This window comes from Gordonia otitidis NBRC 100426 (assembly GCF_000248075.1).
In the GTDB taxonomy this organism is placed as follows: domain Bacteria; phylum Actinomycetota; class Actinomycetes; order Mycobacteriales; family Mycobacteriaceae; genus Gordonia; species Gordonia otitidis.
In genome coordinates this window covers 1-46,894 of record NZ_BAFB01000096.1, presented here as the reverse complement: position 1 = coordinate 46,894, position 46,894 = coordinate 1, and the positions used below count along the sequence as shown (strand labels likewise).

38 protein-coding genes are annotated in these 46,894 nt (G+C 66.3%); 19 read left to right on the top strand and 19 right to left on the bottom strand.

Going from position 1 to position 46,894, the window contains the following annotated elements; genetic code table 11:
* The 7 genes from GOOTI_RS09840 to GOOTI_RS09810 form a co-directional block, all read right to left on the bottom strand.
* Positions 1-2,167, bottom strand: a 2,167-nt coding sequence (locus tag GOOTI_RS09840; protein WP_373279020.1) for an ABC transporter permease, incomplete at its 3' end; no start/stop codon positions are given.
* 15 nt (positions 2,168-2,182) lie between these two features.
* Positions 2,183-3,070, bottom strand: a complete 888-nt coding sequence (locus GOOTI_RS09835) for an ABC transporter ATP-binding protein (protein ID WP_007238436.1) — start codon at positions 3,068-3,070, stop codon at positions 2,183-2,185.
* Positions 3,071-3,142: 72 nt separating this feature from the next.
* The gene (locus GOOTI_RS09830) at positions 3,143-4,174 is read right to left on the bottom strand and encodes an esterase-like activity of phytase family protein (RefSeq protein ID WP_039993860.1); all 1,032 of its coding nucleotides are present in this window, start codon (positions 4,172-4,174) and stop codon (positions 3,143-3,145) included.
* A 44-nt stretch (positions 4,175-4,218) separates the two neighbouring features.
* Positions 4,219-6,045: a phosphoenolpyruvate carboxykinase (GTP) gene (locus GOOTI_RS09825; RefSeq protein WP_007238434.1), complete on the bottom strand. Its 1,827-nt coding sequence runs from the start codon at positions 6,043-6,045 to the stop codon at positions 4,219-4,221.
* A 217-nt stretch (positions 6,046-6,262) separates the two neighbouring features.
* The gene (locus tag GOOTI_RS09820; RefSeq protein WP_007238433.1) at positions 6,263-6,601 is read right to left on the bottom strand and encodes a DUF6802 family protein; all 339 of its coding nucleotides are present in this window, start codon (positions 6,599-6,601) and stop codon (positions 6,263-6,265) included.
* Positions 6,598-7,980 carry a hypothetical protein gene (locus GOOTI_RS09815; RefSeq protein ID WP_138985244.1) on the bottom strand — a complete coding sequence of 461 codons (1,383 nt, stop codon included), beginning with the start codon at positions 7,978-7,980 and terminating at the stop codon, positions 6,598-6,600. The genes GOOTI_RS09820 and GOOTI_RS09815 overlap by 4 nt, the downstream gene beginning before the upstream one ends.
* A gap of 19 nt (positions 7,981-7,999) precedes the next feature.
* A complete protein-coding gene (locus GOOTI_RS09810) occupies positions 8,000-8,845 on the bottom strand; it encodes a hypothetical protein (RefSeq protein ID WP_007238431.1) in 846 nt (281 codons plus the stop codon).
* 107 nt (positions 8,846-8,952) lie between these two features.
* Here GOOTI_RS09810 and trmB point away from each other — a divergent pair, with 107 nt between their 5' ends.
* From trmB to GOOTI_RS09795, 3 genes are all read left to right on the top strand, one after another.
* Positions 8,953-9,771, top strand: coding sequence for a tRNA (guanosine(46)-N7)-methyltransferase TrmB (gene trmB / locus GOOTI_RS09805; protein ID WP_039993867.1), 819 nt, complete (start codon positions 8,953-8,955; stop codon positions 9,769-9,771).
* Positions 9,768-10,529 carry an NYN domain-containing protein gene (locus GOOTI_RS09800; RefSeq protein WP_007238429.1) on the top strand — a complete coding sequence of 254 codons (762 nt, stop codon included), beginning with the start codon at positions 9,768-9,770 and terminating at the stop codon, positions 10,527-10,529. The genes trmB and GOOTI_RS09800 overlap by 4 nt, the downstream gene beginning before the upstream one ends.
* Before the next feature lie 187 nt (positions 10,530-10,716).
* The gene (locus GOOTI_RS09795; RefSeq protein WP_007238428.1) at positions 10,717-14,031 is read left to right on the top strand and encodes an MMPL family transporter; all 3,315 of its coding nucleotides are present in this window, start codon (positions 10,717-10,719) and stop codon (positions 14,029-14,031) included.
* Positions 14,032-14,120: 89 nt separating this feature from the next.
* On the opposite strand, the gene GOOTI_RS09790 is transcribed toward GOOTI_RS09795, so the two are convergent.
* Genes GOOTI_RS09790 through GOOTI_RS09780 form a run of 3 tightly spaced genes read right to left on the bottom strand, consistent with a single transcriptional unit; the run spans position 14,121 to position 17,289 of the window.
* Complete coding sequence (locus GOOTI_RS09790) at positions 14,121-14,783, bottom strand: response regulator (RefSeq protein ID WP_007238427.1); 663 nt, start codon at positions 14,781-14,783, stop codon at positions 14,121-14,123.
* Positions 14,780-15,928, bottom strand: a complete 1,149-nt coding sequence (macS, locus tag GOOTI_RS09785; RefSeq protein ID WP_007238426.1) for a MacS family sensor histidine kinase — start codon at positions 15,926-15,928, stop codon at positions 14,780-14,782. Before macS ends, GOOTI_RS09790 begins: the two co-directional genes overlap by 4 nt.
* On the bottom strand, positions 15,925-17,289 hold the full coding sequence (locus GOOTI_RS09780; RefSeq protein ID WP_007238425.1) for an AI-2E family transporter: 1,365 nt from the start codon (positions 17,287-17,289) through the stop codon (positions 15,925-15,927). Before GOOTI_RS09780 ends, macS begins: the two co-directional genes overlap by 4 nt.
* A gap of 103 nt (positions 17,290-17,392) precedes the next feature.
* Between GOOTI_RS09780 and GOOTI_RS09775 the strand changes: the two genes are divergently transcribed.
* Both GOOTI_RS09775 and GOOTI_RS09770 read left to right on the top strand, forming a co-directional pair.
* Positions 17,393-18,523, top strand: coding sequence for a lysylphosphatidylglycerol synthase transmembrane domain-containing protein (locus tag GOOTI_RS09775; RefSeq protein ID WP_007238424.1), 1,131 nt, complete (start codon positions 17,393-17,395; stop codon positions 18,521-18,523).
* Positions 18,524-18,576: 53 nt separating this feature from the next.
* On the top strand, positions 18,577-19,020 hold the full coding sequence (locus GOOTI_RS09770) for a DUF3054 domain-containing protein (protein ID WP_007238423.1): 444 nt from the start codon (positions 18,577-18,579) through the stop codon (positions 19,018-19,020).
* Here GOOTI_RS09770 and GOOTI_RS09765 read toward each other — a convergent pair.
* Complete coding sequence (locus GOOTI_RS09765) at positions 18,996-20,651, bottom strand: NTF2-like N-terminal transpeptidase domain-containing protein (protein WP_039993858.1); 1,656 nt, start codon at positions 20,649-20,651, stop codon at positions 18,996-18,998. The genes GOOTI_RS09770 and GOOTI_RS09765 overlap by 25 nt on opposite strands.
* Positions 20,652-21,110: 459 nt before the next feature.
* On the opposite strand from GOOTI_RS09765, the gene GOOTI_RS09760 reads away from it, so the two are divergent.
* From GOOTI_RS09760 to GOOTI_RS09730, 7 genes are all read left to right on the top strand, one after another.
* Positions 21,111-21,884 carry a pirin family protein gene (locus GOOTI_RS09760; protein WP_007238421.1) on the top strand — a complete coding sequence of 258 codons (774 nt, stop codon included), beginning with the start codon at positions 21,111-21,113 and terminating at the stop codon, positions 21,882-21,884.
* Between the two features lie 32 nt (positions 21,885-21,916).
* Positions 21,917-23,911 carry a M13 family metallopeptidase gene (locus GOOTI_RS09755; RefSeq protein ID WP_039993857.1) on the top strand — a complete coding sequence of 665 codons (1,995 nt, stop codon included), beginning with the start codon at positions 21,917-21,919 and terminating at the stop codon, positions 23,909-23,911.
* Entirely contained in the window at positions 23,895-24,437 is a 543-nt protein-coding gene (locus GOOTI_RS09750; protein ID WP_007238419.1) for a potassium channel family protein, read from the top strand. The genes GOOTI_RS09755 and GOOTI_RS09750 overlap by 17 nt, the downstream gene beginning before the upstream one ends.
* A 135-nt stretch (positions 24,438-24,572) precedes the next feature.
* On the top strand, positions 24,573-26,801 hold the full coding sequence (locus GOOTI_RS09745) for an MMPL family transporter (RefSeq protein ID WP_007238418.1): 2,229 nt from the start codon (positions 24,573-24,575) through the stop codon (positions 26,799-26,801).
* An 89-nt stretch (positions 26,802-26,890) separates the two neighbouring features.
* Positions 26,891-27,847, top strand: coding sequence for a R2-like ligand-binding oxidase (locus GOOTI_RS09740; protein WP_007238417.1), 957 nt, complete (start codon positions 26,891-26,893; stop codon positions 27,845-27,847).
* Between the two features lie 440 nt (positions 27,848-28,287).
* Complete coding sequence (locus tag GOOTI_RS09735) at positions 28,288-29,145, top strand: alpha/beta fold hydrolase (protein ID WP_007238416.1); 858 nt, start codon at positions 28,288-28,290, stop codon at positions 29,143-29,145.
* 371 nt (positions 29,146-29,516) lie between these two features.
* Entirely contained in the window at positions 29,517-30,236 is a 720-nt protein-coding gene (locus GOOTI_RS09730; protein WP_007238415.1) for a slipin family protein, read from the top strand.
* A gap of 201 nt (positions 30,237-30,437) precedes the next feature.
* On the opposite strand, the gene GOOTI_RS09725 is transcribed toward GOOTI_RS09730, so the two are convergent.
* Together GOOTI_RS09725 and GOOTI_RS09720 are read right to left on the bottom strand one after the other, a co-directional pair.
* Positions 30,438-32,609, bottom strand: coding sequence for a 3-hydroxyacyl-CoA dehydrogenase NAD-binding domain-containing protein (locus GOOTI_RS09725; protein ID WP_039993856.1), 2,172 nt, complete (start codon positions 32,607-32,609; stop codon positions 30,438-30,440).
* Positions 32,610-32,640: 31 nt separating this feature from the next.
* On the bottom strand, positions 32,641-33,852 hold the full coding sequence (locus tag GOOTI_RS09720; protein WP_007238413.1) for an acetyl-CoA C-acetyltransferase: 1,212 nt from the start codon (positions 33,850-33,852) through the stop codon (positions 32,641-32,643).
* 128 nt (positions 33,853-33,980) lie between these two features.
* On the opposite strand from GOOTI_RS09720, the gene GOOTI_RS09715 reads away from it, so the two are divergent.
* Both GOOTI_RS09715 and GOOTI_RS09710 read left to right on the top strand, forming a co-directional pair.
* Positions 33,981-35,198: a TetR/AcrR family transcriptional regulator gene (locus tag GOOTI_RS09715; RefSeq protein ID WP_007238412.1), complete on the top strand. Its 1,218-nt coding sequence runs from the start codon at positions 33,981-33,983 to the stop codon at positions 35,196-35,198.
* Positions 35,199-35,259: 61 nt separating this feature from the next.
* Positions 35,260-36,225, top strand: a complete 966-nt coding sequence (locus GOOTI_RS09710; RefSeq protein WP_007238411.1) for an adenylate/guanylate cyclase domain-containing protein — start codon at positions 35,260-35,262, stop codon at positions 36,223-36,225.
* Here GOOTI_RS09710 and GOOTI_RS09705 read toward each other — a convergent pair.
* From GOOTI_RS09705 to GOOTI_RS09690, 4 genes are all read right to left on the bottom strand, one after another.
* Positions 36,174-37,274 (bottom strand): sulfate/molybdate ABC transporter ATP-binding protein, encoded by a 1,101-nt coding sequence (locus tag GOOTI_RS09705; RefSeq protein ID WP_007238410.1) that lies wholly within the window; start codon positions 37,272-37,274, stop codon positions 36,174-36,176. The genes GOOTI_RS09710 and GOOTI_RS09705 overlap by 52 nt on opposite strands.
* Positions 37,271-38,053 (bottom strand): ABC transporter permease, encoded by a 783-nt coding sequence (locus GOOTI_RS09700; protein ID WP_007238409.1) that lies wholly within the window; start codon positions 38,051-38,053, stop codon positions 37,271-37,273. The genes GOOTI_RS09705 and GOOTI_RS09700 overlap by 4 nt, the downstream gene beginning before the upstream one ends.
* A 14-nt stretch (positions 38,054-38,067) precedes the next feature.
* Positions 38,068-38,865, bottom strand: a complete 798-nt coding sequence (gene modA / locus GOOTI_RS09695) for a molybdate ABC transporter substrate-binding protein (protein WP_007238408.1) — start codon at positions 38,863-38,865, stop codon at positions 38,068-38,070.
* Positions 38,866-38,930: 65 nt separating this feature from the next.
* Positions 38,931-39,335 (bottom strand): TOBE domain-containing protein, encoded by a 405-nt coding sequence (locus GOOTI_RS09690; protein WP_039993855.1) that lies wholly within the window; start codon positions 39,333-39,335, stop codon positions 38,931-38,933.
* Between the two features lie 186 nt (positions 39,336-39,521).
* On the opposite strand from GOOTI_RS09690, the gene GOOTI_RS09685 reads away from it, so the two are divergent.
* Both GOOTI_RS09685 and GOOTI_RS09680 read left to right on the top strand, forming a co-directional pair.
* Entirely contained in the window at positions 39,522-40,637 is a 1,116-nt protein-coding gene (locus GOOTI_RS09685; protein ID WP_007238406.1) for an ATP-binding cassette domain-containing protein, read from the top strand.
* A complete protein-coding gene (locus tag GOOTI_RS09680; RefSeq protein ID WP_007238405.1) occupies positions 40,634-41,482 on the top strand; it encodes an ABC transporter permease in 849 nt (282 codons plus the stop codon). Before GOOTI_RS09685 ends, GOOTI_RS09680 begins: the two co-directional genes overlap by 4 nt.
* 105 nt (positions 41,483-41,587) lie before the next feature.
* Here GOOTI_RS09680 and GOOTI_RS09675 read toward each other — a convergent pair whose 3' ends face one another.
* A complete protein-coding gene (locus GOOTI_RS09675; RefSeq protein ID WP_083835891.1) occupies positions 41,588-42,904 on the bottom strand; it encodes an ROK family transcriptional regulator in 1,317 nt (438 codons plus the stop codon).
* A gap of 515 nt (positions 42,905-43,419) precedes the next feature.
* Between GOOTI_RS09675 and GOOTI_RS09670 the strand changes: the two genes are divergently transcribed.
* Complete coding sequence (locus tag GOOTI_RS09670) at positions 43,420-44,493, top strand: sigma-70 family RNA polymerase sigma factor (RefSeq protein ID WP_039993861.1); 1,074 nt, start codon at positions 43,420-43,422, stop codon at positions 44,491-44,493.
* An 89-nt stretch (positions 44,494-44,582) separates the two neighbouring features.
* Here the strand turns inward: GOOTI_RS09670 and GOOTI_RS09665 are convergent, their stop codons facing one another.
* Positions 44,583-45,011, bottom strand: a complete 429-nt coding sequence (locus GOOTI_RS09665; protein ID WP_007238402.1) for a VOC family protein — start codon at positions 45,009-45,011, stop codon at positions 44,583-44,585.
* Positions 45,012-45,102: 91 nt separating this feature from the next.
* Here GOOTI_RS09665 and GOOTI_RS09660 point away from each other — a divergent pair, with 91 nt between their 5' ends.
* Positions 45,103-45,816: a histidine phosphatase family protein gene (locus GOOTI_RS09660; RefSeq protein WP_007238401.1), complete on the top strand. Its 714-nt coding sequence runs from the start codon at positions 45,103-45,105 to the stop codon at positions 45,814-45,816.
* Between the two features lie 224 nt (positions 45,817-46,040).
* Positions 46,041-46,894 (top strand): DUF222 domain-containing protein (locus GOOTI_RS09655; RefSeq protein WP_007238400.1); only part of this gene is annotated, 854 nt, incomplete at its 3' end.

Genomic DNA, 46,894 nt, shown 5'->3' with positions numbered 1-46,894 from the left:
TCGCGTACAGCACCCCCAGCATCTGGTCGATCTGCTGGGACAGACTGTTCTTGAACTGTCCGCGATCCTGCACCTGCACGGTGAGGAAGGAGTTCGTGGCGTTCTCCAGATCGGTGCGCAGCGCCGACAGGTCGGTTCCCGGCTTCGCTTTCACGAAGACCCCGACGCTCATGCGTGCCGGTTCCGGCATCAACGTCTCGTAGACCTTGCTGCCCACCAACCACGGCTGCAACGACTCGTTGTCGGCGTAGACCCCGTCGACCCGTGTCGCGACCTGCTGGCCGAGTGATGAGGTGAAAGTGACTGTGTCGCCACGCTTCCAGCCCTTGTCGTTACTCGTGCGCTGGCTGACGAACATCCCGTCGTCCGGCAGTCTGTCCGACGCGCCGTCGAGCATGTCGATGTTGGCGACCGTTCCGATCTGCCCGCCGAGCGGCGCGTAGCCGCTGACTTTGGCGCCGTCGGCGCGCGCCTGCGCCAGGCCGAGGCTGACGGAGTCGGCGACACCGGGCACACCCTTCACGGCATCGGCGACAGCGGGTGAGATCGGTAGATTGTTGGTGCCGGTCACGATGTAGTCGGCGGTGATGCCGGTGTCGACGGCCGTGTCGACCGTGCCCTTGAACGATGTTCCGAGAGTGCCGATCACGGCCACGAGTAGCAGACCGAGAGTCAGCGCGAAGGCGGTGGCCGAACTGCGTCGCGGATTGCGCATCGCGTTGGTGCGGGCGAGGTATCCGATCGAGCCGAACGGCGCGCCGATGACACGTCCCAACACGCCGACCACGGGCCGCAACAATGCGGGACCGGCGAGCACCGCCGCGATGATCGCCGCGCCGGCGCCGACCCCCACGATCACCGCCCGCAACAGGCCCTCACCCATCGCGCCCCAGGCGATCGCGACGACGGCGATCACACCGAACACCGCGCCCGTGATGGTGCGGGTCCGCAACGACGACGCCCGCTCGGCATCGCTGGCACGCATCGCCTCGACAGGCGGTACCCGCGCTGCGCGGACCGCGGGGACCCACGCACTGACCATGGTCACCACCACGCCGACGAACAGCGCAGCGAGCACAGCCCAGACACTGACGTCGAGCGAGGCCTCCGGGAGCCCCGACGTCGCCGACGTGATCGCCTTGAGGGCAGCGGCGAGCCCGATACCGACGCCGAGGCCGACGAGACCGCCGATCACGCCGACGACGAACGCCTCGAACAGCACCGAGCGCGACACCTGGCGCTCGGTAGCGCCCACGGCCCGCAGCAGTGCCAGCTCGCGATTACGTTGCGCCACAATCATCGAGAACGTGTTGTAGATGATGAACGTGCCGACGACCAGGCCGATGGCAGCGAAAGCCAGCAGGATGCCGGTGAAGATCGTCAGGAACTGGTTGACACGGTCCTTCTCGTCCTGCCGCACCTGATCGCCCGTGCGGATCTTCAACGCGTCCGAACCGACGAGCTTCTGCACCCGATCACGCAGTTCGGTGTCGCTGACACCGTCGACCGCCGACATGTCGATCGTCGCGACGTGCTCGCCGTCGGAGAGCAGGTTGCTCGCCGCCTCGCGCTCGAACTGGACGTTCACGTAGCCGCCGGTGTCGCCCGTGAGCTGGCTGATGCCGACGACGGTGACGTCCATCGGTTGGCTCGATCCCTGCCCGACGACCACCTTGGTCGACGATCCGACCTTCAGGTCCGCCTTCTCCGCGGCCGATTCGTTGAGCACCACTTCCTGGTAGCCGACAGGTGCACGCCCACCCGGCAGGAGCTTTCCGTCGTCGGGGGACAGCGACTCGGCCGGCGGGACGTACGCGGAACCGAGGCTCGGTGCCCCGCCGGTCTGCAGCGCCTTGCCGCGCGAGTCGGCGATGGTCACCAGTCCCGTGTAGTTGGTCGAGATCTTGTCGACGCCGAGTTCTTGTTTGTGCGACTTCAGTTCGTCGACAATCGAATTCGGGACGCCTGCGGAGTTGGAACCCTCCGGCGTCACCTCGACGGACACTCCTGGTGCGGCGTTGTCGAAGATCGAATTGAACGCCTGCGAGATGGTCGACGTGAACACGATCGACCCTGCGACGAATGCGGTGCCCAGCACGATCGAGAAGACGGTCAACGCCAGTCGCACCTTGTGCGCACTCAGATTACGCAGCGACACCTTCCGCATCACCGAGGCCATGGTTCAGCCCGCCTGCGACGGTTCGGCACCCGGATCGGTCTGCAGCGCGTGCCTACCGATTCCGGATTCTGCTGCCACAGAACCTGATTCATGCTTGTGGCCTGATATGGGCGTGGCATCGCCCGTCTCGGCCTCCGCGGACTTCTCGGCAGGCACGGTGTCGAGGTTCTTCATCACCTCGAAGACGTCGTCGGCCGAGGGTCGCGGAAGTTCGCGGACGATCTTGCCGTCGGCGAGGAAGACGACACGGTCGGCATACGACGCCGCGCGCGGGTCGTGCGTCACGATCACGACGGTCTGACCGAACTCGTCGGTCGCCGCACGCAGAATGGAGAGCACCTCACCCGACGATCGGGAATCGAGGTTGCCGGTCGGTTCGTCACCGAAGATGATGGCAGGCCTTCCCACCAGCGCACGCGCACATGCGACACGCTGCTGCTGTCCACCGGACAGCTCACTGGGAAGGTGATCGAGCCGGTCGGCGATACCGAGCCGATCGATCACGGTGTCGTACCACTCCTGATCGACCTTCCGGCCGGCGATGTCGGAGGGCAGCGTGATGTTCTCGGCCGCTGTCAGGGTCGGCACCAGGTTGAACGACTGGAACACGAAACCGATGCGGTCACGCCGCAGCAGGGTCATCTTCTTGTCGGAGAGGCCGGTCAGTTCCGTGTCGCCGATGTAGACCCGGCCGCTCGTTGCGACGTCGAGACCTGCGAGGCAGTGCATCAGCGTCGACTTGCCCGATCCCGAGGGCCCCATGATCGCGGTGAACTCACCCGATCGGAACGACAGCGAGACGCCGCGCAATGCGTGGACTTCCGTGTCACCGGATCCGTAGGTTTTGATGAGATCCTCGGCGCCCGCGCTCGCGCCCTGCTCTGATGTCATGGCTCAACCGTGCCAAAAACTGCAGCGCATTGCCATCGGATGATCCACCCAGAACCCCCTGAGATCCGTTGATCAGCGCGGGAGTTGGACCTCGAACGAGTGCACCTTGGTCGCGCCCGCGAAGGCGTTGTTCGTCACGACGAACAGGGTGCGCGTCCGGAAGTTCTGCCACGGCAGGTCAGGTTGCCAGTTGCCCCATGCCATCGCTGCCATGTTGCCGGTCGAGAGTCGGGGCGTGCCGTCGGTGTTGAAGATCGACTGCTTGGGCATCGCTTTCTCCGCCCCCGACAGGGATGCGCGGCCTCCCACCTGGTCGGCGCCGCGGGTGGTCGCCCAGTAGATCGCCGTGTTGCGTCCGGCACCGCGCTCGAGCACGAGGTAGTCGGTGTTGTTGATCGCGAGGACGTCGGCGGCGCTCTTACCCGGATCGGTGCGGTACACGAATTCGGAGTTGGTCTTGCCGAACGTCAGCAGCCGCGCCGAGGTGGCGGGGTCCTGCCGCAGACCGCCGGCCGTGATCACGCTGATCTGTCCGCGCGGCCCGACCGCGACACCGGTGAGGCCCCGCTGCCCGGCAAGGCCCGACTTCTTCGACGGCCGCCACGCCGACGGAAGCCCGAGGTCGCGGATGTAGGTGCCAACCGGCCCCGCGCTCTGCAGACGCACGAACTGGTGGTCACCGCCGCTGACGACGACATAGCCGCCACTGGTCGCGCGGATGCCCTCGTACTGCGCTGCTCCCGGAAGCGGCGGGATATTGCCCGGTCCGAGCAGCACTCCGCCGCCGTCGATTCCCGGGTTCGACGTGAATCCGGCGACGCCGGACGTGTAGTTGAACTGGCTCGTGTAGAAACGCGCGGGCCCGGCGCGGCCCACGTCGGTCGAGATCATCGCGAAGCGATTGGCGCCGATCCGGTCGATCCCGGAGATCGCCCCGAAGGTGGGCACCCCGTTGATGAAGGCGGTGTCGGTGTAGCGCGCGATGATCGGCGTCGCCGACCTCGCGACACCGGCGGTCACCCCGGAATAGACGGATGCGCCGAGGAACGCCGAAACACCTAGGAGCACAGAGACGATCGTTGCCCCCCACGAGCGGATACTCATAGGGGGCAACGATACCTCAGTTACAGGAGTGACAGAAGGTGAAGTCAGCCCAACCGCTGCTTGAGGGCGTCGAGCTCGTCCTGCAGGCTGGTCGGGAGCTTCTCGCCGACGAACTCGAACAGCTCCTCGATCAGCGGCAGCTCGCGACGCCACTCCTCCGGATCGACGGCGAGCGCAGCCTCGAGATCCTCGGTGGGCACGTCGAGTCCGGTGACGTCGATCTCCTCGGGCTTCGCGACGATGCCGACGGGTGTCTGCACACCCTCGTTCTCGCCCTCGATACGGCCGATGATCCACTTCAGGACGCGACTGTTCTCGCCGAAGCCCGGCCACAGGAAGCGGCCGTCGTCGCCACGACGGAACCAGTTCACGTAGAACACCTTGGGCAGCTTCGACGCGTCGGCGTTCTTGCCCAGGTTGATCCAGTGCTGGAAGTAGTCGCCGACGTGGTAACCCATGAACGGGAGCATGGCCATCGGGTCGCGGCGCACCGTGCCGACCTTGCCCTCTGCTGCCGCGGTCTGCTCCGAGCCGACCGTCGCGCCCATGAAGACGCCGTTCTGCCAGTCACGGGCCTCGGTCACCAGCGGGACAGTCGTCTTGCGGCGTCCGCCGAACAGGATCGCCGAGATCGGCACACCCTGCGGGTCGTCCCACTCGGAAGCCAGCGACGGGCACTGTGAGATCGGGGTGCAGTAGCGCGAATTCGGATGGGCTGCAGGCTGATCGGAGTCGGGCGTCCAGTCGTTGCCGAGCCAGTCGGTCAGGTGCGCGGGCTTCTCGCCGCCGATACCCTCCCACCAGATGTCACCGTCGTCGGTCTCTGCGACGTTGGTGTAGAGCGTGTTGCCCGCGTCGATGGTCTTCATCGCATTCGGGTTGGAGTCCATGCTGGTGCCCGGTGCCACGCCGAAGAAGCCGAACTCCGGGTTGATGGCGTAAAGGCGGCCGTCCTCGCCGAACCGCATCCAGGCGATGTCGTCGCCGACGGTCTCGGCCTTCCAGCCGGGAATGGTCGGCTGGATCATCGCGAGGTTGGTCTTGCCGCAAGCGCTCGGGAACGCCGCGGCCACGAAGTAGACCTTGTTCTCCGGGCTGGTCAGCTTGAGGATGAGCATGTGCTCGGCCATCCAGCCCTCGTCACGGGCGATGACCGACGCGATACGCAGCGCGTAGCACTTCTTGCCGAGCAGCGCATTGCCGCCGTAGCCCGACCCGTAGGACCAGATCTCGCGGGTCTCGGGGAAGTGGGTGATGTACTTGTCGGGACTGCAGGGCCACGGCACGTCTGCCTGGCCCGGCTCGAGCGGTGCACCGACCGAGTGCAGCCCCTTGACGAAGAAGCCGTCGTCGCCGAGCAGTCGAAGCACCTCGGGACCGACGCGCGTCATGATCTTCATCGACAGGACGACGTAGGCGGAGTCGGTGATCTCGACGCCGAGCTTGGGATCGTCCGAGCCGAGCGGGCCCATACAGAACGGGATCACGTACATGGTGCGACCGCGCATGCTGCCGCGGAAGAGCGGGGTCAGGGTCGCACGCATCTCGTCGGGAGCAACCCAGTTGTTCGTCGGACCCGCGTCCTCTTCCTTCTCGGAGCAGATGAAGGTGCGCGACTCGACACGGGCGACGTCGGCGGGGTCGGACTTGGCGAGGTAGGAATTGGGCTTGCGGTCCTCGTTCAGTTTGACGAGGGTTCCGGACTCGACGAGTTCGGCGGTGAGGCGATCCCATTCCTCGTCACTGCCGTCGGACCAGACGACACGGTCGGGCTGGGTGAGTTCGGCGACCTCGGCCACCCATGCCAACAGCGCTTCGTGTGTGGTCGGAGCGGTGCCGGGTTCCAGGCCCGGAATCGTGGCGGCGGTCATGATTTCCTCCTCCGAGGTGGCGACCCGCATTGGCCGCCCTGTGTGGGTTGCTTCTCCCCAGGATACTGGGACCGAGCGTGCGCTAGGGCCTGGGGTTACGAGATGCGGTATAGGCCACATTCGCACACGTCAGGAGGGGCTGCAAGGTGGGCCCTGTCGGTTTTCCGATGACATGCAACCCACCGTCACCAGGACTTTCTCCCCTTGCCGGTGCGACTCAGTCCAGTCGGCCGGAGTCGGTGGCCACCCAGGTGCCGCTCTCGTGATCGAGTGATCGCGACGCGAACGAGCCGTCGGAACCCACCTGTGTGATCCGGTCGATCTGCCCATCCCGATCGCTGTCGGTGTAGACCGTCAGCCCTTCCGGGCCGCTGCGGGTGAGCGAGTCGGCGACGCCGTCCGCGTCGGTGTCGATGTCGGCGGGCCCGAGATCCCAGATCCGACCGTCGTCGTGCATCAGCAGGTTGTCGGCCGGAGAGTCGACGTCGGCACCCACCTCGTGTCCGTCGGTCCAGTCGTCGTGGCCGTCACCGAGGCCGAACGAGTCGATGTTCACTGTCCACTCACTTCCCTACCCGCTCGGTACAGGTCCCTACGCCGTTGATCGATGTCGGCGACCTCGTATGCGATTCGACGAGTCTGCCGGTCGTAGGCACGCATCACCTGGCCGCCGATCCGTGATTCGGCCTCGGTGAGCTGCATCGCCACGCGCCGTTCGGTGCGGGCACGGACGTCGGCGAGTACGTCGTTCACCCACGTTCGCAGTTGTGTGCGGAGGGTGGCCCCGCGCCGCATCCGGATCACCCAGATCGCCACCGCGACTCCGATCAGCAATGCCGCCGGCATGGCGATCCACTGCAACGTCTGCATCGACGACAGGGGTGCCACGAGGAGACGCCCGATGCCGATGCCCGTCGACGCCCCGAGCAACAGGACCATCGCGTCCTCGCCGGCGCGTCTGCCCGAGGGCAGCTCACGGCGCGCGAGAATCGGCTCGTCGTCGCGGTGTGCCGGCGGATCGTCGGCGTCGAGTCCGACGAGCGTCGAGGAGGCCACGGCGTCGAGTCGTTCCCGGGTCACGGCGTCGAGGTCGGCGACGAGTCCGCCGATCTCGCGGTCGAGCCAGGCGGCGTGTGCCTCGACGTCGGTGCGTGTCATCGCGGTACCGCGCTGGTCGGAGAGCGTGGCGAGCACCCGTACCCGAGTCGCGATGTCGGCGCTGCTCTGGGCGCGGACGTGTGCGATTCCCGCGCGGAGGGACGCGAGCCGGTCGGATCGTCCCCTGTCCCGGACCGCCAGCAGCCGTGTGCGACGGGACACCAGCGCGTCGGCCTGCGCATCCGTCGATGCGCCTGTGCCCTGGATCGTGGTCCGGCCGACCTCCGCGCACGCCTGCCGTCGGCCCTCGTGGGGCCCGGACAGTTCGGAGGGCTCGGAGGAAGATGCGCACCAGTCGAGCAGGTCGACGACGCCCGAATCGTCGACCGCGCCCGCCAGCGCGGCCGCGGCAGACACCGCGAACACCGGCAACCGCTCACCGGGATCGAGCTCACTGCGGTAACCACGCACGATGCGTGGCCAGTCCCAGAACGACTCGATACGTCCACAGACGATTCCGACGTGATCGACCGCGCCGGTCAGCTCGCGCAGCGCGGTGAGCTCGTCGTCGTCGACGACCGCGCACGCCGGATCGACGACCAGAACCGCGGCATGTGCGCCGACGAGAACACGACCCGGCTCGAATGCCACGAACTCGAGTGCACGACCCCCGTGCGACGAGGCGATCACCCGGCACGCCTCGAGCAGTTCATCGATGTCGACGCCCTGCGCCGCCGCCACGACAACGCGGGCGGGCGTCGCGGCCCGACGTTGCGCCTGCGTGCCGGTGACGTCGGCCCCCGAAGACCCTGGGCATACCGAAGATACCGGGGACACCGAAGACCCTGACCGCACGTCACACCCCTGCCGTACGCAGGAGCATCTCGACGACGTCGCGGGCGTCACCTGCCGCCGCGGTCACCTCCATGACCGCGCGCACCTGAGCGTCCCGGAACGCTGTGATCGCAGCGCTGCACGAGCGCAGCGCGTCGCCGAGAACGTCGAATCCGCTGGCTGCGTGGAGGCGATCGGTGAGTGTCGTCGCGTCGGCTGCGCCGGGATCGGCGGTCCGCAGCAGCCCCATCGCGATGTCGATACCGGTGGCGTCGAGCCGCTTGAGCAGCTCGGTCCGCATCTGCCACGCCAGCGACTGCGGCGCCGCGCCTGCGAGGAAGTGACCCGACATCGACGGCATCGCCTCGCCGTCGGCGACGAGCCTGCGCAGGAAGCCGAGCTCGGCGTCGGACATGTCGGCGCACGCCAGCAGCTGCGAGACCGCGACGACGGGCTGCCCGAGCGACTCAGCCGCCGCGCGTGCGCGTTCGACGGCGGCCGGTGCGAGGGTGTCGACCTTCCCGATGACGACGACGGTCCGGCCGGGCGGCGCGGCGTCGAGGATCCGTCGGTCGGCGAGCCTCGGGGCCCCGGCGAGCAGATGCAGGTGAAGGTCGACCCCGGCAGCCGTGTCCGGTTCGTCAGCGACGACCGCCGCGAGGCCCCAGCGTTCGTGCAGCGCCCGGGCCATGGTGTCGCGGCCGACGCCCCGTCGACCGACCACCGCGACCGACCAGGGCCGCACGTAGCGTCGGGCCGCGGAATCGAGCGCGGTGAAAGCGGGCGAATCAGGCGCGATGAGGTCTCCGATCGACCCGGACGCCAGTGTGTGTGCGAGCGGACCCGACGGATCGATCACACCTCTCACCCCCGCTCCTGACCGGTCGATCTTCCCTGGTGGAAGGGTAGTCGCAGATGGGCGAGGCGGCGCAGCAGATTCCACAAGCGGGTGTCGGAGTATGCGCACCAGACCAGATGGGCCACCATGGACCGGTGAACACCTCCCCCGGATCGGCGGACGCCGGAGGCGACTCGTCACGCCCGTATCCCCGCGTGACCAGCTTCCGTTTCCGCCGCGGCACGCTGACGCCAGGCCAGCAGCGCAACTGGGACACGTTGTGGCCCGTCCTCGGTCGTGACCTCGCCACCGACCCGGCACAGACACCCGAACCCCCCATCGACTTCGACGCACTGTTCGGGCGCGAGGCACCGCGCGTCCTCGAGATCGGCAGCGGAACCGGCATCTCGACCGCTGCGATGGCCGCAGACGAACCCGACGTCGACGTTGTCGCCGTCGAGGTCTACAAGCCGGGACTCGCCCAGCTCGTCGGCCTCGTCGATCGCAATGAGCTGACCAACGTCCGGATGATCCGCGGTGACGGCGTGGTGGTGTTGCGCGAGCTCATCCCGTCGGGGTCACTCACCGCGATCCGGCTGTTCTTTCCCGACCCCTGGCCGAAATCGCGGCATCACAAGCGTCGTTTCGTCCAACGGGGCACGATCGAACTCATGGCGGACCGCCTTCGACCGGGTGGTGTGCTCCACATCGCCACCGACCACCTGGGCTATGCCGAGTGGATCGCCGAGTTGTTGGCCACCCAGAACCCCGACCGGGTCCACGTCGTGCCCGCCACGTCCGCCGCCCCTGTCTCCCTCGAACGGCCCACCACCAAGTTCGAGGGCCGCGCCGAGCGCGAGGGCCGCGAGGTCAACGAGTTCGTCTACATCCGACCGGACGAGAAGGTCCGACCGCACGAGAAGTCAGACACCGCGACAGAAGGCGACCGATCATGACCGACAACGACGGCTCGGGCACGCGTTTCGCCGACACGATCTCTGGCCAGAGCGGAGCGCAACGCGTGCTGCTGGTCTGGGACGCACCCAACATGGACATGGGGCTCGGGGCCATCCTCGGCGGCCGGCCCACCGCCGCGCATCGACCGCGGTTCGACGCCCTCGGCCGATGGCTGCTCCAGCGGACCGCCGACATCTCTGCACAGGCAACGGTCGCGGCCTACGATCGGTCGGTCGGGGCAGATGACGGGGACGACGGCGACGGTGATGTCGGCGACACTCCCCGGGATTCGGACACCGCCGTCCAGGTCGAGCCGGAGGCGACGGTCTTCACCAACATCGTCCCTGGTAGTGCCGATGTCGTACGGCCATGGGTCGACGCACTGCGCAACGTCGGATACGCGGTGTTCGCCAAGCCCAAACTGTCCGAGGACAGCGATGTGGACTCCGACATGCTCGACCACATCGAGCTTCGCAGGCACACTGTTGGGTTAGCCGGGCTGATCGTCGCGTCCGCGGATGGTCAGGCGTTCCGGGATCCGCTGGTCGAGATCGCAGGCGAAGGCGTGCCGGTCACGGTCATCGGGTTCCGCGAGCACGTGAACTGGGCGTTGTCGACCGACGGGCTCGAGTTCGTCGACCTCGAGGAGATCCCCGGGGTCTTCCGGGAGCCGTTGCCGCGAATCGGACTCGATTCACTGCCCGACGACGGCGCGTGGCTCACCCCGTTCCGGCCGCTGCGCGCGCTGCTGCGCTGACAGGACGCGGCCGGTACGGCTCGGGATGATTCAGCCGGCACGGCCCGGGATGATCCAGCCGGCACGGCCCGGGATGATCCGAGCTGCACCGCTCGGCAATCACCCGAACCCCTGTCAGTCCAAACCTCAGCAAGCACTCAGGCACCACTGAAACAATCTCGGCGAGACTTTTCCGAAAGGAGTCGGCGTGTTCGGAGCCATCGGCACATTCGTCTACCGGATGCGCTTTGCCGTCATCGGGGTGTTGGTCGTCATCATGGGCGGCCTCGGACTCTACGGACTCGGTCTCGGCAACCACCTGAGCCAGAGCGGTTGGTTCGACCCGACCGCCGAGTCGTCGAAGGGCTCGGTCGTCGCCGACACCGCTTTCGGACGCGACCACCGCTCCGATGTCATCCTCCTCATCACCCCGCCCGCGGGCACCACGGTCGACGACAAGCAGTTCGGCGCGAAGGTGGAGAACATCGTCGACGAGTTGCTGCAGAAGTATCCGTCCGTGGTGCAGCGATCGGCGCAGGCTCCGGATTCGACCAACCAGGAGGCCTACGAACAGGCACTACGGAACAATCAGGAGATCATCGACCCCTTCTATCTGAAGGACAACACGGTCGCGCAGAGGGCCGCGCAGGACACCATCCGGTCGCGAACCTTCACCGCCGACAAGAAACAGGCTTTCATCAGCATCGGCGTCGCGGGTAACGACGACACCGCGGTGCTCGCGAACTATCAGAAAATCGAGCCGTTCCTGACGGGCGTCGTCGACGACCCGGGTAAATACGGGCTCGAGGGGACGAGGTTCCAGCTCGCCGGGCTCCAACCGGTCGCCGGTGCCATGGCCAGCGGCATGGACGAGGACATCCGTCGGGCCGAGGTGATCGCACTACCGCTCGTGGCGGTCATGCTGTTCTTCATCTTCGGCGGCGTGATCGCCGCCTGTCTCCCGGTGTTCATCGGGGGTCTGACGATCGCGGGCTCGCTGGGCATCATGACGATCATCGCCCAGCTGACCGAACTGAACATCTTCGCGCAGTCGGTGGTCACACTGATCGGCCTCGGCATCGCGATCGACTACGGCCTGTTCATCGTCAGCAGATTCAGAGAAGAGCTCGCCGAGGGGTACACCACCAAGGCCGCGGTCCGAAGAACCGTGATGACCGCGGGCCAGACCGTCGTCTTTTCGGCGACGATCATCGTCGCGGCCATCGCGTGTCTGCTGATGATGCCCCAGGGCTTCTTGAAGTCCGTCGCCTACGGCGCCATCTTCTCGGTGTCGCTGGCGGCGATCCTCTCGATCACCGTGCTACCCGCCATCCTGGCCATCCTCGGCCCGAAGATCGACGCCTTCGGCCTGCCCTTCCTGCGACGCACCAAAACCAAGGCCGAGATCGAGAACGGGTTCTGGGGCCGCCTGTCCGGCTGGGTCATGCGGCACCCCGTGGCCACCGCTGTGCCAACGGTCCTGATCCTGCTGGTGCTGACCATCCCCATCGGCGGCATCAAGTTCGGCGGCATCAGCGAGGCCTATCTGCCGCCGGACAATCCGAGCCGCGTCGCTCAGGAGGACTTCGACAAGGCGTTTCCCAAGGAGCGCACCGAAGAGGTCAAGCTCGTCATCTCCTACGACGTCAACGATCCCGACAGCGGCGCCAAGATCCAGCAGATCGCCGACGAAGCCAACAAGATCCCCGGGTTCACCAAACAATTCAGCCCGTCGGCCGACAACGGCGCACTGACCGGCACCTACGGTTTCAACGGTCCACAGGTCATCCAGATGTCGGCGGGCCTCGTCAACCGCGACACCGCGGGTGAGGCGGTGAAGGATCTCCGCGCGATGCAGAAGCCCGCAGGCATCCAGATGTGGGTGGCGGGCACCCCGGCGCTGGTTCAGGACTCGATCGACGCACTCCTGACCCGACTGCCGCTCATGGCGATCCTGTTGGTGCTCGTGACCGGGCTCCTGATGTTCCTCGCGTTCGGGTCGCTGGTGCTGCCCATCAAGGCGGCGTTGATGTCGGCGCTCGGTCTCGGCGCCACGTTGGGCATCCTGACGTGGATCTTCGTCGACGGACACGGCGCATCGATCGCGAACTTCACCCCTGGGCCGTTGTTCGCGGCGGTACTGGTGCTCATCATCGCGATCGTGTTCGGTCTGTCGACGGACTACGAGATATTCCTGTTGTCCCGCATGGTCGAAGCGAGACAGAAGGGCGCGAGCACCACCGAGGCGGTGCGCGTCGGTACGGCACATACGGGACGGATCATCACGGCAGCCGCCGCGATCCTCATCGTGGTGACCGGCGCCTTCGGTTTGTCGGAGATCGTGATGATGAAGTACATCGCGTACGGCATGATCGCGGCACTCATCCTCGACGCCACGATCATCCGCATGCTGCTCGTACCGTCCACGATGAAATTGCTCGGCGATGACTGCTGGTGGGCGCCGAGGTGGATGAAGACGCTGCAGCGCAAGATCGGTCTGGGCGAGACCATTCTCGACGACGAGCCCGACGCGAAAGTCGCTGGTGTGGGCGCGGGTACACGGGGCATGCGCGCCGGCACGCTGATCTCAGAGGTGCCGACCATCGCGATGCCTGCGGCACCCCGGGCCGCGGCCACGGTCTCCGCGGGCGCGGCGACCCGTGCGATTCGCGCCGGATCAGCCCAGCGACGCACCACCGATCGCGAAGCGGCCCAACCGGATTCGCCCCGCTCATATGCGCAGGCAGCCCCGGCGTCCGGCGAAGCCGTGGCACGCAGTGGGCCGTCGCAACCACCGTCGGATCGACGGCGCGCGCTTCGCGATGACCGCCCCGGCCAGACCCTCGACGAGATCGAACCCGTACGCGAGCGACCCGCACGCACCGCTCGCCCGACGCCGCGGCGTGCCAGGTCCGATCGTCCCGACACCGGCCGCTGGGCACTCGGCGAGGGTGGTATCCGTGTCAACCGGCCCGCCCAGAAGCCGACCGCCCACAATCCCGCAGCTCAGAAGCCCGCTGCCGAGGCACCAGACGCCCCACGGCGCGCTGCTCCGCGTCCAGCGCCTTCGGGGCCGCAGACACCGCAGCGACGTCCACAACAGCAGCCGACACAACAGCGGCCGACACCGCAGCAGCAGCCCCCGGCTCAGCAGCAACCGACACCGCAGCGCGGCGTCGAAGGTCAGTCGCCGCTGGGTCGACGCCCCGATCTGGACCGGACGGGCAAGCGACCGCTCGCTGCATCGCTATCACCCGAGGGTGCGCGATCGGCGCCTCGGCAGGTGCCGGGCACCGCGTCGTCGCCGATGGACAGGGGTCTGTCACCCGACGTCGCGGCATCGCGTCGAGGCGCGCGGCCCGCACCCGGCGAGACCCACGACGAGCGGACATCTCCCCGGCGTGAGCGCTCGGACGACTCGTCGAGCCGTGCCGATCGCCATGCACGCGCCGAGGAGACGCCGGGCGAGAACCGACAGATCAGCGTGCAGGAGTTGTTGCGCCGCAGCCGTTCCGGCGAATAGGTTCAGCCGTTCCGGCGAATAGTTCAGCCGTATCGGCGAATAGGTATCAGCCGTTCCGACGCGGTGAAGACGTCAGCGGCGCACCGGCGTCACTCGTCGATACCGTGCTCGATCGCGTACCGGGCGAGTTCCACTCGGTTGCCGAGTTGGAGTTTGCGCAGCGTCGACTGCACGTGATTCTCGACGGTGCGATGGCTCAGCGTCAGTTTTCGCGCGATCTGCTTGGCGCTCATACCTTTTGCGACATACCGCAACACCTCGGTCTCGCGTTCGGTGAGCACCGGCGCTGCTGCCGGACGGTCGGGTTGCGTTGACATGCGCCGGAACTCGCCGAGGACGAGTCCGGCGAGCCCCGGTGTGAACACCGCCTGACCCTGTGCCGTCGCGCGTACCGCGTCGATCAGTTCTGCCTTCGACGCACTCTTGACGAGGTAGCCACTCGCCCCGGCCTTCACGGCGTCGAGCACGTCATCCCGCTCGTCGGATGCCGACAGCACCAAGACCCGGGTCTTCGGCGATACCTCGAGGACCGCCGCCGTGGCCTCGGCGCCGTTGCCGTCGGGTAGCTGCATGTCCATCAGCACGACGTCGGGAAGCACCGCGCCGGCGCGACGTCCCGCGGCCCCCGCGGAATCAGCGGTCGCCACGATGTCGAACCCGGCGTCGGCCAGGTCGCGTGCGACGCCGTCGCGCCACATCGGGTGATCGTCGACGACCATGACCCGCAATGCCACCTCATCTGTCTCGGTCATCTGTGCATCCTGTCATCCTTTGGCCGCGTCACCGGAACCGTCATCTCCCACTCTGTGCCGATCCCCTCGTCGGAGTCGAGTGTCGCGGTGCCACCGAGGGATTCGATTCTCCCGACGATGGACCGGGCCACGCCGATCCTGCCCTGACGACGTGCCTCCTCGAGTCTGCCCGCGGCTATTCCGACGCCGTCGTCGCGGACACTGACGACCACCGTGTCATCGAGGTCCTCGAGGAGTACGAATGCGCGGGCGCCCGGCCCGGCGTGGTGGGTGACGTTGTCGAGCGCGTTGATCACCGCAGCACTGATCTCGCGGGCCGTCGTCGCATCGATCATCACAGGATCGGCGGGCGCGCTCACCGCGACACCGTCACCCGCTGCGGCGCGGAGCAGTGCCGCGAGATCGGCAGTCCCACATTCCGATCCGGTGTCGACGTCGACGTCGGCGACGAGCCGACGCAGCGCAGTCTCCTGGGTGGCTGCGAGGTCGGCGAGCTGCGCCGTCGGACCGCCGATTTCGCGGCCGCGTTTGGAGATGAACGAGAGTACCTGCAGCACACCGTCGTGCACTTCCCGGGACAGCCGCTCACGTTCGGCTGCAACCGCAGCGGCGCGCGCCGCCGCAGCCAGCTGGGCCTGTGCGCGACGCGCGCTGACCGCGGCCAGTCCCACGGCGAGACCCGAGGCCACCATCACGATGATCGTGGCGTTGCGGCCGAAATTGAGGTCGAGCCAGCCCTTGACGAATGCGCTCGTGCCGCCGACCCCCACGCCCGCGACCACTCCGACGACGGGTCCGCCGAGGATGGCTGCCGAGATCACCGCGTTGGTCGCCCACAGGGTCGTCGGCCAGGTCTGGTTGTTCAACGCCCACGATTCGGTCGCGACGTACGACGTCGACAGCATCATGCCGCAGGCGATCACGATCTCGGCACCCACCCAGTACCAGTTGCGCCCGACACCGACGTAATAGGCGACACCGCAGGCCAGCGTCCACACCGTGAGGACGCCGAAGAGAAACCACGCGACCCCTGGATGCAGCAGGTCGTCGTCGATGGCTATCCGGAATCCCAGCGCGTAGAGGTACGACAGCAGCCGCAACACCTGAGCACCACGCCACAGCGGGGCGACCGGATCGCTGCTCATGACGACTCGTCGGCGTCCGTCCCGCCCGTGTTCTTCTCGTCTCCGGTGTGCTTCCGATCGTCCGCATCCCGCGCGGCCGAGCCCTCGTCCCCGTCGGCGTCATGCTCGGGCGCACTCCGCCGCGGTCGGCGCGCGCTTCCGTCGAGCCCGCGCTCGATGTCGGCTTCGGCGTCGGCGGGCGACACCCCGACGGCCTCCTCGACGGACAACCCGGCCGACGCCGTGGCGTCGTCGATACTCTTCGTGTCCCAGTGAGGATCGTCGGGCTGTGCGTAGTGGAAGGAGCCGTCGCCCTCGCTCACGGCGAGATCCCGATGCCCGGCCAGGTACCGGACAGCGGTATTGGCGAAGGCGATCACCGGCACCGCGAACAGTCCGCCGACGATGCCCGCGGCGACGATGCCCGCGGCGATCGCGAGGATCACCGCGACCGGATGCAGCCGGACCGACCGGCCGAGCAGGAACGGTTGCAGCACATGGCCTTCGAGTTGCATCACGCCGATGAGGATGGCGAGCACGATGACCGCGGTCAGCCACCCCTGGGTGACCAGCGCGATCACCACGGCGAGTGAGCCGCTGATCAGCGCCCCGACGATCGGGATGAAGGAGAACAGGAAGATCACCGTCGCCAACGGCAGTGCGAGAGGTACACGCAGGATGGCGAGGCCGATACCGATGCACACCGCATCGACGAGTGCGACGATGACGGTCGCCCGGACATATCCGACGAGTGTGCCGAACCCCGCCACACCCGCCGCGGCCACACGTCCGCGCGTACCACGCGGCACCAATCTGCAGCAGAACTCCCAGATCTGGCCGCCTCCATAGAGGAAGAAGATGGCCAGGAAGAGCGTCAGTAGCGCTCCCGTGACCAGTTCGGTCGCCGTTGTGGCAGTGGCGAGAGCACCACCTGCCAGTTTGGCCTGGTTGTGCTCCATCAACGAGATGATGTTCGACCCGAAGTTGCGCACCTGCGATTCGTCGACACCGAGCGGACCGTCGACGAGCCATTGTCGGGTGCGGTCGATGGTCTCGGTGATCTCGGCGGTGAGGGCGGGGAAACCGTGGACGAACGCGCGCCCGACGAACGTCAGCACGGTGGCGACCACACCGAGCGCGAGGAGAAGCATGATGACGACCGCGAGCGATCGGGGTACGCGCCGCCTGTCGAGCCAGTCGACTCCGGGGACGAGGAACGCCGACACCAGGATCGCGAGTGCGACGGGGACGAATACCTGCTCGAACTCGAGGAAGATCCTGACCAGCAGATAGCAACCGAACAGGATGAGCACGATCCGCCACGTCCACTCCGCGGTGGCACGGACGAAGGGGTGCACCTTGGACCGGTCGACCTCGGCCAACGGCCGATTCGATGCCCTCGCGCCGGCGTCTTCGGGATATCCGGCGGTCGACGAGGCAGCAGGGTCCACGGAAGTCACACTAGCGGTCGTTACGCTTGGCCGTATGACGTCGGATACACCGGCGGTCCACGGTACCGCCACGCGCTCCCGCTTCTGGTGGGTGCGGTGGCTCCTCACGGTGATCGTGGTGATCATCCTCGCGGTCGAGATCGTCCTCATCTGGCCGAAACTCGAAGAGGCCGCGCACCGCATCGGCGACCTCGACTGGGTGTGGCTTTCCGCCTGTGTCGTCGCGGCACTGCTGTCGATGGACAGTTTCGCGCAGGTACAGCGGGCGCTGCTGCGCTCGGCCGGAGTCCGGGTCGCAGAGTGGAAGTCGTTGTCGGTGGTCCTCGCCGCGAATTCGGTGAGCCAGACGCTGCCGGGTGGTCAGGTTCTCGCGCCCGCCTTCACCTACCGGGAGACGCGAAAGTGGGGCGCATCCCCTGTCGTCGCCTCGTGGCAGGTGGTCATGTCGGGGCTGCTCGCGGGCGTCGGGCTCGCCGTCCTGGGATTCGGCGGCGCACTGCTCGCGGGTGCGAAGACCAGTCCGTTCTCGGTGTTCTTCTCAGCGGTCGGGTTCGTCGCGGTCGCGGTGGTGCTGCAATACCTGGCCAGCCACCCGGAGTCGTTGCAGTCCACCGGCGAGCGGGTGCTCGGCTGGATCAACCAGATCCGTGGCAAACCGTCGGATCACGGAATTGCCCGGCTGCTCGAGACGCTCGAACAGTTGCGCGCGGTGCAACTCACCCGCCGCGACACGTCGGTGGCGTTCACGTGGAGTCTTTTCAACTGGATCGCCGACGTCGCCTGCCTGATGTTCGCGTGCTGGGCCGTGGGGGCACACCCGAGCATCGCGGGCCTCATGGTCGCCTACGCCGCGGGCAAGGCGGTCGGCACCGCCATCCCGCTGCTCCCCGGTGGCATCGGAGTGGTCGACGCAGTGCTCGTCCCAGCGCTGACCAGCGCGGGAATGCCCGCCGCCGACGCGCTCACCGCTGTGCTCGTCTACCGCATCATCAGCTATGTCCTGATCGCCGCGATCGGCTGGGTCGTCGTCTTCTTCCTGTTCCGATCGCGGATTCGTCCCGACGATTCGATCGGCGAGGAGATCGATCGCGACATAGCGTCCGGAGATTTCAACCCTGACGCCGACCCACCCGAGACAGACGGCTCGACAGGATCACGGCCTTAACAACAGCACCCGAGCGACCACGTCGGCCGACGACCGCGCTACCGTGGATACCCATGTCGAAGTCTGACGTGACCGGTGCGACCAGCGGTCGATCCACGGCGACGTTCCCCCTCGCCGCGGCAGCGCTCTGCGACATCGTCGCAGTGGTCGTGTTCGTGCTGATTGGCCGAGCCAACCACCACGACGGCTTCGCGCTCCTCGGCGTGCTGCAGACCTTGTGGCCGTTCCTCGTCGGTGCCGCCGCGGGATGGTCGATCGCCTACGTCTACTCCCACGTCGGTTCCAGCGAGTGGTTCGGCAGCGACTTCCGACCGGCCCGCGTCGTGCCCGCCGGTCTTGTCATCTGGGTGTGCACCGTGGCGATCGGAATGGTGCTGAGGTACCTGCTCCACCAGGGTGTCGCGCTGAGCTTCATCATCGTGGCGACCATCGCGCTCGGCCTGTTCATGCTCGGCTGGCGTGCGATCGCCGGTTACGCGATGCGGAAGTACTTCTGAGCGACCTGTAGGGCGGCGGTGCCCGATTTCTCACCTTCGGTGTAGATCACGATCACCTTGCCGCCCTGAATTCCGACGAACCATCCCGGACCCTGCGGACCGTTTGTCCCGACCAGCGCTTTGAGCCCGGGTGCTTGCGTCAGATCGCTGGCGTCACCGGTCTTGGCGGTCGCCGTCATGGCCGACAGGATCGGACTGCTCACCGACTTGTCGATCGCGCCGAGTGCACCACCGTCGACCTTTGTCGCCGCGCCCTTGATGACCGTGGGCGCCACCGAACTGCCGGTACCTGCCTGCGCCCGAGCCATCGACACTCCGAGCGCGGCCATGTTCAGCATCGACGCGGTCGCCGACTGCGGCCGATAGTCGATGGTCGCCACACCCGACTGCGGCGTCGTCGGCGTGGAAGCGCCGGGGACGGTGAACCCGACCCCGAGTCCGAGCCTGTCGAGTGCGGTGTCCGACGACTGCTTGTTCGACGACTGCTTGTTCGACGACGTGCCCTTGTCGACGGCAGCGAAAACCGGATCGAGTGTCGCTCCGACCGGATACGCCTGGTCCACACTGTTCTTGCGCTCGACCGCGTAGTCGTTCTGTGCGAGGCCGAGAATCGCCCCGCTCTGTGCGTCGAGGGCCATGATGGTCGCGGGCTGGCCGACCTCGACGGCCGCGTCGCCGAGGGTCAGTTGCACCTGCTGATTGATCGACGTCGCGACGTCGGGACCAGGAGGGCCCTGCTCACCGGCGAGTTTGCGTGGCTTGAGGCCGGGGCCGACCATCTGGACCTGCCACCCGGCAGTGGCGTCGCGAATGGCCTGCCAGTAGTTGGTCAACGCAGGCTCGAGCGGCGACGAGAGTCGACGGTCCGCCATCACCAACATGTCCGTCTTGTTGATCGAGACGCCGGGAATCGCAGCGGGGCTGCTGTTCATCACACCCATGTCCGAGTCGCGCAGTGTCACCGCGACGATCGGTCTGTTCGGGGTGGCGGCGAGCTTGGCGTTGATCACCTCCGGCGTGATCAGCGGCGCGATGGGCGCGAGTGTGCGCGACAGTGCACGCACCGAACCCGTTACGTCGCGGGTCTTCGAGGGATCGAGAACGATCTCGTTGACCGGCTGGAGGATCATGAACGGTTTGCCGGACACACTGTTCACGGTCGGAGCGGGCGTCGCATCGGTGCGGATCTCGCGAAGATTGCCGCCGACCGGGAGCCCCTGGGCTATGACCGTGGGATCCCAGGTGACCTTCCACCCCGAACTCAGGTGCCGCGCGGTGCCCGACGTCGCCGACTCGTACGAACGGTCCTTGTCCCACCGCCAGGTGGTCCTGAGGTTGAACGACGCCGTGCCGTCGCTGTACTCCTCGGGCTTGTCCACGTCGACGTCTATCGAGTCCGGGTTCATCGCCGTGACGGTCTGCGTCAGAGCGTCGGCAGCCTGCCCGGGCGCGGTGGTGTACTGCGCGGCAGCCGCGGCGTCCTTCCTGCTCAACGCGCTGGCGAACTCTCTGACGGCAGCCGCCGCGCCGGTATCGGGGCCACCGGAGAGCATCCGCCAGGTCACGAATCCGCCGGCACTGGCGAGGACGACGCAGGCGACAAGAGCCACCCACCGCAAGCAATACTTCATAGTCCCATTTTTCACTCTAGTCACACGAGTTACAGGGACCGCCGGGCTGCAGTCGGAACTCGGACTCGTCACGATCTCGTCTCGGCCGTCCGTTTTCCCAGCGTCCGCGCCGCTCGACGGCTCGGCGGCCTCGCCACTCGACGAGTCTGTGCTCTTGCCTGGCGACTCTGCACTCTTACGGCCTGACGACTCGGCATCCGAAACCTTCGGCGTCGCCGGGTCGACACCTGGTGACCGCACACCGTCGGGCTTTCCGCCGTCCCGCGTGACGCCGGCGGCGCTCCCCTGCGTGGCGCGATCGGTCTGCGTCGGCATCGCACCATCGCCCGGGGAGGCGGGCTCGACACGGGGGACGCGTTCGAGAAGGAGGTCTGAACCCTCGGTCGTGTTGTCGCCGACCTCAGCGGCAGCACGATGGCGGCCTGCACTCCGTGACCTCGACGATGCCCATAATGGGTCATGGTCTTCACGGTGTTCCGGGCCGGAATCAGGGAGGTGACGTCGACCGATTGGTTGACCTCCCGTCATTCGTTCTCATTCGGCGATCATTACGATCCATCAAACACCCATCATGGACTTCTCATTGCATGCAATGAAGAAGTTTTACTGCCTGGACATGGATTCGACGCCCACCATCATTCGGATTCCGAAATCGTTACCTGGGTGATCTCCGGCACATTGGTGCACACCGATTCCGCAGGTCACGCCGGCGTCGTTTATCCCGGCCTCGCGCAACGCATGAGTGCTGGATCGGGGATCGAGCACACCGAGCGCAACGACCCGTGGCCCGACCGGGCCGATTCGGGTTCAACACCGGTGCATTACGTACAGATGTGGATCGTCCCCGACGAGTACGGCGTTACGCCGTCCTACGAACAACGGGACATCTCCGCGGCTCTCGACCGCGGCGGCCTGGTCGCAGTCGCCTCGGGAGATCCGGCCGTCGACGCCGCGATCACGATCACCAACCGCGCGGCGACACTGTTCGCGGTACGGATGGCACCGGATTCGTCGGTGTCGCTTCCCGACGCTCGATTCACGCACGTCCTCGTCGTCGACGGCACAGCCGTCCTCACGACCCGCGACGAGGACGACAGCGTCCGCGCACCCGGCATTCAACTCGCCGCGGGCGACGCCGCGCGGGGCGTCGACTCCACCGGTTCGACGCTGCATTCCCAGTCGGGCGCCGAGATCCTCGTCTGGGCCATGGACAAAGCACTCGGAGAGCCCTGACGCGGCTGTAGCCGGCAGCGGGCCGTGACAGGATGGAAGTCGTGACTGCTTCGAAGACCGATTCCCTCCCCTCCGGCATCGACCTCGAGTGGGTTGACGATGCCGTCCGCGTTCAGGACGATCTGTTCTCCCACGTCAACGGCAAGTGGCTCGACACTCACGTGATACCCGACGACCGCTCGGTCGACGGCGCTTTCCACGTGTTGCGCGACCGCGCCGAGGAGAACGTCCGCGACATCATCACCGAATGCGCCGAGGCAGACCCGCCCAGCGGGTCCGATGCCCAGAAGATCGGCGACCTCTTCGGCTCGTTCATGGACACCGACCACATCGAGGCCCTCGGAATCGGCCCGATTCGCGGTGAGATCGAGGCGATCGAGGCCATCACGTCGACCGACGGGCTGTCCAAGCAGATCGGACGGCTGCAGCGGCACGGGGTCGGCGGGCTGTTCGGCTTCTATGTCGACACCGACGCCAAGCGCTCCGACCGCTATCTCGTACACGTCGTCCAGTCAGGCCTCGGACTGCCGGACGAGTCGTACTACCGCGACGAGACCCATGCCCAGACACGTGAGGCCTACCGCGATCACATCTCACGCATGTTCTCGCTCGCCGGCTACGACGACGCGGACGAGCGCGCCACGACCGTCCTCAATCTCGAGACCGCCAGCGCAGGCCATCACTGGGACGTTGTTCGACGACGCGACGCCGATCTCACCTACAACCTCTTCTCGCTCGGCGAATTCGATTCACTCGCTTCGGGATTCAACATCCATGAGTGGTTCGGCGGACTCGGCACGGTCGGCGACGTCACCTTCGCCGAGGTCGTCGTCGGTCAACCATCCTTCGTCGACGACGCCACCACCCTGTTCAACGAGTCGCCACTCGATCACTGGAAGACGTGGCTGACGTGGCGTCTGCTGCACTCGGCCGCACCCTACCTGTCGTCGGAGTTCGTCGATGAGAACTTCTCCTTCTACGGACGCACCCTCACCGGGGCCGAGACGATCCGCGACCGCTGGAAGCGCGGCGTCGGGTTCGTCGAGGGTGCAATGGGATTCGCGGTCGGCAAACTCTACGTCGACAAGCACTTCCCGCCCGAGGCGAAGGCCAGGATGGACGAGCTCATCGCCAATCTGGTTGCGGCATACCGCCAGAACATCTCCGATCTACCGTGGATGACGCCGTCCACACGCGAGCGCGCACTGGTCAAACTCGACAAGTTCACTCCCAAGATCGGTTACCCGGCGAAGTGGCGTGACTACAGCGCACTGTCGGTCGACCGGGGCGATCTGATCGGGAACTACGCCCGCGCAGCGTCATTCGAGAACGAGCGCGAGTTCGCCAAGATCGGCTCACCGGTCGATCACGACGAGTGGTTCATGACGCCGCAGACCGTGAACGCGTACTACAACCCCGGCATGAACGAGATCGTCTTCCCGGCAGCGATCCTGCAGCCGCCGTTCTTCGACCCCGATGCCGACGACGCCGCCAACTACGGCGGGATCGGCGCGGTGATCGGACACGAGATCGGACACGGATTCGACGACCAGGGCGCCAAGTACGACGGCGACGGCAACCTCGTCGACTGGTGGAGCGACGCCGACCGCACCGAGTTCGCCAAGCGCACAAGGGCGTTGATCGAGCAGTACAGCGAATTCACACCCGAGGGTCTCGACGAGAAGTACAAGGTCAACGGCGAGTTCACGATCGGGGAGAACATCGGCGACCTCGGCGGTCTGTCGATCGCGCTCGTCGCCTACCGTCTCGCCACCGAGGGCACCGAACCTCCGACCATCGACGGGCTGACCGGCATCCAGCGGGTCTTCTACAGCTGGGCGCAGATCTGGCGCACCAAGACCCGCGACGCCGAGGCGATCCGTCGACTCTCCATCGACCCGCACTCGCCGCCCGAATTCCGTTGCAACGGCGTGGTTCGCAACATCGATGCCTTCTACGACGCGTTCGACGTGGCGCAGGGCGATGCGCTCTTCCTGCCGGACGCCGACCGTGTCCGGATCTGGTAGCCGACCACCCGGCGAGCACATTCGTGTTCCGCTCAGTGGTCGACGCCTCGCGAGCGCGCTGATCCGTCCCGCGCTCGCGGGGTGCGTCCTGCTGGTCGGCTACTTCCTTCTACCACTCGGCCACACGAGCGACTTCAAGATGGTCGGGTTCGTGGTCGACGCTCTGCTGCTGATCGCTTTCTGCGGCTGGGAGATTCGACACTTCATCCGCTCGCCGTATCCGATCGCCACCGCTCTCGAGATGCTGGCGGCGCTTGCGACCTTCTACATCGTCGCGTTCGCCACCACCTACTTCTTGATCTCCGAGTACGGCACCGACGGGTTCAACATGAGGCTGACGAGAATCGACGCACTCTATTTCAGCCTGACGGTGTTCACCACAACCGGATTCGGCGACATAGCCCCCGCATCGCAGGCCGCACGTGTCGTTGTCTCGGTTCAGATGGCGAGTGCCTTCGTCATGATCGCGCTGGGCATCCATTTCCTCACGCTGCTCATCTCCGCGCGACGCAACACGGTTGACTGATCTTCGGCATGTGCAACGGTCGGCCCGTATCCCATCCAGGAACGTCGACGCACCGAAGACCCTCTCGGAGGCGGACCGATTCGACGATCCTCTCGCCTCCTGACCCCGGCAAATCCGACGTGCAAGGATATGGACATGACGAGTAAGCAGCGGACCGCGTCGTCGACTCATCGGCTGCGTTGGCTCATCCCGGCGCTCGGGATTCTCGCCTGGATCGTCCTCGGTTCCTTCACCGGTCCGTTCGCGGGCAAGCTCGCCTCGGTGTCCACCAACGACAACACGGCGTTCCTGCCCGCCTCGGCGGAGTCGACACAGGTCAATGACGAGCTCGCGAAGTTCCAGGACACCAGCTACGTACCGGCCATCGTCATCGCCGAGCGGTCGTCGGGTTTCACCGACGCCGATGCGACGTACCTCGCCGACACCACCAAACCGCTCGCGGGAGCAGAGGGTTTCGGCGAGGCGTTCTCGCCCGCCATCCGCTCGTCCGACGGCCAGGCCGCCGAACTCATCGTCCCGATCTCCACCAAGGGTGAGCCGTCCGACACCGTCGAGAAGCTCCGCGATGCGCTGGCCAACCCACCGAACGGTCTGCGCGTCTACGTGACCGGTCCGGGCGGTCAGATCGCCGACCTCGGCGAGGCATTCGCTGGTATCGACGGGCTGCTGCTCCTGGTCGCCGGTGCCGTGGTGATCGTCATCCTCATCATCGTCTACCGCAGCCCCATCCTCCCGTTCGTGGTGATCATCTCGGCGGTCTTCGCGCTCGGACTCGCGTCGGGTGCCGTCTACTTCCTGACGAAACAGGGTGTGTTCGAACTCAACGGGCAGAGCCAGGGCATCCTGTTCATCCTCGTGTTCGGCGCCGCCACCGACTACGCCCTACTACTCGTGTCGCGCTTCCGTGAGGAACTGACGCAGACCGCCGACAAATATCGGGCGATCAAGGTCGCGTGGCGAGCGACCATCGAACCGGTCGCCGCGTCGGCGGGCACCGTGATCCTCGGCGTGCTGTGCCTGCTGTTCTCCGACCTCAACTCCAACCGCAGCCTCGGTCCGGTCGCCGCGATCGGCATCGTGGCGTCGTTCCTGGCGTCGATGACGTTCCTGCCCGCAGTTCTCGCGCTGCTCGGTCGCGCCGCGTTCTGGCCGGTCCGTCCCCGCCTCGAGCAACCGACGACGACGTCGACCGACACGGCTGACGGGGCTGAGGCTGACGGTGCGACCGACATGGCGGGCACGGGCACCCAGAATTCCACCCATCGCTTCTGGCACGCCATCGCCGAGAAGGTCGCCGCCCGACCCCGCGTCATCTGGGCCTCCACCCTCGTCCTGCTGCTCATCGGTGCCGCGTTCGCGCCGATGTTCAAGTCAGACGGCATCGCACAGACCGACTTCTTCCTCGGCAGCGTCGAGTCGGTCGAGGGCGCCGACGTCCAGGCCCGTCACTTCGACGCCGGTAGCGGTTCGCCGACCTGGATCATCGCCGACGCCCCGCAGTCCACTGCTGTCCTCGACGCCGTGCGGTCCGTCGACGGCGTCGCCGAAGCGCAGTTCTACACCTCGAGTCAGAGCCCGACGGCCGACCAGGCTCCCCTCGTCCGCGACAATCGCGTCGCCATCCAGGCGACGCTGACCGACAATGCTGATTCGCTGGCCGCGCAGGACACCGTCGAGCGCATCCGAGACCGCGTGCACCCCATCGCCGACGCGAACGCAACCGTCGGCGGCACCACGGCCACCGACCTCGACACCAGGACGACCGCACAGCACGACCGCAACCTGATCATCCCGATCGTGCTGCTCGTGGTCCTCGCGGTGCTGATCCTGCTGCTGCGCAGCATCGTCGCGCCGGTGATCCTCCTCGGCACCACCGTGTTGTCGTTCGCGACGACGCTCGGCGTCGCCGCCCTGCTGTTCAACGGACCGTTCGGCTTCCCCGGCGCCGACCCCGTCGTGCCGCTGTTCGCGTTCGTGTTCCTGGTCGCGTTGGGGATCGACTACAACATCTTCCTGATGACCCGGGTGCGCGAGGAGTCGAAGACGCACGGTACGCGCGACGGCGTGATCCGCGGCCTCACCGCAACCGGGGGTGTCATCACCTCCGCCGGTGTCGTACTCGCCGCCACCTTCGCGTCGCTGGCGGTGATCCCGCTGCTGTTCCTCGCCCAGGTGGCTTTCCTCGTGGCGTTCGGCGTCCTCATCGACACGCTCATCGTCCGGACCTTGCTCGTGCCCGCGCTCTCCATCGACATCGGCCGGTGGATCTGGTGGCCGAGTGCCCTGTCTCGCAAGCACGATCCCGACGATGAACCGGCCCCGGTCACGTCCAGCGATCCGGTGTCGCAAGTGACGCACGAGTAACCTGAGAGTTCGCCGAAACAAATCGATCTTGGTCGATCTCGGAGCTAACGTCAGTTCATGAGTCCCGAACAATCCTTGATCGGTGCGTCATGACTCTCGCCGATCGTCAACGCGTCACCCGCGAGGATTTCGCATCTCTGCGACGTGGCGGCCTCAACTGGCAGTCACTGCCGTTGCGTCTGTTCATGAAGGGCAACGCGCGGTTCTGGGATCCCACGGCCATCGACATGTCCCGCGACGCCGCCGACTGGTACGAACTCGACGCAGAGCAACAACGCAGCGCGACGTTCCTCGTCGCCCAGTTCGTGGCGGGCGAGGAAGCGGTCACGCAGGACATCCAGCCGTTCATGAAAGCCATGGCCGCCGAAGGCCGGTTCGGCGATGAGATGTACCTGTCGCAGTTCTGCTTCGAAGAGGCCAAGCACACCGAGGTGTTCCGTCTCTGGATGGATGCCGTCGGCCTCACCGACGATCTCAACCCCTACGTCGCCGAGAACCCGTACTACCGCCAGCTCTTCTACGAAGAGCTCCCCGATTCACTGCACCGACTCGACACCGATCCGTCGCCGCTGAACCAGGTGCGCGCCAGCGTGACCTACAACCACGTCATCGAGGGATCGCTGGCGTTGACCGGCTACTACGCATGGCAGCGGATCTGCACGCAGCGCGGAATCCTCCCCGGCATGCAGCGGATCATCAAGTTCATCGGCGACGACGAACGTCGCCACATGGCGTGGGGCACGTTCACGTGCCGCCGCCACGTCGCCGCCGACGACAGCCTCTGGGAGGCGATCGGCGTCCGGATGGGTGAACTGATGCCTCTGGCGCTCGGCATGATCGAGTGGGTCAACGCCCAGTTCGACGAACCGCCGTTCGGCATCGACAACTCCGAGTTCCTCTCCTACGCCGCCGACCGGGCGCAGCGTCGACTCAGCGCCATCGAATCCGCACGCGGCCGGCCCGTCGAGGAGATCGACCTCGACGTTTCTCCGGAACTCCTCGAGGAGCGGTTCGGCGAAGAGGACGCAGAGGCGCTTGGCACGTGAACCGACGCTGACCGTTCCGCGCGGCTCGGAGTGTTCCGCGGTTTTCTGCACGCGCGCGGACTCTTCCCCTACTTCGTGCGCCGCGAGGAGGACTCTTCCCCTAGTCTCGTCCACTTCCCCTAGCAACAACCCGCGGAAACGCACACAACCCGCGGAAAGCCCCCTTCCCCCACTTCCTGCACGACACCCCAGACCCTTCCCCCACTTCCTGCGCCGCGGCGCCGGACTCTTCCCCTCCCCGCACGACACCCCGGACCCTTCCCCCAGTTTCGCGCCCTTCCCCCAGCAACAACCCGCGGAAACGCACAAAACCCACGGAAAGCCCCCTTCCCCCCTCCCTGCGCCGCGCCGCACCCCTTCCCCGAGTTTCTGCACCGCGGCGCGGACTCTTCACCGCGCACCCCGTGACAACAAACTAGAACACGTTCTACTCTGATCGGGTGGATGTCACCTACGACTCGACCAAACGCGAACTGAGCACCGACAAGGGCGTCTTGCGCTACCACGAGGCGGGTGATCCTTCCGCACCGCCGCTGATCCTGCTGCACGGCTCCGGCCCAGGCGTCACCGGCTGGCGCAACTACCGCGGCAACCTCGCGAGCTTCGCGCAGACCCACCACTGCTTTGTGCTGGAGTTCCCCGGCTTCGGCGTCAGCGACCCGTGGGAGGGAATGCCGGTGCTCACGGCGGGCAAGTCGGTGATCGCGTTCATGAACGGACTCGGCATCGAGAAGGCCCCGATGATCGGCAACTCGATGGGCGGGGTGGTCGGCGTCAACCTCGCGATCCGCACACCCGACCGGGTCGAGAGGCTCGTCACCATCGGCGGCGTCGGCCCCAACCTGTTCAGCCCGAGCCCCAGCGAAGGACTGCGGCTGCTGCAGGAGTTCGCCGACGACCCCGATCGCGACAAGCTCATCCGCTGGCTGCGCGCGATGGTCTTCGACCAGGAGCTCGTCACCGACCAGCTCATCGACGAACGCTGGCAAGCGGCGATGAACCCCGACGCACTCGCCACCGGCCGCACGATGTACGGCTCGGCGTCGTTCGAGATGCAGCAGCAATTCCTCGCCACCTCCGACACCCCGCCCTACTGGTCGATGATGCACAAGATCGCCTGCCCCACCCTGCTCACCTGGGGACGCGACGACCGTGTCAGCCCGCCCGACATGGCGCTGGCGCCGATGCGCCTCATCCCCGACGCCGAGCTGCACATCTTTCCCCGATGCGGGCACTGGGTGATGATCGAGGCCAAAGAGGCTTTCGAGTCGGTCGTCGGCTCGTTCCTCGCACGCTGACCGCCTACACCGTGGCGTAAATCCGTTGCGCCAGGGACACCGTCCTGGCATCGTTGTCTCTCGCACGAGAGAGCAGCCGATCCCGGGGTACCGGCGATCACGTTCTGCGCGTTCGACTCTCGAGCCTCGTTCACTGCAATGGTAAGGCTCAACCAGCCGAGGTTCGACTCCTCATCTCGCACCGCCCCCGGGAACAAGGTCGACGCCGGTCCTGCGGTCGTCTCGTCTTCCGGCTCCGCCCGGTCGACAAGGCGACCCCACCGACGCGATCTCCCGCGGGCGGTGTCGGCCTGCCACCTGACGAACGGCACTGCAGCACAACCAGATACCGACAACACGACGTGCGCGACAATCGAAAGGAGGCTCGCACCATGTCTTATTCCACCGAACTCCGCCTGGCTTACACCAAGCCCGCCAAGCGGTGGTTCCCCACGATCACTGTGCCCATAGGCCACCGGGGACTCGAGTACTGCGACGGCACGCTTTCCCGCGAGCTGTCACCCGGCGAGTACCGCGCACGCAGGCGTGCCGTGTACACCTTCGTCGACACGCGTGAGCGCGTGCTGACCGTTGCGCCGCAGGAGATCCTGACGTCCGATTCGGTGTCGCTGCGCGTCACGATGGCCATCCGTGCGGCAGTCGTCGATGCGGTCGCGTTCACCGAACGCACCAGCGAGCCGTGGACAGCGGTCTACCTCACCGCGCAGGTCGCGTTGCGTGAGGTCTGCGCGACGGTGAGCGTCGACGAGGTGATCACCCGAGCCGACACAGTCAAGACCGAGCCGATCAAGGCTGCGACCGCGAATGCCGGGCAGTCGGTAGGCATCGACGTACGCGACGTGGTGATCAAGGACGTGATCTTGCCCGCTGAGATCCGTTCTGCTGCCACTGAGTTGGTGACGGCGAAGGCACGCGGTCTGGCCAAGCTGGAGACTGCTCGCGCAGAGACCGCGGCGCTGCGTTCGTTGGCCAACGCGGGTCGGGTGCTCGACGCCCACCCCGCACTGGCGCGACTGCGTCTGGTGCAGGATGCGCCGTACGGCACCAAGTTCGTGTTGGCCCTCGGCGACGCCGAGCCCGACACCGACTGAACGACAACCGACTGGGCAACAACCGGCTGGGCAATCAGCGACGTCGGCCGCACCCGTGGCACCGGGTTGCGGCCGACGCCGACTGAGCCGACCCCATCCGACGCCGTCCCTCCACACGACGAGGCCCCGACCGGAACACGTCCGGCCGGGGCCTCGTGGAGATCAGATGCGTACGAGACGAATCAGATCACAGGTCCTACCTCAGTACTTCTCGCCCTTTGCGGCCTTCTCGACCAGCGAGGCGGGCGGCTCGAAGTGCGAGCCGTACTTCTTGGCCAGCTCACGCGAGCGGTCGACGAAGCCCTGCAGGCCACCCTCGTACTGGTTGATGTACTGGATCACGCCACCGGTCCACGCGGGGAAGCCGATGCCGAAGATCGAGCCGATGTTGGCGTCGGCGACCGAGTCGAGGACTCCCTCGTCGAAGCACTTCACGGTCTCGAGAGCCTCGGCGAAGAGCATGCGCTCCTGCATGTCCTCGAACGGGATCTCGGTGCTGCCCGACTTGAAGTGATCACGCAGACCCGGCCAGAGCCGAACGCGCTTGCCGTTCTCGTCGTACTCGTAGAAGCCCTTGCCGTCCTTCTTCGAGGTCCGGCCCTGCTCGATCATCCAGTCGACGACGGCGTACGACCCGTGCTCCGGGTACTCCTTGCCCTCGGCCTTGGCGCCCGCTTCGGTCTCCTTGCGGATCTTCTGCATGAGGGTGAGCGTCAGCTCATCCGAGAGCTGCAGCGGCGCAGCGGGATAGCCCGCCTGCGTACCTGCGTGCTCGATGAATGCGGGCTCGACGCCCTCACCGACGGCGGCAAGCGCCTCGTTGATGAAGGTACCGATGACGCGGCTGGTGAAGAACCCGCGGCTGTCGTGGACGACGATCGGGGTCTTGCGGATCTGCAGCGTGTAGTCGATCACCTTGGCCAGCACCGCATCCGAGGTCTTCTCACCACGGATGATCTCGACCAGCGGCATCTTGTCGACGGGCGAGAAGAAGTGGATACCGATGAAGTCCTCGGACCGCTTGACACCCTCGGCGAGGATCGTGATCGGCAGCGTCGAGGTGTTCGAGCCGAGCACGGCGTCGGGTTCGACGATGTCCTCGATCTCCTGGAATACCTTGTGCTTCACCTCAACCGACTCGAAGGCGGCCTCGATGACGAGGTCGACACCCTTGAAGTCCTCGGGATCGACGGTCGGGTGGATACGGCCGAGCAGTGCCTCGCTCTTCTCCTTGGTGGTCTTGCCACGCGAGAGGGCCTTCTCCTCGAGCTTCTCGGAGTAGCCCTTGCCGCGCTTGGCGGCGTCGAGATCGATGTCCTTGAGGACGACATCGATGCCCGCCTTGGCCGACACGTACGCGATTGCAGCGCCCATCATTCCGGCACCGATCACGCCGACCTTGGTGGCCTGCCACTTGGGGTATCCCTCGGGACGCGATCCACCGTTGTTGATGGTCTGCAGGTCGAAGAAGAACGCCTTGATCATGTTCTGCGCGACCTGGCCGGTCACCAGCGAGACGAAGTAGCGGGTCTCGATGAGATCGGCGGTGTCGACGTCGACGTAGGCACCTTCGATGGCTGCGGCCAGGATGGCGCGCGGCGCAGGCATGTTCGCGCCCTTGATCTGCTTACGCAGCAGAGCGGGGAACGCAGGCAGGTTGGCCGCGATCGACGGGTTGGTGACCGAACCGCCGGGCATCTTGTAGCCCTTGACGTCCCACGGCTGCTGCGCCTCGGGGTTCTCCTTGATCCACGCCTTGGCGGCGGGCAGCAGTTCGTCGACGGAGCCGACGACCTCGTCGACGAGTCCCGCTTCCTTGGCCTTGGTCGGGTTGAAGCGCGGCCCCTGCAGGAGCACGTTCATCAGTGCGTTCTGGAAACCGAGCAGGCGAACCGTACGCACGACGCCGCCGCCACCGGGCAGCAGGCCGAGCGTCACCTCGGGCAGACCCACGACGGCGCCCTTGACGTCGGCGATGACGCGGTGCTGGGTGTGCAGCGCGATTTCGTAGCCACCGCCGAGAGCTGCGCCGTTGATCGCCGCGACGACCGGCTTGCCCAGCGTCTCCAGGCGGCGCAGGACGGACTTCATTCCGTTGGTGCGCTCGGTGATCGCCGCGGCGACCTCTTCCTTCGACTGCGTACGCTCGGCGGTCATGTCCTTGAGGTCGCCGCCGGCGAAGAAGGTCTTCTTCGCCGAGGTGATGACGACACCGGTGATGTCGTCCTTCTCGGCCTCGAGACGATCGACGGTCGCCGCAATCGACTCGATGAACGTGTCGTTCATCGTGTTGGCGCCCTGCGACTTGTCGTCCATGGTCAGGACGACAACACCGTCGGCGTCCTTCTCCCAGGCAATCATGTTGTCACTCATTGCTTTTGCAAGTTCCTTTGGTAGTGCGGGATCAGAGACGCTCGATGACGGTCGCGACGCCCATGCCGCCACCGATACACAGGGTGATCAGGCCGTAGCGGCCGCCGGTGCGCTCGAGTTCGTCGAGGCAGGTGCCGAAGATCATCGCGCCGGTCGCACCCAGCGGGTGACCCATCGCGATGGCGCCACCGTTGCGGTTGACCTTCTCGTGCGGGATGTTCAGATCCTTCATCCACTTCATGACGACCGACGCGAACGCCTCGTTGAGCTCGAAGACGTCGATGTCCTCGACGGTCAGTCCGGCCTTCTTCAGCGCCAGCTCGGTGGCCGGGGTGGGGCCGGTGAGCATGATGGTGGGCTCGGAGCCGACCTCGGCGAAGGAGACGACGCGGCCGCGCGGGGTCAGGCCGTTGCGCTTGCCTGCCTCTTCGCTACCGACGAGCACCAGCCCTGCACCGTCGACGATGCCCGAACTGTTACCGCCGGTGTGGACGTGGTTGATCTTCTCCACGCTGTGGTACTTCTGCAGCGCGACGTCGTCGAAGCCTGCCATCTCGGCCAGCGCGGCGAACGCGGGCTTGAGCTTGCCGAGCGATTCGACGGTCGAGCCGGGACGACGATGCTCGTCATGATCGAGCACGATGACGCCGTTGATATCGCGGACAGGGACCACGGACTTGGCGAAATAGCCACCGTTCCATGCATTCTCGGCACGCGCCTGCGACTCCGCGGCGAAGGCGTCGACGTCTTCGCGGCTGAATCCCTCGAGGGTCGCGATCAGGTCGGCACCAATGCCCTGCGGCACGATGTAGTGGTCGTACGCGGTGGTCGGGTCCATGAACAGTGCGCCGCCGTCGCTCCCCATCGGGACACGCGACATCGACTCGACGCCACCGGCGAGTACCAGGTCGTCGAAGCCCGACGCAACCTTGGCCGCAGCGAGGTTGGTGGCCTCGAGACCCGACGCGCAGAAGCGGTCGATCTGGGTGCCGGGAACGGTCTCCGGCAGTCCGCTGTTGAGGGCCGCGGTGCGCGAGATCACGCCGCCCTGCTCGCCGACGGGCGAGACGACGCCCAGGATGACGTCGTTGATGTCGGCAGGGTCGAGGCCACCGTGGCGGGCGAGGACCTCGTCGATGAGGCCCGACGCGAGGTCGACCGGCTTGATGCTGTGCAGCGATCCACCGCGCTGCTTACCACGCGGCGTACGGATCGCCTCGTAGATGAATGCTTGATCAGGCACGAAGATGTTCCTTTCACATGAACCAGCGATGGTTACCCTACGAGGCTAACGCGGCATCACTTATTTGGCTATAGCGGGTGGTCAATCACTCGCAATCAGTGTCCGACCTGAGCTAAGGTCGATTAACAATGTCTACTCCGAAACCCCCGCGACGCGACGTCGTCGCCACACGCAAGGGCTCGTCGACCACGCAGCGCTCGCGGCCCGCCGATCGTAAGAAGCAGTTGGTCGACCACGCGTCGACGCTGTTTCTCGAACGCGGCTATCCGCATGTGTCCGTCGCCGACATCGCGGGAGCCGCGGGGGTGACCGCTCCGTCGGTGTATCGACACTTCACTGACAAGCAAGCGTTGCTGTCCGCAGCGGTACTGGCAGGCGTCGACGATCTGGAGGCCTGCACCGACCGCACACTCGGTGACGGTTCACGCCCGCTGGACGAACTCGTCGACGCGCTCTGCGACCTCGGTGTCCGACATCCGGAGTCGGTCTCGCTGTGGCGGTGGACGAGCAGCTACCTGTCCGAAGACCAGAACAAGCAGATGGTCATGCGGACCCGACAGGTCCTGACACGCTGGGCGGACGCCATCGTCGCCGACCGCCGCGAGCTGACCGACCGGGAGGGCCGCGCACTCGGTTGGGCGGCGTTGAGCGTCGTCGGTAGCCTCGCCGTGCACAACACCCGGATGTCGGCATCGCGCGCGCATGCCGAACTCGCCGTGCTCACCCGGCGACTACTCGAGCTGCACCCGTCGACGGCACCGGAGCTACCGGCCGTGCCGCAGATCGTGGGCCTGACCTCGTCGCGACGCGACGAGATCCTCGACGGCGCGGCCGCGTTGTTCGCCGACCACGGCTACGCCGATGTCGGCGTCGACGACATCGGCAGGGCCGTCGGCATCACCGGGCCCAGTGTGTACAAACACTTTTCGTCGAAGCTTGCGATCCTGCTCGCGATCGGCCAGCGCAGCGCCATGCGGCTCGAGGCGGGTGTCATGGCAGCACAGGGTTCCACCGCAGACCCCGCAAAACTGCTGGGGCTTCTCGTGGACTCGTACGTCACCGTCATCACGTCGACCCCCGACCTGTCGGTGGCGTTCAACAGCTCGTCTGTGCTCGCCGGACAGGACCCCGCAGCAGAGTTGCTCGACGTCCAGCGTCGATACGTACGACGCTGGGTCGACCTGCTCGGGCAGGTGCAGCCAGAGGCCCGAGTCGATCAGCGCACGGTTGCCGTTCACGCCGCGCTGTCGATCGTGAACGACGCGGTACGCATGCGGCGTGGCGTCACCCGTCCCGATTTCGGTGCGGAGATGGCCTACCTGATGAAGGGCGTCCTGGGACTCTGAGCATGCGCAGCGACTACCGTTGTGGCATGCATGCACAGCACAGCGCGTTCGGGGGTGCGCGGTGAGCGATCAGGAACCGTCGGGTGTGAGCGATGAGGATCCGCAGTTCACTCGGGACGAACTCGTCGAGCAACTTCAACTCTCACCCGACTACGCCGAGAAGGTGTGGAACGCCTTCGGTTTCGCCAGACAGTCGACTCCGGACAAGATCTTCACCGCCGCCGAGGTCAAAGCCCTCGGGCTCTTCGCCGATTCCGAGCACACCATGCCGCAGGCCGCGCAGGTGGCCACCGCTCGCGCGATCGGACAGACGATGTCACGCCTCGCGGAGTGGCAGGCCGACCAACTGACCGAGCTCGAGCGCAATCCGGACGTGCCGTGGACCCGCGAGCAGATGGCCAATGCGCTGGGGGTCATCCAACAGTTGATCTGGCGCAGACACCTCGACATGGCCATGACGCGGGACGAGACGAGGGAATCCGACGAGCGGATGGATCTCGTGGTGGGGTTCGCCGACATCGTCGGCTACACCAGTTTGTCGCGGCGCACACCGCTCGACGAACTGGAACTGTTGCTCGAGACGTTCGAGGACCGCACCTTCGACGTGGTGGGCGCCCACCGTGGTCACGTCATCAAGACCCTCGGCGACGGCGTCATGTTCACCTTCGCGACGTCCGAGCAGGCCGCAGAGGCGGCGTTGGCGATCCACGACCTCAGCGACGACAAACCCATTCCACCGCTGCGGGTCGGCCTGGCACGCGGACAGGTGCTCTCCCGACTCGGCGACGTCTTCGGCGAACCGGTCAACGTGGCCGCCCGCCTGTGCGGCTCGGCCCGTCCGGGAACCACCCTCGTCAGCGAGGCCGTCGCCGACGAACTGGCGGACGACGAGAAATTCTATCTGCGCTCGATCTCCCCGCTCTCGGTGCGAGGATACCGACGGCTGCGGGCAAAGGTGTTGGAGCCCAACAAGTATTACAACCCTGACGCTGACGCGTCGGACTCGGCAGGTGAGGCGGCCTCGTAGATCCGCACCTCGTTCGCCTTGACCACCAGGTGCACTCGCGATCCGGTGTGCAGCGCGAGTTCAGCGACTGCGTTCCAGGTGATCTCGGCTGACACGATCTGACCGCCGACGTCACATCTCGCGATCGCGTGGTCGCCCTGGGGCACCACCTCCAGCACGTCTGCACCGAGAACTGTTCGCGGACTCCCCTGCGGCGCATCGAGATACACCGCGACCGCGCGCGGCGAGAAGGTTGCGGCCGCGGATACGCCCGCCTGTCGCACGTCGGCGGACACACCCGTGACACTGTCACCCCCGGCACCGACGACCGTCGCGGGCGGCTCGAACGTTCCGAGGAACATGTTGAGTCCGGCGAGTGCCGCTGCGAAAGCCGTGCCGGGATGACGCAGCACGTCCCGAGTCGGCCCCTGTCCGACGACTCGTCCATGCTCGATGACCACCACGTCGTCGGCGAGCGCCACGGCGTCGACGAGATCGTGCGTGACCAGTACCGTGACACCGTCCCGTTCCCGGATCAGCGAGCGCAGCAAGGTGCGCATCTGTTGCGCCACATCGACATCGAGCGCTGCGAACGGTTCGTCGAGGAGCAGGACGTCCGGCTCGGTCGCCAGAGCACGCGCGATCGCCACACGTTGCGCCTGTCCGCCAGACAGCTGTTTGGGCATGCGGTCGGCGAATTCGGCGACTCCGACTGCGCTGAGCCACCGTTGCGTACGCGCCGCCACTTCGCGCCGCCCCACTCCCGCAGCCGCGGGGCCGAATCCCACGTTGCGCTCGACGGTCATGTGCGGGAACAGTCGTGGCTTCTGCGCGAGCAGGACCACTGACCGCCGATGCGCGGGCACGAACACCCCTGGCCCCTGCAGCGGCCGGTCGTCGTAGGTGATGGTCGTGTTCGACGTTCGCCGCAGCCCCGCGAGAATGCCCAGTGCGGTGCTCTTGCCCGCTCCGTTCGGGCCGAGCACCGCACACGTGTTGCCTGCGGTCACCTCGAGGTCGACGTCGAGAAACGGTGTCGCAGAACGAATCGTCGCGTGAAGACCGCTCACGCGGTCACCTCCGGTGCGCGCCGTAGGTGAACAGCGATGACGACCACGAGAGCGACCGCCATCAACACCAGCGACAACGGTAGTGCGGCCTCCGGATCATTGATCGAATCGAGGTAGATCTTCAGCGGCGCGGTCTGCGTGGTACCCGGCAGGTTTCCGGCGAACGTGATCGTCGCACCGAACTCGCCGAGGGCACGGGCAAAGGCCAGCACCGCACCGGCCGTGAGTGCCGGAAAGATCAGGGGCAGAGTCACTTTCCACAGCGTTCTGCTCGGCGAAGCACCCAGGGTAGCGGCGACCTGCTCGTAGTCGGCACCCGCCGAGCGGAGTGCGCCCTCGACGCTGAGGACAAGGAACGGCATCGCCACGAAGGTCTGCGCCAGGACAACCCCCGTCGTCGTGAAGGCCAGCGTGATTCCTGCTTTGTCCAGGTACTGGCCGACGAGTCCGTAGCGTCCGAGTGCATAGAGCAGCGCGATTCCTCCGACCACCGGAGGAAGCACCAACGGCAGCAACACCAGTGCTCGCAGCACCCTGGTCCATACGCTGTTGTAGCGCGCGAACACGAATGCCATCGGTACGCCGAGAACCAGACACATCACGGTGCTGGTCAGCGCGGTGAGCACACCGAGCCTGAGTGCGTCGACCGACTCTGGCGCGGTGACCGACTCCCAGAAGTCACCCCACGGCATCCTGACGATGATGGCGATCGGGCCGATCAGGATGAAGCACACCCCGAGAACCGCGGGGATGTGCACCCAGAGCGGAACCCGACGCATCTACTGGCCGCGCCTCAGGAGCCCGCGGAGGCGAAGCCCGCAGCAGACAGGATCTCTTGCCCGGTCTGCCCGAGCACCATGTCCTTGAACTGCTCGGCCTGCTCGGAATGCTTGGTGCCCTTGACCGTTGCGATCGGATATTTGTTGACCACCTGCGCGAAGGCCGCGTCACCGACCGTGGCCACCTTGTCGCCCGCGGACTTCGCGTCTGTCACGTAGACGAGACCGGCGTCGGCCTCACCTGAGGTGACCTTGGTCAGCACCGCGGTGACCGACGCCTCCTGGCTCACCGGTGTCAGTTCGACTCCGGTGTTCTTCTCGACGGCCACCGTCGCGGCGCCACACGGTACCTCGGGCGCACAGACCACGGTCTTGGCGCCGGAATCACGCAGACTTGCGAAACCGGTGATGCGCTTGGGATTTCCGGGTGCGGTGACAATGGTGAGTGTGTTGGTGGCGAAGATCTTGGGATCGACGGCCTTGTCGCCGAGTTTCTGCATGGTGCGCTCGTCGGCGGTGGCGATCACGTCGGCGTCGGCCCCCTGGTTGATCTGCGTGACGAGAGCCGACGATCCGGCGAAGTTGAGCTTGACCTCGACGTCGGAGTGCGCCTTCTCGAAAGCCTTCGCGAGTTCGGTGAAGGTGCTCTTCAGCGATGCCGCCGCGTAGACATTCAGTGTTGTCTTCCCCCCGGACGAATTCCCGCCCGAAGAACCGTCGTCGGACGAGCAACCGGCGACCGTGACGATGACCGCGACCATGGCTGCGAACACGGCCGCAATGCGCCGTACCGACACGAACTTCTGCGGCATGACCTTCTGGAGCACAAGACACTGGAACACAGGGGTTCTCGCTTTCTCTTGTCCGCGAATGCGGATCACCTGTTGGGATCTGGTCGTTCGACGATGACCGTGGTGGCCTTGACCACTGCCGTCGCGACGACTCCCGGCTCGAGTGCGAGTTCGCGAACGGCTTCGGAACTCATCAGCGAGGTCACCTCGAATGGACCGCACTGCATGGTCACCTGCGCCATGACAGTGTCGCTGACGACGTCGGTGACCAGACCGGTGAACCGGTTACGCGCCGACCGCAGAACGCCGGTGCCGTCGTCCTCGACCGTTCGCGCCCTTTTCCTGGCAAGGGACGCCAGCCCGACTCCGTCGACGGTCGCGACACCGTCCTCTGACCCCGGCTCGAGTTCTCCTGACGCCAACCACCGTCGAACGGTGTCGTCACTGACACCGAGCAGCATCGCCGCATCACGCACCCTGATCGCTGCCACGGGCGGAAGTGTACCCGCAGATGCGAGATAAGGGCGTCTGTATCCCCGCAGATACGTGCACTGGCTGCACAACCCGTGATGTCGTCGGTCGGTCGCGATGAGTTCGGGCGCCCATACTGGTCAACCCCCGCAGGCGATGAGAAACCCACTCGCCCATGTCCAACTCGCCCGATAACGTGGAGAAGCATGAGCCAACCAGCACCGCCGTCCGCAGCGACGGGGCCGGCACCGTCACCGACATCTCGCCTCGACGTCGCCGTCGAGGCGATCCACCTCGTCAAGAAGTTCGACGACTTCACCGCCGTCGACGACATCAGCTTCGTCGTGCCGACCGGCAGCGTGCTCGGTTTGCTCGGCCCCAACGGCGCGGGCAAGACGACAACGGTCCGCATGATGACGACCCTGTCCGTGCCCACCAGCGGCACAGCGCGGATCGCGGGATTCGACGTGCGCGAGGATCCGGAACAGGTACGCCGCAACATGGGGCTGACCGGCCAGGCGGCGACTGTCGACGAGATCCTCACCGGGCGTGAGAATCTGCGCATGGTCGGCGGTCTCTACGGCATCACGCGCAAGGCGCTGGCTGCGCGCACAGATGAACTCCTCGGCCAGTTCTCGCTCTCGGACGCCGCCGACAAGCAGGTGCGCGCCTACTCGGGCGGCATGCGTCGTCGGCTCGACCTCGCCGTCAGCCTGTTGGCCGCGCCGCCGGTCCTGTTTCTCGACGAACCGACAACAGGACTCGACCCGCGCAGCCGCGCAGAGCTCTGGGACGTGCTGCGACGCCTGGTCGCCGGCGGTACCACCCTGGTACTGACGACGCAGTATCTCGAGGAGGCCGACCAACTCGCCGACAACATCGTCGTCATCGACAAGGGCCGCATCATCGCCGAGGGGACCCCGTTGCAACTGAAGGAACGCGCCGGTGCGGCGAGCGTGGTGATCACCGTCTCCGACGCGACATCGCTGCCCGCCGCATCCGAGCTTCTGCGTCGCAACGGTGGCGAGGTGTTCGTCGACGAGACCGCCCGTACGTTGACGTCGGCGGCATCCGGTCTCGCCGACCTGACGCGAATCGCGGGCTGGTTCGACGAGTCCGGCATCACCGTCGACGACATCGGCCTGGCCCGGCCGAGTCTCGATGACGTGTTCTTGTCCCTCACCGGGCACCGTGCCGAAGGCGCGCAGGACGACCGTGCCGAAGGCGCGCAAGACGACCGTGCCGAAGGCGCGGCTGATACAGAAACCTCGGATGGCACAGAGCCCACTTCCACCGACACATCGAGCGGAGACCTCCGATGAGCACGACATCACTGGCATCCCAGTTGGTCGACCGTCCGCCGGTTCACCCGACGAACGTCTGGCAGCAGGCGTGGATCATGGTGAAGCGCAACATGATCCATACCCGGCGCATGCCGGAGATGCTCTCCGACGTCACCATTCAGCCGATCATGTTCGTCGTGTTGTTTGCCTATGTCTTCGGTCCGGCGATCAGTGCGGGCAATCCGGCGATCAACTACAAGCAGTATCTGCTGCCCGGCATCATGGGCCAGACGATTGTGTTCACCGCGTTCATCGTCGCCACCGGCATCACCGCCGACATCGAGAAAGGCATCATCGATCGCTTCCGGTCACTGCCGATCAGACGCTCATCGGTGTTGATCGGGCGCAGTATCGCCAGCCTGTTGCACTCGTCCATCGGCATCGTGGTGATGGCGTTGACGGGTGTGATCATCGGGTGGCGCATCACGACGTCGGTGTGGGACGGCGTCCTGGGCTTCCTGCTGGTGTTGGTGTTCGGCTTCGCGATGATCTGGTTCGGCGTGATGATCGGCTCGTGGTTGCGCTCGGTCGAGGCGGTGAACGGATTCATGTTCTCCGTCCTGTTTCCGCTGACCTTCGTCTCCAACGCGTTCGTGCCGACCACCGCGATGCAACCGTGGTTGCGCACGATCGCAGAGTGGAATCCCATCTCGTCGCTCATCCAGGCGATGCGTGTGCTGTGGGGCAATGGCCCGGCGGCCGGCGCAGATGCGGCACTCCCGCTGCGCTACCCGGAGTTGTCGACGCTCATCTGGGCCGTCGCACTCACGCTGCTGTTCATGCCGTTCGCCCTGCGGAACTACGCACGACGCACCGCAGACTGAGCCTCGGCCTCCGCGCGGAAACACGTGTTTCTGGCACCCTCTCGCGAAGCTTCGCTCGCTTGTGTCAAGAACACGTGTTTCTGCGGCTCCGCCCTCGGGTTGTGCTCACGCTGTCGCGGCGAGCGCCTCGAGCGGGTCGGTGTACACGGCGTCGAGCGACACCGCGCCGGCCGCCTGCTGCTGTACCGTCACGCCCGAATGTGAGACTCGCACATCACGTTTCGGCGAGACCGAGGTCTCGCGAATTGCCGCGGCTACCAGTGGCAGGGTCGACGGGTTGTCGGTGAACGCCTGCCCGCCGAGGATGATGTGGTCGGGGTTGAAGATGTCAGCCATGAGTGCGACCGCACGCCCGAGGACCGTCGCGCGTTCGTCGAGCAGTGCGCGGGCAGTGGCATCGCCGTTTCGGGCGAGGGTGTGTACGCCCTCGATGTCGGCTACCTCGAGGCCGAGTGCGACGGCAGCCTCGACGACCCCGGTGTCACTCGCGGTCGGCTCGAGTCGACCGGTGTGCTGTGGGTCGAGCAGGGTGGTGGCCCCGGTCGGGAAGTGCCCGATCACCGGCGGTCCGGCGGTCGGCGTGTGCACGGCGCCGTCGACACTGAATGCGATCCCGACCATCTCGCGCGCATAGAAGTAGAGGAAGCTCGACCGCTTGTCGCTCGGGTTGACGACGAGTTCGGCGGCGGCCATCGCCTCGACGTGCGACGCCACCGAGACGGGGAGGCCGACCGCCTCGGCGATCACGGTACCCACGGGCGCGCCCGACCAGCCGAGACGCGGATGGTCGACGAAGCCACCGGGGGCGACGCGTCCGCCGAGCGCCACGCCCGCCCACAGCACCCGACGATTCGACCAGCGTCCGACGAATCGACGGGCGCTGTCGCCGATGGCCACCAGTGTCTGTTCGGGCGACTCGGCGATCGGCGTCGGGATCTGGATCGCACCCACCACACGATGGAGCAGGTCATGGGTGGTGATGGAGGTGACCTTGTATCCGATGTGGATGCCGAGGGTGAGGTAGTCCGTCACGTTGATCTCGAACGGCAGCCGCGGTCGGCCGATCGCCCCGGCGGGCGCGAGGTCGGCACGCTCGCGCAGGAGACCCGCCTTCAGCAGTGCGCCCACCTGTCGGTTGACGGTCGAGATCGACAGTCCCGTGGCCTCGGCGGCGTCGTCACGGAAGATCGGACCGGACAGCCGGGCGGTACGCAGAACCAGTGCGGCGGGTTTGTCGGAGAGCTCGAGGCGCGGAGTCGCGATCTGAATCGGCCGCCCTCCTCTCCTGGCAGTGCGTGGTTCGAGCCCCGGCACCGGGGTCGGTCGCGCGGCCGATCGCCGTGGAATAGGTCGCTGCGCCGGTTGCCGGACCGGTGAGGAAAGAGTAGCCGTACGGATGGGCTGATCAACTGTTGCAGTCATGGGTTCGTGTCCTGGTATCGATGCAGGCGAATCCGGGAAGCCGCGACATCATCGTTCTCACACGCGGCCGGCCGGGAGATCATGGCGCGCGGTCGACGACGATCGCAGAGGATTCGCGAAGAATGCGGATGGATTACTGAAAGTCAGATCTCGGCGTTCAACGCATTCGGCGGCAACACAGCACACGTGCGAACGGCAGACGGCACCCCAGAGCGGTGATCACGTAGGTCACCTCTGAGATCTGCGCCAAGGCGCCGTCGTGTTCGCTCGTCATGTGCTCGAAGCTAGCAACCGGGCGCAGTGGCCCGCAACTCCCCCACGCACCTCCCATCGCAGGTCACGGACCACTTCCGCGACGCGACAGGGTCGTCCACCGGCGAGAATAGGTGTGCGGGGAGCGCCCGTCGCGGGTTACGCGCGCCCTGCGCGAAAGTCGCTCGCACCAAACGTGGGCGCCGAGCGGTCGACCTGCTCATCCATGGAGGCTGTCAGTGGGCTGCCGTAACCTGAATCACATGCCACCGCAGGCCGCCACCACTGCGCAACCGACCGATTCCGACGCCGAGTTCCACGCGGCCACGGAGCCTTTTCGGCGCGAGATCCTCGCGCACTGCTATCGCATGATGGGGTCGCATCACGACGCCGAAGACCTCACCCAGGACACCTACCTGCGGGCGTGGCGTGCCTACGACAGGTTCGACGGCCGCGCGTCCGTTCGCACCTGGCTGCACAAGATCGCGACCAATACGTGCCTGACCGCCCTGCAGAGCAGACAGCGCAGGCCGCTGCCGTCGGGACTCGGTGGTGACGCTTTCGACCCCACCGACGCGCTCGACACCGACCGTGAGGTGCCCTGGCTCGAGCCCTTCGCGGGAACCGTGGACGAGATCTCCCCCGGCGACGACGCCGACCCGGCATACGTCGTCGGCGCACGCGAGTCCATCCGCCTTGCGTTCATCGCAGCGCTGCAGCATCTACCCGAGAGACAGCGTGCCGTGCTGATCCTCCGCGACGTCCTGCAGTGGCGCGCCGCCGAGGTCGCCGACGCGATCGGTGTCACGACGGCGACGGTCAACAGTCTGCTGCAACGTGCACGCGAGCAGCTCAGGAACGCTGCACCACAACGTGATTCGCCCGGAGAGATCACCGACGACGCCAAGCGCGAACTGCTGGCCAGGTACGTGTCCGCGTTCGAACGCTACGACGTCGACGCCATCGCCTCCATGTTCACCGACAAGGCGATCTGGGAGATGCCGCCGTTCACCGGTTGGTATCAGGGGCCCGCGTCGATCGCGACGCTCATTCGCGGCAACTGTCCGGCGGAGAAGGCGGGCGACCAGATCCTACTGCCGACCACCGCCAACGGGCAGCCCGCGTTCGGTCTCTACATGCGCGGACCCGACGGCGTGCATCGGCCGTTCCAACTCCAGGTACTCGACGTGGTCGCAACCGGCGCCGCCGGGACGGTCGAGGTCGCCCATGTCGTCGCGTTCTTCGGCGACGATCTGACCGGGGACTTCGCCCGCTTCGGTCTCCCCGCGACGCCCTACGATGCTCCTCCACAGGTGCAACCAAGCCCCTGGCACTGAGCGAATCCGACGGCTGCCCAGTTCGTGGGGGCTCGCCCCCCCACCCGACTGATCTCCACTGCGACGTCTGCTCACGTCGATTCCTGCACTCACTTCGATGTCTGCGGAATGGCGCCGGGGTCCATCCACACGATCTCCCAGGCATGCCCGTCGGGATCGCAGAAGGTGCGGCTGTAAGTGAAACCCTCGTCGGTGGGAGCGCGCAGCGTCGAACCGCCGTTGGCAAGCGCGGCGTCGGCAATCTCGTCGACCTCGTGACGTGAGGCCGCAGAGAACGCGATCACCACCTCGCGCACGGCTGCGTCCCCTCGACGGGGGTCGACCGCTGCCTCGCCTGCCGAGTATCCGGCAAACCGCTGCGTGGCGAGGAGCACGAGAACCGTGCCGTCGCTGATCGGCAGGCACAGCGTCCCGGCGTCGCAGAACACCTCGTCGGGTCGGAAGCCGAGGCTCTCGAAGAACCGCCGAGATCTCAGCGTGCTGTCGACGGGCAGTGTGATGAACAAGGTGGACACCATGCAAGGACCGACCGACGCTGGAGCGCGAAGTCATCGGTTGCGGTCGAGGCCGCCGATCGATCGCCGGGTCGACCGCATAGGCTGACCGAGCATGGGAGTCATTTACCTCGTGCGACACGGTCAGGCCAACCCGACTGCCTACGGCGTCACCGACAGCGATCCCAGCGCGGCCCAGACCGGTCCCGGCCTCACCGACATCGGGCGGGTTCAGGCAGGCCTCACCGGCACCTTGTTGGCGGCACAGGTCAGCGGTGTGACCGCTGCGATCAGTGGCGACCTCGCGCGACAGACCGAGACATTGGCGGGGGTGCTCGCGCGCCTCGACGCAGCGCCGGAGCCGATCGTCGACCCGTCGTGGAACGAGTACGAACTCCCGTCGCTCGTCGGCGCTGCGAACGCCGACGAATTCGCCGATCAGAAGTCCTACCAGCAGCGGCTCGACGCCGGACTCGCCCACTGGATCGACCAGACCTCCATGGCCGACGCCGAAGGCGACGCACGGCCATCCGGATCGGGCGAGACCTACCCCGAGTTCCGCTCACGGGTGACCGGGGCAGGCGAGCGCGCTGCCGAGTTGGCCGGTAGTGGTCAGACCGTGCTCGTGGTGTCGTCGGCGGGCACCATCACGCAGGTGATCGCCGAACTGTGGGGTGTCCCGCCACACCGCTGGCCTGCCATGGCCCGCACCATGGTGAACGCCTCGGTGACAAAACTTCTCGTAGGGCGCAGCGGTGTCTCGGTGATGTCGCTCAACGAGCACGCGCACCTCGTCGACCGAGAGGGCGGGGTGGCGACCTTCCGCTGAGTGCAGCCGCGCATGTGGTGCCGATCGACGAATGTGGTTGCCGCAGCACGCATATTCTCACAGTCGACCCACATCCACTCAGTACACCCGTCGGCCGGCGGTTCGCTGTGATGTCGGTTTCAAGCGTCGATTCTGTGCCCCGATTCCGCAGTCGGATTTCTTGTCGGTGGCCGGTCGTAGTATGGGCTCATACGTTCGATCCGGTTCTCGGGAGGTGGTGCGGGGTGTCGATCGAGTCAGTTGGCCCAGGAGCCGATTCTGCTGCGGGAGGCGATGATTCGGGACGATTCGATCCGACGCCCGATGCTGTTCAGTCGGACTGGGCAACGGGCGTGCCGCTCGGGTTGCTCGGTGGAATCGATCCCGCCGCTCCCGAGGCTTCGGACACGGTTGCCGTACTAGAAGGTTTGACCCGATTGCGGTGCGGTGAGGCGTTTGTGGCGTGGGCGCGGTATCAATCGATCGGGGTGCTCTATGACCGGCTGGTCGTCGAGCGTGCTGAGACTGACGGCCTGATCGTCGACGGCTTATCCGATGCTGCAGCCCGCATCTCAGGAGTCTTCGCGGTGTCACGTCCGCAGGCAGAACGCATGATCGACGAGGCGATCGTGCTACGGGATGATCTTCCGCAGGTGTTCGGCTGTCTGCGCGAGGGGATCGTGTCGGTCGAGCAAGCACGACTGGTCATCTCACGCACCGATCTGGTGCGTGGGCCGGGCACCCCGCCCGAGGTGGTGGCCGCTGTCGACGAACAGATCGCGACAACCCTGCGGAAGCGGCGAGGGTCGTGGAAACGACCTCGCCTGCGGGACATGGTTGATCGGATCGTGTTCCGCCAGGATCCGGATGCGGTGCGTGAACGTCGTGAACGTGCTCTGGACAAACGGGGTGTGTTCACCGACAACTGTGGTGACGGGGTCGGGGAGCTCACCGCCGTGATGTCGGCCGAGAACGTGCGGGTAGCGGTCGCAGCGGTACGACGTTTGGCCGACGCGGTATGCGGCGGTGATGGGCGGACTCGTCAGCAACGCGCCTCGGATGCGATGTTCGCTCTCTTGAGCGGTTCCCGATTCGAATG

What these genes read in the sequence shown, in the direction of transcription:
- GOOTI_RS09835 (WP_007238436.1), bottom strand. Translation starts at nt 3,070, where the DNA reads ATGACATCAGAGCAGGGCGCGAGCGCGGGCGCCGAGGATCTCATCAAA.
- GOOTI_RS09830 (WP_039993860.1), bottom strand. Translation starts at nt 4,174, where the DNA reads ATGAGTATCCGCTCGTGGGGGGCAACGATCGTCTCTGTGCTCCTAGGT.
- GOOTI_RS09825 (WP_007238434.1), bottom strand. Translation starts at nt 6,045, where the DNA reads ATGACCGCCGCCACGATTCCGGGCCTGGAACCCGGCACCGCTCCGACC.
- trmB (WP_039993867.1), top strand. Translation starts at nt 8,953, where the DNA reads ATGGGCCACCATGGACCGGTGAACACCTCCCCCGGATCGGCGGACGCC.
- GOOTI_RS09800 (WP_007238429.1), top strand. Translation starts at nt 9,768, where the DNA reads ATGACCGACAACGACGGCTCGGGCACGCGTTTCGCCGACACGATCTCT.
- GOOTI_RS09790 (WP_007238427.1), bottom strand. Translation starts at nt 14,783, where the DNA reads ATGACCGAGACAGATGAGGTGGCATTGCGGGTCATGGTCGTCGACGAT.
- macS (WP_007238426.1), bottom strand. Translation starts at nt 15,928, where the DNA reads ATGAGCAGCGATCCGGTCGCCCCGCTGTGGCGTGGTGCTCAGGTGTTG.
- GOOTI_RS09775 (WP_007238424.1), top strand. Translation starts at nt 17,393, where the DNA reads ATGACGTCGGATACACCGGCGGTCCACGGTACCGCCACGCGCTCCCGC.
- GOOTI_RS09770 (WP_007238423.1), top strand. Translation starts at nt 18,577, where the DNA reads ATGTCGAAGTCTGACGTGACCGGTGCGACCAGCGGTCGATCCACGGCG.
- GOOTI_RS09765 (WP_039993858.1), bottom strand. Translation starts at nt 20,651, where the DNA reads ATGAAGTATTGCTTGCGGTGGGTGGCTCTTGTCGCCTGCGTCGTCCTC.
- GOOTI_RS09760 (WP_007238421.1), top strand. Translation starts at nt 21,111, where the DNA reads ATGGTCTTCACGGTGTTCCGGGCCGGAATCAGGGAGGTGACGTCGACC.
- GOOTI_RS09755 (WP_039993857.1), top strand. Translation starts at nt 21,917, where the DNA reads ATGGAAGTCGTGACTGCTTCGAAGACCGATTCCCTCCCCTCCGGCATC.
- GOOTI_RS09745 (WP_007238418.1), top strand. Translation starts at nt 24,573, where the DNA reads ATGACGAGTAAGCAGCGGACCGCGTCGTCGACTCATCGGCTGCGTTGG.
- GOOTI_RS09740 (WP_007238417.1), top strand. Translation starts at nt 26,891, where the DNA reads ATGACTCTCGCCGATCGTCAACGCGTCACCCGCGAGGATTTCGCATCT.
- GOOTI_RS09730 (WP_007238415.1), top strand. Translation starts at nt 29,517, where the DNA reads ATGTCTTATTCCACCGAACTCCGCCTGGCTTACACCAAGCCCGCCAAG.
- GOOTI_RS09725 (WP_039993856.1), bottom strand. Translation starts at nt 32,609, where the DNA reads ATGAGTGACAACATGATTGCCTGGGAGAAGGACGCCGACGGTGTTGTC.
- GOOTI_RS09715 (WP_007238412.1), top strand. Translation starts at nt 33,981, where the DNA reads ATGTCTACTCCGAAACCCCCGCGACGCGACGTCGTCGCCACACGCAAG.
- GOOTI_RS09700 (WP_007238409.1), bottom strand. Translation starts at nt 38,053, where the DNA reads ATGCGTCGGGTTCCGCTCTGGGTGCACATCCCCGCGGTTCTCGGGGTG.
- modA (WP_007238408.1), bottom strand. Translation starts at nt 38,865, where the DNA reads ATGCCGCAGAAGTTCGTGTCGGTACGGCGCATTGCGGCCGTGTTCGCA.
- GOOTI_RS09685 (WP_007238406.1), top strand. Translation starts at nt 39,522, where the DNA reads ATGAGCCAACCAGCACCGCCGTCCGCAGCGACGGGGCCGGCACCGTCA.
- GOOTI_RS09680 (WP_007238405.1), top strand. Translation starts at nt 40,634, where the DNA reads ATGAGCACGACATCACTGGCATCCCAGTTGGTCGACCGTCCGCCGGTT.
- GOOTI_RS09675 (WP_083835891.1), bottom strand. Translation starts at nt 42,904, where the DNA reads ATGACTGCAACAGTTGATCAGCCCATCCGTACGGCTACTCTTTCCTCA.
- GOOTI_RS09670 (WP_039993861.1), top strand. Translation starts at nt 43,420, where the DNA reads ATGCCACCGCAGGCCGCCACCACTGCGCAACCGACCGATTCCGACGCC.
- GOOTI_RS09665 (WP_007238402.1), bottom strand. Translation starts at nt 45,011, where the DNA reads ATGGTGTCCACCTTGTTCATCACACTGCCCGTCGACAGCACGCTGAGA.
- GOOTI_RS09660 (WP_007238401.1), top strand. Translation starts at nt 45,103, where the DNA reads ATGGGAGTCATTTACCTCGTGCGACACGGTCAGGCCAACCCGACTGCC.